This is a genomic window from Pseudomonas sp. SZ57, from assembly GCF_009495975.1.
Classification (GTDB): Bacteria; Pseudomonadota; Gammaproteobacteria; order Pseudomonadales; family Pseudomonadaceae; genus Aquipseudomonas; species Aquipseudomonas syringae.
The window spans coordinates 88,654-146,324 of the sequence record NZ_WIBD01000004.1; the positions used below are offsets into that span (position 1 = coordinate 88,654).

Sequence of the window (57,671 nt, forward strand, 5' to 3'; positions counted from 1 at the left end):
TGCAAACTCTTTCGCGAGCAAGTTGGCTCCCACGGCCTTCGGCCAGAATCAAGAGCAGACCTGTGTATCGTCAGGTGTCAACGGCCAGCGCGGGACTCGCGGATGTAGAAGCGGGCTTTCTCGGACTTCTCGGTGCAGCCTTCAAACGCCTCGAACTGCTGCTGGGTCTTGGCACCCGTCAACAGCGACAAGGCCTTGGAGTAACTGACCGTTCCGGCGAAACCTTCAGCCTTGGCCAGATCCAGCTCATGCCAGGCAGCGTCGAGCTGAGTGGCGCAGCTGTCGCGATATCCGGTCTTGCCAGCACAACCTGCAAGAACCAAAACAAGCAATGGCAGACAGATAAGGGCTTTCATTCGGGTGTTACCTCAAGAGTGAACAGGAAGTGTGCGGCTTTGACGGTGCGCGGCAGTAAAAGTGCCGCAGCACGGGGCTATGCTCGCTTTTTTCATCTAGTGATCAGCCAGCAGACGATACCCTATTCCAGGCTCAGTGAGGATGAACCGCGGAGCGGTTGGATCATCTGCCAGCTTCTGCCGCAAATGCCCCACCACGATACGCAGATAGTGACTGTCTTCGGTGTGCGTAGGCCCCCAGATATCCTTGAGCAATTGCTGCTGGGTAATGACCCGCCCGGGATGCCGCGCCAACTGTGCCAGCACCGCGTATTCCTTGCGGGTCAGCGCCACTTCCTGACCGTCGAGCAGCACACGCCGATAGGCGAGGTCGACGGTGAGCGGCCCGAACTCAAGCGCAGAATCGGGCTTTTCACTGCCCGACGCCTGCCTGAGCAGCGCCCTGATTCGAGCCAGAAACTCTTGAATGCCAAACGGTTTGGTCACGTAGTCGTTGGCGCCGGCGTCCAGCGCCTGAACTTTCTGTGCCTCGCTGGCGCGCACCGAAAGCACCAGCACCGGCACGGCCGACCACTCGCGAAACTCGCTCAGCACCTGCTGACCGTCCATGTCCGGCAACCCAAGGTCGAGCACCAGCAAATCCGGTTTGTTCAACGCCGCCTGAGTCAGCCCCTCCGCGCCTGTGGCGGCTTCCAGCACCTTGTAGCCCTGCGACACCAGACTGATGCGCAGGAACTTGCGAATCTGCGGCTCGTCGTCGATGACCAGAATGGTAGTCGCCTGGCTCAAGCGGACTCCTCCAGTTCCACATCCGGCTGCGCCTGCAGCGGCAGAAACAGAGTGATGCGTGTACCCAGCCCGTCGATGCCCTCGTCTACCGTGAGCCGCCCACCGTGCGCGCCGATCATACCCTGACAGATCGCCAGCCCCAGCCCCGTGCCCTGCCCGCCGCGATCGCCGCGGGCGGCGGTGTAGAACATGTCGAAAATCTTCGCTCGTTCGTCCTCGGGAATACCGGGGCCTTCGTCACTGACCGAGAAAAACAGTTCACTGTCGACCACACCGGCCGCTACTTGCAAGCGCCCATCGACGGGCGAAAAGCGCGCAGCGTTCTCAAGGACATTGACCAGCGCCTGCTCGATCAGCGCCGCGTGCACGTACAGCAGCGGCAGCTCGCCAGTCACCTGGGTGCTGACCTGCAATGGCGTCAGTACGGCACGCAGCCGATTGAGCGCGCTGCCGACGATATCGGCGGGCGACACCCAGTCGCGGGCCAGCTTCAGCGCACCGTGCCCCAGACGCGTCATGTCCAGCAGGTTCTGGATATAGCGGTCCAGGCGCTCGGCTTCATCGCGGGTGCCTTCCAGCAGCTCGCGGCGATCCTCCAGTGGAATGGCTTCACCCAGGGCCAGCAGGCTGTCGATGCTGCCGCGCATCGAGGTCAGCGGGGTACGCAGGTCGTGGGATACCGAAGCCAGCAAGGCGCTGCGCAATTGCTCGGTTTCGCCGTGTAGACGCGCGGCTTCAAGCTCCTGGGCCAATTGCGCACGCGCCAGCGCCTGCGCCAGTGGCTGGGTGAGCGCCGCCAGCAGACGTCGATGCTGCGCAGTGAACGACTGGCCTTCCCGCGCGCATACCCCAAGTAAAGCCAGCGGCCCTTCTTCTGCGGTGATCGGCCACCACCACCAGCGTCCGGACGGCAAGGTGCCAGTGCCACTGCCCGCGGGTTGATCGTGCTTCCAGGCCCAGTCGGCAGCGGCACGCTCGGCTTCCGAGAAGGTCAGCGGCCCGCCGGTTTCGACCACCCAGCCGCCCTCTCCGTCGCGGTCGACCAGACACAGGTGCAGTTCCTTCCAGCCGGAGAAATGCTGTTCTGCTGCGCTGAACACCGCTTTACCGTCAGTGGCGGCAGTCATCTTGCGCGACAGGTCGAGCAGCTCACTGGTCTGCTCCTGGGTATCGCGCAACGCCTGCAACTGCCTGCGCTGTCGTGCTGCGAGCTTGCCGGTCAGGGCCGACATCAGCAGGAAGAACAACAGCGTCAGCACGTCTTCTTCGCGCTGGATGTTCAGGGAAAAGCTCGGCGGAATGAACAGAAAGTCATACGCCAGGAACGATAACCCGGCACAGGCCAGCGCCGGGCCCATGCTGCTGCGCACGGCGACCAGCAATACCGCAGCAAGAAAGATCAGAGAAATGTTCGGCAGTGCCAGCACGCCTGCAACGCCCCAGGCCACCAGACTGGCGATCAACGTGGCGACGAAAGCCAGGCCGTAATCGAACCACACCACTTCGCGAGCCGGGCGCGCACGCGGCGGCTGATCGGGCAGTTCCTCGCTGTCGTCGAGTACCGAGATTTCCAGACCGTGCCCTTCTCGCAACAAGCGCGCCGCAACGCCGCCGCCGAAGACTTTACGCCGCCAGTGCCGACGCGACTGGCCGACCAGCACCACGCTGGCACGCCGTTCGATGGCATGCTGCACCAGCGTTCGGGCAACCTCCCCGGCGCGCAGCGAAACCGCTTCGCCGCCGAGCCGCTCGGCCAGTTGTTGAGCGCTTTGCAGACGCGCGCGGGACTGCTCGTCGAGGGTTTGGCCGTCGTCCACATGCACGGCGCTCCAAGGCAGATGACGACGCTGGGCAACCCGACTGGCGTGACGCACCAGACGCTCGGCATGGATATCACCGTCGATGCCCACCAGCATCCGCCCGCGAACCGCCGGGGCCGACTGGCCCAACTGCCGGTAGCCCTGCGCCAGATCGTTATCGACCTGCGCCGCCGCCGTCTGCATGGCCATTTCGCGCAGCGCGGTGAGGTTGGTCTGGGTGAAAAAGGCGTCGATGGCCGCGCGTGCCTGTTCCGGCACGTAGACCTTGCCGTCGCGCAGGCGCTCCAGCAGTTCACGGGGCGGCAGGTCGATCAGCACCAGATCAAAGGCTTCCTGCAACACCCAGTCCGGCAGCGTTTCACGCACCTGCACGCCGGTGATGCCGCGCACCTGGTCATTCAGGCTTTCCAGATGCTGGACGTTGACGGTGGTATACACATCAATGCCGGCGGCGAGCAGTTCCTGAATATCCTGCCAGCGCTTCGCGTGTCGACTGCCGGGCGCATTGGTGTGCGCCAGTTCGTCGACCAGTACCAGGCTCGGCGCAGCCTTGAGCAGCGCGTCGAGGTCCATTTCTTCGAGGGTCATGCCGCGATAATCAGTGCGCAGCAAGGGCTGTTGCGGCAGGCCGTTGAGCAGCGCCTCGGTTTCTGCGCGGCCGTGGGTTTCGACCACGCCCGCCAGCACCTTCACCCCTTGGCGCAGCTGCGCGTGAGCCGCCTGGAGCATGGCGTAGGTCTTGCCGACGCCTGGCGCAGCCCCGAGAAAAACCTTCAGCCGCCCGCGCCCCTCGCGGGGCAGCTGGGCCAGCAGTGCGTCAGCTCGACCGGAATCACTCACGTTGGTTACCACCCTCTTTCTGATCAGCTACAGCTTAGTGAATCTGCGGCGTACATGGCGCACTTTGTTACAGCTGTGCGTTGCGCGGTGCAGACGGTAACTGATTCAGGCTCATATTCAAGGCCAATACGTTGACCACCGGTGGGCCGATCAGCGGACGCTGGGTATTGGCGTCGATCAGCGCCTGCACTTTGTCCAGCGGCAATTGCCGGGCCGCGGCAACACGCCCGGCCTGCCAGGCCACCGCTTCAGGCGAGAGGTGCGGGTCAAGTCCGCTGCCGGAGGTGGTCAGCAAGGCCATTGGTATCGGTTCCTGTGAGGCGTTGGCCAGTTTCACGGCGTCCTCTTTCACGCGTGTCGCCAGCGCCGGGTTGCTCGGCGCGAAGTTACTCGCGCCGCTGGCCACGGTCGCGAATGAGCCAGCCGAGGGGCGCGACTGGAACCACTCATCGCCGGTGAACGACTGGGCGATCAGCGCCGAGCCACGCACCTTGCCCGATGCGTCATACACCAGGCTGCCATTGGCCTGCTGCGGAAACGCCACTTGCACAACCCCGGTGACCACCAGTGGATAGGCCACGCCGGTGATCAGGCTCATCAACACGATCAGGCTCAAGGCCGGACGCAATACATTGGACATCTGCACATCCTCAATCAGGTGAGGCTGCACGCCGACCGGCGTGCAGCACAGGCTTCAAACAAGGCCGAGTGCGACGAGCAGCATGTCGATCAGCTTGATGCCGATAAACGGCACAACGATGCCGCCCAGGCCGTAGATCAGCAGGTTGCGACGCAGCAGGTGAGCCGCGCTGGCCGCCTGCACACGCACGCCACGCAGGGCCAGCGGGATCAGTACGACGATGATCAGCGCGTTGAAGACGATGGCCGAGACAATCGCGCTCTGCGGGCTGGCCAGCTTCATGACGTTGAGCACGCCCAGTTGCGGGTAGATCGAGGCAAACAGCGCAGGCAGCACGGCGAAGTACTTGGCCACGTCGTTGGCAATCGAAAAGGTGGTCAGCGCACCGCGGGTAACCAGCAACTCCTTGCCGATCTGCACCACATCCAGCAACTTGGTCGGGTCGCTGTCGAGGTCGACCATGTTCGCCGCTTCGCGTGCGGCCTGGGTGCCGTCGTTCATCGCCATACCTACGTCGGCCTGGGCCAGTGCAGGTGCATCGTTGGCGCCGTCGCCACACATCGCCACCAGACGCCCTTCGCCCTGCTCCTGGCGAATTCGCTCCAGTTTCTTCTCCGGCGTGGCTTCAGCCAGCACGTCGTCGACACCGGCCTCGGCGGCAATCGCTGCGGCAGTCAGCGGGTTGTCGCCGGTGACCATCACGGTCCGGATACCCAGTTTGCGCAGCTCTTCGAAACGTTCGCGAATGCCTGGCTTGACCACGTCCTTGAGATGGATCGCGCCCAACAACCGACCGTTGGCGCAGACCAGCAGCGGTGTGCCGCCGGTCTTGGCGATCTTGTCGACTTCACGGGCCAGTGCAGGCGGCAGCTCGCTGCGCTGCATGTTGATGAAAGCCAGCAGCGAATCCACCGCGCCCTTGCGGTACACGTGGCCCTGGTAATCAACGCCGGACAGACGTGTGTCAGCGCTGAACGGCACGGCCGTCACCGAGCTCAGGGTCGGCTCGTTCATCGGGTGCAGGTTGCGCAGAAACTCGACGATGGATTTGCCTTCTGCCGTGTCGTCGGCCAGCGAAGCCAGCAAAGCACCCTCGCCCAGCTCCTTCGGGGTCACGCCCGGTGCAGCGTAGACAGCGGCGCAGCGACGGTTGCCGAAGGTGATGGTACCGGTCTTGTCCAGCAGCAGCACATGCACATCGCCCGCGGCCTCCACGGCGCGACCCGACTTGGCAATCACATTGAGGCGCACCAGGCGGTCCATACCGGCAATGCCGATGGCCGACAGCAGGCCGCCAATGGTGGTGGGGATCAGCGTGACCAGCAACGCCACCAGAAACACCAGCGGCAGGCTGCCACCGGCAAAGTGGGCGAACGGCTGCAAGGTGATGACCACCAGCAGGAAGATCAGGGTCAGGCCGATCAGCAGAATATCCAGCGCGACTTCGTTGGGGGTCTTCTGTCGTTTGGCGCCTTCGACCAGCGCGATCATGCGGTCCAGTGTCGACTCACCGGGGTTGGCGCTGATGCGTATCAGCAGCCAGTCGGAGACCAGCCGGGTGTTGCCGGTCACGGCCGAGCGATCGCCACCGGATTCGCGAATCACTGGCGCGGATTCGCCGGTAATCGCGGCCTCGTTGACCGCAGCGATGCCTTCGATGACTTCGCCATCACCGGGAATCATTTCGCCGATCTCGACGCGCACCACATCACCCTTGCGCAACTCGCTGGCATTGATGATTCGCAGGCTGCCGTTGTCGTCCCTGACACGTGCCTTGAGCCCTTCGCTGCCCGCCTTGAGACTGTCGGCGCGGGCCTTGCCACGGCCTTCGGCCAGCGCTTCGGCGAAGTTGGCGAACAGCACGGTAAACCACAGCCACAGGGCGATCTGCACGCAGACCGAAGTCGGCACCTGCGGGTTGGGGATCACGCAGAGCACGGTGGTCAGGATGGCGGTCAGTTCCACCACCAGCATGACCGGCGAACGCTTGAGCTGACGCGGGTCGAGCTTGACGAAGGCCTGCACCAGCGCCGGACGCCACAGGGCGGCGATGCCGGTTTTTGCCGATTCGGTGGCCTGCGATTCAGTAGATTTCGCAGCAGCATTTTTTGCAGGATTAATAGGTAAGTTCATGATCGGTTCCTCAGAAACCCAGGCTCAGGTGTTCGGCAATCGGCCCCAGTGCCAGGGTCGGCAGGAAGGTCAAACCACCCACCAGCAGAATCGTGACGGTCAGCAGGGTGACGAACAGCAGGCCATGGGTCGGGAAGCTGTTCTGGCCCTGCGGCGCGGCCTTCTTCATGGCCAGGCTACCGGCCAGGGCCAGCACCGGCAGGATGTAACCGAAGCGGCCGATGAAAATCGCCAGGCTGAGCATCAGGTTGTGGAACACCGTGTTGGCACTGAAACCGCCGAACGCCGAGCCGTTGTTGGCCGTGGCCGAGGTGTAGGCGTACAGCAACTGACTGAAGCCATGCGGGCCAGGGTTGCTGACGGCACCCGCCGGGCCGGGCAGGCTCGCGGCAATCGCGCCCAGCACCAGCACGCCGACCGGCATCACCAGCAGGGTGGCGACCAGCAGCCGGACTTCCTGCGCTTGCAGCTTCTTGCCCAGGTATTCCGGGGTGCGGCCGATCATCAGGCCCGCAAGGAACACGGCGATCAGCACGTTGAGCAGCATGCCGTTGAGGCCGACACCGACGCCGCCGAAGATCACTTCGCCGACCATCATGTTGACCAGCGCGACCATGCCGGTCAGCGGGTTGAGGCTGTCATGCATGCCGTTGACCGAGCCGTTGGAAGCCGCAGTGGTAGCGACTGACCACAGCACCGTGCCGGTGGTGCCGAAGCGGGTTTCCTTGCCTTCCAGCGGTGCGGTCTGCTCGACACCGGCGATGTTCAGTGCCGGGTTGGGCTGGTACTCGGCCCACAGCGAGACCGCGCCGCCGATCAACAGCAGCGCCAGCATGCAGCCGAGAATCGCGCGGCTCTGGCGCATGTCCTTGACGTAGTGGCCGAAGGTGAACACCAGCGCAGCCGGGATCAGCAGGATCGAGACCAGCTCGAACAGGTTGCTCCAGGCGGTGGGGTTCTCGAACGGATGCGCCGAGTTGACGCCGAAGAAACCGCCGCCATTGGTGCCCAGTTGCTTGATGGATATCTGACTGGCCGCAGGGCCCATCGGCAGGCTCTGGTCAGCGCCTTGCAGGGTCAGTGCGTCGATGTAGTGGCCAAAGTTCTGTGGCACGCCCTGCCAGACCAGAAACACCGCCAGCACGATACTGATCGGCAACAGGCCGTAGAGCGTGGCGCGGGTCATGTCGGCCCAGAAGTTACCCAGGCTCTGCGATGAACGACGACTGATGCCGCGACACAGCGCGACCAGCACTGCCAGGCCGGTCGCGGCGCTGACGAAGTTCTGCACGGTCAGGCCGACCATCTGGCTCAGGTAGCTGAGCGACGCTTCGCCGCTGTAGGCCTGCCAGTTGGTGTTGGCGACAAAACTCATGGTGGTGTTGAAGGCCAGCGACCACTCCATGCCCGGCAATTGCTGCGGGTTGAGCGGCAGCATGCCTTGCAGCATGAGGATGGCGAACAACACGGCGAAGCCCGCCAGGTTGAACGCCAGCAAGGCCCAGGCGTATTGCTTCCAGGACTGTTCGGTTTTCGGGTCGACGCCGGAAATCCGGTAGCAGGCGCGCTCGACCGGACCCATCACCGGGCTCAGCCAAGTGCGCTCGCCTTCCATGACCCGGTAATAGAAACGTCCCAGCCACGGCGCGGGGGCCAGCAGCAGGACCAGAAAGGCCAGGATCAACAGATAATCGTAACTGTGCATGATCACTCCTGACTCTGGTCGGCGCGCAACAGCGCCACCAGCAGATAGATGAACAGCCCGACTCCCATCAACAGAGAGATACCATCCATAACGCTCATTGAAATTTCCCCCATCAGGCAACACCGGTACGGCGAAGGCCGCGTGGGGTGATTGTCCGCAGGCAGGGTGTAAAGGCGCGAGATCGACAGGCTGGCCGGGGCGTAAAGAAGCTGTAAAAAAGCGCTACAGCCTTGACGGCGCAAGGCCTTCACGGTCCTGCGGCGCTGTCATTTATGTCAGGTTCGCGTTAGGGGTTGCAGGGGTATCGTGGTGCGGCGATCTTCAGGGAAAGGACTTCACCATGCTTCGCGACAATGGAAAACCACCCGGCACCACGCCGCCTTCCCAAGTCACACCCGCCATCGTCCAGTTGACTGTCAAGGAACGACAAGTCCTGGAATGGGTGGCGCTCGGCAAATCCGCCTGGGAGATATCCCGGATACAAGGCTGCTCGGAAGCGACCGTGCACTTTCATACCAGCAATATCCGCCGCAAGTTCGGGGTGACGTCATTGAAGGCGGCATTGGTGATGGCGATCAGGCAGGGGGTTATTTTGGTGGAGTGATATACAAACGTACTTCAAGCGTCTGGTTTAAACCGGGCAACGGCAGGTAGGTCGTTGACCGGTTATGCTAAAGCCCCAGGTTACTAATCAGGATTATAACCCAACCGATGTTTTGCATCTCCTTCGGGGAGTCTTATATCACTGGGCTTCGCCAGCCAATTACCCAGCGCTATCCTTTGTTGTTCAGCAGTGACAGCCTGAGTAGCATCAAATTCTTCCCCCTGACGCTTTAAATTCGCTCGCGCCTCTTTAGTGATAGCACGTTTACCTATTTTTCTGTTTGCATACAAAAAATCCGCCGTTGCTTCCTTATATAATTGTTCGTACTCGCCATATGAGTTCTTCGCTTGTCTGTAATCATTTTTAATCCTGCTCCGCACTGCTTTACCCGTAGTCCTTTGTACCTCCTTAGCCTCGTCAAGTATTCTCTTCTGTTGTTGAAGTTGACGCTTTGCTGCGTCCCTATCCAGCCCCTTTGCTATAGCTCTCTTTTCAAGCCTTTTCGCGGTATTGGGGGTTATTTTTCTCAGGCGAACAGCCCCCTCTTTGGTGTTTTGAAGCAAAGCCACCGGGACAGATTTTATTACCTTCGGATCCGTACTAAGACGCGCGAAAACACGCCTTATTATCGTCCCCACGATACTATGCCCCGTCGGATCCACGCTGTTCACCGGATCCCCCTCGACATACGCATACCCATTCACCCCGCCCTCGCCAAACGGACTCCAGCTATCAGGACTGTTGAAGCGCATCAACACCGGGCTGTAGGCACGATAGCCATTGCCCAGCATTTGCCAGCCGGTATCCGCCTCGGCCAGTTCACCGTTGAACCCCAGTCTGCCGTGCGGTGGATCTTCGCCGCTAGCGTGGCCGTATGCCGTATACCACCTCCGGTTGATCCCGTCGGCATCGACTTCACCGAGCACGCTGTCACTGTCGTTGGTGGCAAGCAGCACCGTCCGATCAATCTGCTGTTCGGCCAGCAGGTAGTCGTCGCCACGCATGAAGGTGCTCTGCACATGACTGCCGAGTTGATTGGCCAGCTCCCCGTCACGATAGAAGCGCAGATCCCTGTCCTCTCCGCGGGTCTCCCCTGTCAGTTGGTCCTGGGGGTCATACTGATAGTGAATGCCGGCTGAGGGCGTGCCTACTTCGATCAGGCGGCCGAGGGGATCGTATTTAAGCGTGCGCCCGGCTTCGTCGATGTCCAGATTGCCGTCCGGGTCATAGTGGAGTTTGATTTCAGGCGGGTAGTATTCGCCGTTACTGTTCGTTACCCGGCTCAACTGTACGGGGTCGTCTTTTTCGTAAAAATACCGGGCAGTGTTGGTACCGCCATCGAAGCGGGTCGTAACGACCGTCAGGTTATTCGCGCCATCGAAAGTGAAGTTCTGCGCGAGGAGGGTCCTGCCATAGGGGTCCACCGGCCGCTGAGTTCCCGTGCATTGGTATTGCATCAGGCGACCGGACGCATCGTAGCGGTAGGTTTCATCACGGAGTATTTCCGCGCCCTCGCTCAGGGTGCGCTGGACCATGTTATCCACATCGTCATAGACCTGAACCATCTGTTGCTCGACACCATCGAGGTCGAACACACGTCTGACTTCTCGCCCCAGGTCATCATATTCAAGGCTGATTGCGACAGTTCTTTCGCGGCTGATGTCGGTTTTGTCGGTGGTGGTGATTTTTGCGAGGCGACCAAAGACAGCGTCATAGTCGAACGTCGAATAGACCTCACCCAGCCAGGTTTGCTCTAGACGACCGACGTTGTCATAGCGATTGACCTGCTCCTGTCCCAGTACGTCGGTGTAAGACAGCAGCAGACCCTGTCGGCTGTAGCTGTAGAACATATCGTAGGGTTTGTTTTCAGAGGTGCGCGTCTCACTTTTCAGCGAGCCGGTACTGTAATACGCGCGATCCAGTATCTCGCCCTGCTCCGAGGAATGAATCAGACGAGCATTCTGCTTATCGTAACTGTAATCGGCAGTCACACCCGGCGCCAGCGTGTTCCCGGAGTCGGCGGTTCCAGGTTTGGGCACTGCCTCGGACTGCACCCTGCGCCACGGCTCGTCGCTTACCTGGGGTTTGTATTCGTAATCGATTTTCCGCCCGCTGGGCAGGGTTACCGTTCTGGGTTGCAGCAGACCGATGTCGTAAACGAGTTCACGTTTACGCCCCCCTGTGACAGACGTGACCAGGCGATCCAGCCCGTCGAACGCCTGCTCTCCCAGCACAATGCTTTTGCCGTTGTGCTCGATGCCGATACTGACCGGCAAGTCTTCGCTGCTGTGGCTTGCATAACTGCGACGCACGATGGCCCGGCTTGGCAATGTGGAATGGGTCACCCGATCGAAGACGTCGTAAACATAGATCGTGCGCCGCCCGCCGTTTGCCACCCCGATAACTTCTTCGACACGGCGGCCAAGGCCGTCGTAATGGTACTGGCTCAGGCTGACCGAGTTGCCCGCCTGATCCTGTCGCTCGCTGCGCGTCGGCTGTTCGAACAGGTTCATCCAGGTCTCGGTGAACTCGCTCTTGCCGACGCCATCGGCGCCCTCGATCCAGCTACGCTGAATCGGCCCCTGCGATTGCGACGTACCAATGGGGTCGGTCTCTTCGACCGTCTTGACGTTATCCGGCCCGGTAACGGAACGCTGTTCGCCCCAATCGTCGTATTCGAAGACGCTCTCCAGAGCCAGGTACTTCTCATCCAGCCAGTCGAACTCGGTCTCACGGGTCATCTGCCCCCATGCGTCGTAAACGGCAGCGTAGGTCTGTCGAGGTATTTTGATGCGCGCAGGATTATCTGCGTCATCCCGCTCTTCGTAGATAACTCGATTGAGGCCATCGAAGTGACTGGTGGTTTTTACATTCTTGACGTCGATGAGCGTCTGCATGGCCTGATCAGTGGCCTTGGCACACAGGTGATACTCATAACTTCTGGTCGCGTTATAGATCGCATCATCTGGCGCCACCGTTTCGCTCAAGACACGCCGCAGATTGTCGTAGACGTAACGGATTTCGACGTTGTTGTCGTCGCGATTGAGCAAGGGTTCACCGTTGAGCAGGGAGTCCTCCAGCGTAATCACCTTCGTCGCGTCGTCGAAGCCGGTCACGGTCTGTACAGTTCGCAGCACAGTCCCGGCGTAACGATTGCTCTCACGGGGGCGATCAGCAGCGTTCTCAGCGGCGTCCTCGGGGCGGGGCTCAGAGAAGCGTTTGGGCATGGTGTAGGCATAGCCTGTGCTGGTCACCTTCCCGCCCATGATCACTTCCTGCAGTTTGAGCCGACCGTGCAGGAGTGCGTTGTTCGGCTCATTGAAGTATTCATAGGTGGTGACGCGCTGCTCCTGCTCACCGTCAGGGGCCTGCATCAGTAACGTCTCGCCTTGCGGTGCAAGCCATTCCTGTAGCTGACCGCCATCCACCGCAGGCAACGCCAGGTAGCGATAGCGGGTGATCAGGACCGGGGCCTCGCCGTAGCCGGACGCCGTCGGAATGACCTGGCTGCTTTTCATCCAGCGCACGAAGCCTTCAGGGTCTGGCGGGCATCCGTCCTCGCCGGCCGCCGGATACCACTCACTGACTTCGACCACACCGTTGGCCTGAGTCTGAGTGAGCAGATTACCGTGCGGGTCATAGGTGCTGCTGACGATCTCACTGCGCGGCACACTGCCGTCTGACGAGAGCCGCCAGGTGGTCTGGACCTCTTTGGGCAACTGACAATAGGGAGGCTGAGTGAAAAAGGGCTCGCCCGGATCGATGTAGTAGCGAGTGTCCACCTGCATGACGCTAAGGTTCTTGCGCGTGGTTTCCCGGATGAGCAGGTGAAACTGGTTGAAGGTCCGCTCGATACTGCGCTCGGCATCAGGCTGGCCCGGGACCTGGACACGCAATGTCTCGGTCGACGAATACTCGTACGGCTCCGCCCCGAGGTATCGGTACAGATTGTCCAGACCGTTGTCTTCCCAGACGATATCCAGCCCCGCGCCCAGAAAGTTGCGCTGGCGCCCGGCGCTGTCCTGGTAGGTGTAATGGACGTCCATTTGCGCCTGACCGACTCCGGGCGTCGTGCGATGGCGCGTGACTCTGGGCAGCGGGTCACGCCCGGCCTTGGCGGGAAACTGATGGCCGCTGTCAGTGTAAAAGATCTCCTCCCGACCGCCGACGGGTGTTTCCACCGACGTCATGCATAAATGGTCACGGTTCAGACTGTATACAAAACGCCAGGAGGCCGCGTTGTCGGTCGGCAGTTCGATACGGCTTACATGGTGATCCGACCCGCCCAGCACCATCACGAATGTCGCATCCGGGCCTTCGCCAGTGGTCATACGCAGCGTCACCCGCGTGGCTTCGCGGCTGATGCCGAGCAGGATCTGCCCCGAGTCATCCGTGACTTCGCTCAGCATCTGATGCCCGCCGAACGAGGTGTAATCCAGCGTGACACTGTGACCTTCCGGAGCGAATACGCGTACCGGCAGTGCGATCCTGTTGGCCCCGCTGCCGCGCAGTTCGAGCAGCTCCACCAGACCGGACTTGTGCATCACCCGGTAGTGGGTTTCGTCCTCCTTGTACAAGTGAAAGCTGTCGATTTTCTTTTCCGGCATCAGCATCTGGCCGTTGCTGGTGCCATTGACCTTGAATGTCTCGCCGCTGCTCAGCGACACGATCTGGTTACTCGGATCGTACTGCGACAACTGCAGGTTCCAGCCCATCCCGAAGCCGCTGTCCAGGCGGTTGAGAGGGTTATAGTTGAGTGCCAGTGGCATGCCCGGGCCACGCAATCCGTTGGTCTTGACGTCGGGCAAAGTGATCGCCACCGTGTATTGCCCGGTACGGGGGTCAACGCCGCTCTGTACATAACTCAGAAAGTTGAACGCGTTGGAGTGTACGGAAGTCGATGCTGTCATGATTCATGAACCTCGAACTTTATAGAGTGGTATAACCGTCACCCTATGCGGGTGACGATTAACACGTTGGCCTGACAGGTCCGGTTGTGCTGAGGGCTAATCCGATACATCGACACGCACGCAGGACAACTTGCCTTTTATGTTTTCACCCCCGCTATACGCCTTGGTCAAAACAACGCCGCGAGTGATAATGCTGTCGACCGGTTTGCCTCTGAGCTGGTCGATGGAGATCCAGACTGTTGTAACGGGATCGATATAGGTTTCGAGTCCAAATACCCAGCCTCCCGGATCATCGCAATCTCTGGACTCCAGGCGTATCTTCATGGCCGAACGCACGTTATCCAGCTTGATAAAACTCATCTGATCGTTTGTGCATTCATGATCACCCTTGTTGAGACGAACCACGTCGTCCTTGGCGACAAACCTGCAGTTCTTGCCGCCGCCATCGGAAGTTTCTGCGAGCATGATCATTCGAACCGGCTCTGCCGGGGGCTTGGGTACGGGCCTTTGGGACGGGACTAACGTACAGCCTGCCAACCCCGCAAGAGCCAGGTACGCAAGGGTTTTATTCAACGCATTCATGGTGATGACTCCCTGTCAACTTGTTGCGTCAATGCCTCATTGGGGCCGGGTTTCCGAATACAAGGTATGCATGAGGCGGTTGCGCCTGCCGGAGCCGCTGGGCAGAAAACTGATTCGCCGTTTATGGGCATTGCCCTGCTTATCGATCAACAGGACTACCAGTGCACTCGGGGCTGCCAGTGTCCCCATCAACTTGTCGCGGGCGGGATCTCCTTCCGGGATATAGGTAAGGCCCCGGAGGCGATGCAGGCTGATAATCAGTTTGCCGGTCTCGAATACGGACATATCGACGTTAATGTCCAACGTGTGAACGTCGCCCATCACATCCTGGAGCGCTTCGTCAAAGTGCACCTTGCTCACATCGCCTTTGACCGCCGGGTCGTCGAAGATAAACCCCGTCCAACTGAACATTACTTCTGCTGCCTGCCTGCTTTCCCAGAGAATGATCGAGGTATTGATCACGTCACTGTCGGGTCTGTAGGGCAGAAACTTCAGCGTCTCGAACTTTACCTCTTGCTGGGTATCTGGGTTAGTGACATTCAGCTTCCAGTAATCGGTGGTATTGAAGTGCAAATCGAAAGGATCATCTGGAGAGCCTTCTGGAGGCGGATCAACCGAAGGATCTGTGCCATTGTTATCCAGACGTTTCGGAACGAAGGTGTAATTGCGGGTATCGAACGTGGGCACGCGTCGCGGGTTGATTTCGACCTTGCTGTTCACGTCTTCGTACCTCACTGAGGTCCACCACTTGCCGTTGTCATCCTGAAAGGTCGCGTAGAAAACACTGATCAAACCCGGTTCCGCCCGACTGTGCAGGTAGAAGTCCTGCGGGAATGGCCGTATGGCATCCAGGCCCGGCTCCGCAGCGAAAACGCCGGCGCCGGACAACTCGAAGCGGTTATGTTGATTACGCACGCGCCACGCCTGGTCATCACCTTCGGGCATGCCCTCGAGAAGCGGGAGCACTGACTCGAGGTTCTGCGCGGTGTTATCGTCTACCAGGCGCATCGAGGCCCTCTCTGCGGGGCTCAGTTCGGACTCGACACCGTCGACCGGCATCACCTGAGTCTTGACCTGCAGCCTGAGCTGCTGATAACCGTTGGGGTACAGAGTCCCGGTCCGGTGGTCACCCGGCGTCGTGCCGGGGACCGTGATGGTAAACATCGACATTTCTTCCCAACGCACTTCGTCGATCACTTCGGACAACTCGATGACGCTGTAGCCGCACGCCAGAACCACCCCGTTGTTCACCACTTCACAGCTCACCACGCTACTGGCGACGAGCGCCTGGTCGGGCGGCATGAAAAGCCCCTGCCGATCGACAGTGCCTGCCCCGCCCACCACCTTCCAGCGTCGCTCAAGCCCGGGCAGCAGTGCGTGGTCATCCTGCAACTGCACCGCGACCTTTGGCCGTGCTCTGGGCACAAAAGCCGGCTCGATGCGCAGCATTTGCTGCCCGTTGGCGACAAGCACGGTAGCGATGCCAAGGTCATTGCCCTGCGCTTCTATCTGTTGCACGGCCAGCGCTCTTTTTCCGGACCTGGCATCCGGACTGAAGAGCGCGCCCTTGCCGGCCTCACTCAACCTGCCAAGCTCCGCGCCCAGCAGCGCCCAACTCACCGGGCTGCCGTCGAGCGTCGAAGCCGCCAGCGAGACCGTTTGCAGCGCAGCACCCCCTGGTACTACCGTTACACGTGGCGCCAACTCCATGCTCCGCGATACCACACTGACCAGCGCCGAGACCTTGACGACAGCGCCTGACTCTTGATATGCGGCGGTGATCACCACGCACAGCGCGTCATGGCCGATCGCCTCAAGACTCGCCGCCGTGTAAACGCCGCCGGCAGAGATGCTGCCGCTTCCGGCAGCCACGTGGCTTTTAATGCTTAACGCAGTCCAACTGGTGGCCGGTATTTCTTCGCCTTGCGCGTTACGCAGGACAAAGCGCTGGGTCTGCCCGGCCGTTATGGTCGAGAACAGTGGTGTAAGGCTGGCCTGTGTTGCACGAAGGCTGCCAAACATCAGCAGGTCATGCCGGCGGTATTGCTCAAGCGGTTCAAATACGCATCCACCGGTGAACTTCAGGCTGTCCAGCACCTGCAAGCGTTCACGCTCGATCATCGTCAGGGTCTTTTGCGAGAGCATCAACACCGTGCCGTATGCTGGCTGATTGTCTGCCCCGCGATCATCAGGGATCGGATAAACGAAATCGTCTGTTGGCGGAAACAAGCCTTCGCCTTCGCCATCCTGTGCGTGCATGAACAGCATAAGCGCGCCATCCCCCGCACTTTCCATGTGCGCATCGCTTGAACGCGGCGCGGCGCGGGCAAGAAGGCGCAAGCTGCCTGGCGTCTGAACGTGGTAGCGATTGAGCTGTGCCTGCAGCACTGAGAAAACCCGGCGATGAAGCGCAATCTGCTTGAACTCCTGAGCGAAGAAATCCGCCAGTTGCTGATTGATCGCCTCATCGACGCCCCCCAGATTACAGGCAACGCCGGCTCCGCCAGCCAGATCGAGCAGCACATGCCCCTCCTCGCCCACGAAGAGGTCGACCGTCATCGCCAGCCTGAAGCCCATGGGTTCGCTGATGATGAAGCTGCCGGACACGGTAGTGGCGCTGCCCTGCGGCTGATGCAAGCCGCTGTAGCGGCCAGACACGATGTTCATCGTGACCAGCACACTGCTGTAGCCCGGCGAGTCAGTCAGAAACGACAGGACCGGCACACCCAGCCCGACCTGCTTGAGACGAACAGTGTCGCCTTGTCGCTCATCCATCACGATGTCGCCGGTGAACAACGGCAAGAAGGCCAGTTCCTGATAGCGCTCAATGTATTGCTGTTCTATATGCCGGTTGAGATCGCTGCGACTGACCGCCGCGACGGCTCCCCAGCCCTGGGTCAAGGAACCTGCACCCGCTTGCTGCACAATACCGCTCAGTGAACGAGGCATTGCATGACCCACCGAGCCCCAGGCAGGCTGTCCGGTCAGTGCCTGCAATACGTCGGAAGAGCCACTCAAGGGCAGCGGAAGAATCAGGTGCCCGGCCAGCATGCCAATGGCTTCGTCGAAGAGTTCTGCGAACACGACAACGAAGCGTTCGGGTGCCTGGGGATCGCTGAAGTAAATACCCGAGGCGTCTATGGAGCCTGGGCCGCTCAGACTCCATGTGACCGGGAGGTCGCGCCCATTGATGGTGACTTTCAGCTCGGCAAGCTCATTACTGACGCCGACAAGCGTGATGGACAGCATCGGTGCGTGGCGCAGAACCAGAACCTGAATTGACTGGGTGTGCTGATCGTCGCTGACCGTTATTGTGTCAAGGACATAGGTGTTCCCTGCCCCACCTGGACCGGCGACATAAAACTGCTCATGCGGCGCATCGACGCCATCCTCGAGCGTCCCGCTTTGTCCGGGCACCGGATCGACCAGGGTCCATTTCAGGGGAGTTGCGCGCGAGCTGCGTGCTGAAAGCGCTACCCGCTCACCGTAATTACACACCTGAATCAACGGGCTGACGCTGACGCTGCTGGTGAGCACCGTCAACAATGCCGTAGTGCCATGCCCCGACCCCGGGTCCATGGCCTTGATCAGTACGCGTTGAAGACCCTGCCTCACGGGCAGCCCTGCAGGCGCCGTATACACGCCTTGCGCATCAATTTTCCCCAGACCGTCAACACTGCCCCCCGATGGGTTGGCCAGAGACCAGACGATGCCCTTGCGCGCAGGCTGGGTGGTAAATTGCAGCGTTTCTCCCGTGCCGATCAGTGCCTGTTGCTCGACGATAATGAACGTGGACGCACCGGGATCGATACGACCGAACACTGCCAGGTCATAAGGCAGACGCTTGAGTACAGGTTGCAGCACTTGCTCGTCGGGCAATAACCAGCCGCCCAGAAAACGCTCGGCGCCGGTTGCATCCAGGGTTTTGCTCAACCCTTGCAGCAACGCGTGTTTGACGGTGTAGGCGACAAAACCGTTGACCTGCTCCAGCTCCCCGGCACTCAGGTTGTCCAGGGTTCCCGGAACGGCGCTGACTTCATGATCGAACAGATAAGGCGCATAAAGTTGCCCTTCCATTGCCTGATCATCTGACTCACTTTCAATCAGATGAAACTCATGCTTGAGGCTGATGTTGAACGTAGCGTTGTGCGATTGCCATTGATCGCTGTCCAGCGCCCTGTAGCGAAAGCCCAGCGTGCAGGGGAATTCCCAGGTCTGCGTGGTCTGGGCGTACTCGAAATCAATGGTCAGGGGATGCTGGGCATTGAAGGCCTGGACACTGAAGGGGTCGGATTCGAAGACGAATTCCGCGCTCCGATAGCCTCCAGCCGGAACTGCAAACGTGCCGGCCTGAGCAATCATCCGCTGCAACGGTTTATCGTCCGAAACGATGAAGCTGAAGTCAGGCGTCTGCAGCATTTGCATCACCGCATGGCCAAAGGCTGCACGGTGCAAGGCGTGGGAGGAAAACACGGCGGTCGCCGAATACGAAAGCTGAGCATCGTTGGGAATCAGGTAACGGAAGTCGGACTCGTCACTCGGAATCCCGCCCGTGACGCCGTACTGCATGGTCGTGAACAGCAGCAAGGCGCCTTTTTTATGGACCGATGCAGCATCGGGGCTTTCAAGCTGTGAGCGCACATCAATTCTGCGTACGTTGAGCAACTCGTTGCTCTGCTCGTTGAAAATGCCCAGCCTGAACAGCTGCTCCTGATTTCCCGGGTTGCTCAACCAGGCCTGAAAAAACTCGCCGATCGTGCTTCGTTCTATAATCGCGCCGGGAAAATCCAGCGAAAGGTTTTGAGCCAGACCAAGATTCACTACCAGATCCGGGCCTTGACTAGTCAGCTGCAGATCGAAATCCAGGCCCGGCGCGTTCAGCGGATCGTAGGCAGTGATCCTGTAAACATTGTGCTGCCCATTCGTGTTTTCTACCACGGTATGCACACCGGCGATAACCGGAATGCGCCAGGCCAGCAGGGAATGCTCCAGGCCACTGTGCCTGAACGACAAGGCTGGTGCCCCGAGCACACAGCCCGAGAAAAAGTGAGAGTCGTCCGTATTGGGAATCGTGATACTTCCGTCCGGTACCGGACGCGACAGCCCCTGAGCCGCCCCCTGCTGATAAACGTGATCGAGCAGCTCGTTGACCTTGTCGCCATCCAGAGCAATGATCGCGTCCCAGCCTCTGAGACGCGTGGTATTTTTCATCCATGCCAGCAGACTTTCCGCTGAATAACCAGCCATGACATCACCTCCTGTGATGTAGATATACATAAGACCGATGGGCGTTCGGTTATGACGCCTGTACTTTTTTGCCCTTCATCAATTCCACGTCCCCGGCAAACCGGTCCAGCGGTAGCGGCAATACGATGTGTCCTTCTATGACTCCAAACGTTGTACTGGGCGCCTCGGCAAAAATAAGCACGAACCGGTCAGTCGACAGCACATCCGGGGTGTACAGGCCGTTACTGATACTCCCGCCCCCGACGCCCACTCTCCATTTCACGCCCGGCGGCGTCATGGCATTGGCAATCGCTTCCAGTTGAACCTGATCGGCACGAATCGCAACGTTCACGCGCTTCCAGGTTTTCACGACTCTTACGACTTTCATGCCTTTCACAACGCGTACGACTTTCAACGTTTTTATCACTTCCAGCACTTCCGAAACCTTCACGGTTTTTACGACTTTCACGACTATCCTTGGGGGTTGATGCTTTACCAGTACCCACGACGAAACACTCGCCTGCCCGCTGGTCACGACTATCTGATCCAGTACATAGGTTTTGCCGGTCACCTTTGATGCAGGGACGTAACGGTGATCACCATCCGCCAGTTCGCTGGGCTCCAGAACACCGCTTTCGCCAGCCACCGGATCCTTGATCGACCAGTGCAGTTCTTCCGTGCCGAGTGAACCTGCCTGCAGCTCCACCTTCGCCCCGGCGTCACACACCTCGATCAACGGATTGAGGGTGATCGGGTTGGTCACGATCGTGACCAGGGCTGAACTTCGATAGTCCGAGTCCATATCGGTGGCCGTGACCCGAACACGTGTGAAAGGAAGCTCGGTCACAGAGGTTTCTGGCGCGTAATACCTGCCGGTGCCGTTGATGGCGCCGAAGTTCTGTGCATCACCTTGCAGAAGTTCGACACTCCACGTCACATTCGCGCCCGGCGGTTGAATGGCGAACGTAGTGGAACTGTCGGCGACCATCAGATGCTCCGCCGGGCTGACGACAAAGTCTGCCCCGGAACTGTTGATGCGGCCGAAGGCAGCTATGTCTCTGGGCGCACGAAGTACGTCAGGCACAATGGCTTCGTTGAAGTTGAGATCGATGCTGTCCCGGATGAACGAACTGACCGGCACAGTGGCTTCAAGATCGCTCGTGAGGCTGTCCCTGATGCTGGACTCGAACCGCTGCGCATTCAGTCTCGCAAAGTTGTCCTGCACCACGACGATCAGTAAGCCTACTCCAAAGCTGGTTCCCGGATTGGTCGTAGAAATCACTTCACTGGCAGTCGTGCTTACCGCCAGGTTGGGCCTGAGGACAAGGTCGTTGGCATACTCCGCAAAGGTGTAAGTACACGTCACATCGACAGTGACCACCTTGCTCGCCGTGAGTGCAGGAGCGTCATAGCCTGGCACGGTCAGAAGGATGAATTCCTGTGCCTCTGCGGTCCAGGTCAGTACTGCGCGTCCGTCGTCATGGATCTCTACTGACAAGGGTTTCTTGCCCGCTGCATCAAGTTGAGTTCCGGCACTCCAGAGCTCGGCGATCACCGTCACGCCACCGACCTTGACTGGATGGGTTGTAAAGCTTGATTCAGAAGTGATGTAGGTTCCTGAGGTGGCGGTTGCCTTGATCAGTCGGCCGGAACCGTCATGGAAGCTCTGGAAAGTAAAGCGGTCGAAAATCGAAGAAGCTGCCGCCATGACTTCGCCAATGAACACTGCCGCCTTGAACGTCCGCTGCGCACTGAACAACACCGTGGCGGAGTAATCTTTCCCGGCATCATCCGGTATCAGGTATTGGTACTCTACCGGGATGTCGCCGCCCTCCTGACTGCCTTCCAGGCGAATGAACACCAGCACGGCACCGTCGCCGTAGTTGGCGGCCTGCGGGTCGAGAGGAGCAGCAGGATTGGTCTGGGTGCGCAGTTTGAACGACTGGGGGTGCATCAGATTATTGCTGCCACGCTTGATCACGCCCAGCGTCCAGATGCGTTCCTCGTCCGGCAACGCATCGAACAGGGCTTTGAAAAAAGCCCCGCCAAGTGCCAGCTCAGCGCTGTTAACCGCGAAGGTCAGAATGAAATTGTCACTGTCCTTGAGATCGAGCCGCACCCGGCCATCGCTCTGGACAATGCCCGGGACCTTCTCCAGGGCGAGATCCAGTGTCAGTTTCGGACCTTGCAGCGCATCGATATGAATCACTCTGTAGGCTTCCCAATTGTCGACGTTATTTCTCATCGTCAACTGCGTTCCGCCCAGAATCGAACAGGTCAATGTTGCATGAGACTGTCCCAGGTTATCGTTCGAGAACGCCAGCCTGGGCGCATCCAGAATGAAGTTGTGAATCCTTTCCTTGACCTGGTCGGTCAGTGCCACCTCTCCGCTGACGGGCTTCAAGTAGGCGTTCGATGAGAAACGCGCGATGTACTCCTGAAGCAACAGGTTATTCACCTTGCCCCGAGCCATTGCAGCGATGGAATCCCAGCCCCACATCACATTGTTGCCAGGGTCTTTCATCCACTCGGTCAGGCTGTTCAGCGAGTTATTGGCCATACGATCACGTCCATGTAAGTGTGGGGTCATGCCGGTGCCTGTCGCGTCCTGCGCCAGCCCGCCGCCCTGTAAAAAAAGATCCTCCAGCACCGTGAAACCGATGGCCGGAAACTGCGTGTAATGCGCCCCTTCATCAAAGCTGACTTCAACTGTCACCGTGTTGGTCTGACTGTCTCTTTGCAGACTTTCCAGGAAATCCCTCGGGATAATCACCGACACCTTCTTGGCATCGTATTCCGCCTCACTGAGCGGTTCGGCGGCGCCGGTACGTAGTCCGACCGTCTGCTCCAAGCCCGATTTCAACAAGCCAGTGGCCTTGATTCGTACCCGTTGTCCGGGCGCCATGTAGACCCAGGACGCCAGGTCAAGACCAGCACCTTCGGGTGGTACCTCGGCCAGTGAAAGCCGGCCGTCGGTGGCGCGTGGGCGTATGATCTGGATGTACGGCCAACCGAAGTCCTCGGCTCTGACTTCCAGATCGAATACTTTCGAGGTGCCCGATTGCGTTGCTGAAACGACCTTGTAATACACGGCCAGACGCTTGCCCATGTTGGCCGGGACCGCTGTGGGCGGGATGAGGAACAGGCGCGGATCGTCTGGCGAAGGATCAGCGATAAAGCTGCCCGTGCTTCCGTAACCGTCCCAGTACATCTGTACCGTGGAGTCTTCGCCGATGACCGCTTCTTTCGGTATGCGAATCGTCACCCCGGTCTCCATCTGCGAGGCAAAGATATAGCCCTTCACACCCCCTTCAACGGGATTCTCAATGATCGCGTCTTCGATAACGGGCACCGGTAGATCGAGTGGCCGACGCAGAATGACCTTGCGCGGCAACGAGCTGGCTGCACGGCCGGGTCGCGCGTACTGGTACACCAGCTCGATTTCCTTGCCGTTATTGGCGGAAAGCCAGGCCTGAGCCAGCGAGAACTGCAATACGCCGCTGTCGAGATTGGTTATGTCAGCCCTGAGGGTCTGCACCAGTCGATTGCCGCTGGAGACGTAAACCACGACATCGTCATCGACCTGAATGCCGAAAGGGTCGATCAGCAGGGTGATGCCGTCAGGAAAAGCCTCCGGGTCCAGTGAGCCGCCGTTGAAATCCTTGATGGTCAAGGCGGGCAATAACGCCGCTGAGGGTGCGACGATGGCCAGCGACTGAGCGACCGAAGCCGTCGTCGATGTGGAGTCGGCATACTCGATGCAGTAGCTCATCAGAACGAAGCCATTTTCAATGGATACAAATTCGTTGGGCCCTATCGGCCACTGCAAGGGCTGGCCCACCTCTTTCAGGGTCAATACCTGGGAAGAGGACAGAGAGTGCGAGTAATCGTTTTCAGCGTAATAAAGATCCAGCGTGAGGGTCACCCTGTCGCCCTCGCGCATGGCCAGATACGGCGGCGTCACGATCAACAAGTCCTCGCCTTGCCACAGCAGCTCAGGGTCAAGCTTCAGATCGTGAGACTCTTTGCATTGCGGCACCCCCAGCCCGGCGGCCGTTGACGGTGGTTTACCGACATAGAAGAACAGGCGCAGGGATTCATGGGGGCGATCAACGACGACGTACGAGTAAAACACCCACCCCTTATCAAGCCTCACCAGCAACGGATTATTGATCAACAGGGGCATGCCTTCAGGCTGCAATCCCACGACCTCGATCACATCGCCGACATAGTCCTCCACTGCGCCCAGAGCGCCGCAACCTCGCCAGTTGGGCATGAACCGATCGCCGTTCTTGATGCCTGGGTAGTCGATCCAGGTGGTCAGGTCGACACTGCCCAACTGATCCAGATCGAGGTAGTTCCCGGGCTGCTGCAGGCCGGGCACCTTGGGGGCGGGAAGATCCAGCGCCATGAGTGAGACTCCTTTCTCGTTTCCGCCTGAAATGGGTAGATCGCAAGGTTGCCCCTGAGAATGCGGATAGGATTTTTTTACGCCGATGCACCTCGGTTGCCCACTAGCACTACTGCTAGGTTGTTGCCCGGGCACGGACTGTTAGGGTTAGGCAAGACCTCCAGCCACACGGAAGCCTCCGGGAATTCAGGCTTGGGGTCGTCAATGACCAGAGCGCAAGGACTGCACAATCGTCAGGCACCGCTGCGCTTGTCACGCATCAATCAGCGAGGTCCGCTCCATGGCTGCTTCTACTTCCGTGCACTCCAACGCGCTCAATTTCATGAGTTGTCTGAAAAGCGGCGTTGACCCACGCACCGGGCTGTACAACATATCGATCAGCTTGCCCGATCTGCAAAGCAATGACCTGCGCGGGCCAGAGTTTCGACTCGACATGTCCTACAGCCAGCTGAATACGCTGGACAGCGGCTATGGCCTGGGCTGGAACCTGCAAGTGTCGCAGTACGATCCTGCCACTCAGATCCTGTCCCTCAGCACGGGCGAGACCTTCCGGGTCGACGGCACCAGCAGCGGCGGTCGACTGACGATGACGGAGAAGAAACTCGACACCTTCCACTTCTACAAGCTGGACGATGAGCGTTACCGGGTGGTGCACAAGTCAGGTCTGGAGGAAATCCTCAAGCTGCACAGCAGCGGCAATAAAAAAATGGCCTGGGCGGTGGAAATCACTGCGCCGTCGGGGCACAGCATTGCGCTCAAGCACACGGTGTTCAACAGCAGCACCTACAGGCTTGATTCGATCACTGATGACCTGGGTCAGACGCTGCTGAAAATTGCCCGCAGCACCACCTCCGTCGAGCTGGATCTGCATCCGTACGCGGGCGCTGGCGGCACTCCGCTGGCGCGCTTCCTGATGACCCTCGTCGGTACCGCCAAACACGTATCGCGCATCACCCTGCCCACCGAGAACAACGCGTCGTGGCGCTTCGAATATGGCCTGGAGAATGGCAATCAGTTATGTGTCAAGCATGTAGAGACACCGACAGGAAGCAGCGAAGACATTTACTACCAGGACGAGGGCCATGCGTTTCCATCCAGCGCCGGTCGCCTGCCCGTACCCAGAGTGACACGACACATCATCGATCCCGGTCTGCGTCTGGCAAAGTTCGATGTGCGCTATACCTACAAGGACCGCCAGCAACGCTCACGAAATTTTCTCGGTGCAGGATTGCCCATCTTCTGGGAGGACAACGGCCTGGACAACCTCTTTAAACATGTGCAGGAGTACAACTATGTCTGCACCGAAAGCCTGTGGGTCGACAGCAAGGCCGTGCGCAGCATAGAGCGGACCTTCAACCGCTTCCACTTGCAGACCATTGAAGTCACCACCCAGAACAACAACCAGCAAACGGTCACGACCGACTACAACATCCTGGAGGGCGTGCATTACTCAAAGCAGCCGGCCGATTGTCAGCTACCCAGCAAAGTCACCACCCGCTGGCAACGACTCGACGAGCCTGAGCGGACCCGCACAGAGACCGTTACCGATACCTATGACATTTACGGCAATCTGCTGGTGCATACGCGAGCCAACGGAATCGAAGAAGTCAGCAGTTGGTACCCGGCCAGCGGTGGCGACGGTTGCCCGGCCGATGCGGAAGGGTTTGTCTCCCGGGTGAAAGAAAAAGTGGTCAGACCCGCCCTGTCGTCGCAGCCCAAGGCCCCTACCCTGTCCACGCGTTATCGCTACCGCACATTGCCCGCACTGAGCAGCAGCGGCTTACCCGACTGGATCGTGCCGGAAACGGAAACGCTGCTGCAGCTTGAAAGCGATGGCACCACTGTGGAATTGCAAAAGACCCTGCTGGAGTACATCAACCAGCCGGATACGCCTTTCCAGCATGGTCGAACCGGGAAAAATATCGAATCCATGAATGGAAACGACACCGTTACCGTCTACGAGTACAGCAACAGCAACAGCGAGGGCAAGAGCAGGCAACTGGAGGTCCCGGTACAACTCATAGAAATCACCACGATCGGCTTCGACGGCACCCGCATAAGCAAGCTGCAACAGCAGTCGTTGTTGACCGGCCAGGTGCTGCTGACCCTGCAAGAAGGCGTGGAGATCCTCTATGTCTATGACGCGCTCAACCGGCTGACCAAAGAAACGATCGCACCGAATTCGGGTTCCACCGGCTATGAAGCCAGTCGCGAGTACCTGTACACCCTGTGTTCCGCTCCGCAGCAGCAGGCAGAACAAGTGGTGATCGATGCCCGCGGGGTCAAGACCCGCTCCGTCATGGACGGCCTGGGCCGGGCAATACTCGAGGAACGGGACCACATCGACAGCAGTAATCCTGCAGTGATGCACATGATCCATTCCGCGCACTACAACGCCTGGAACAACGTGCAATACGAAACGGATTACGACTGGTTCGACAACCAGCAACTGTTCACCACGCGCAGCACCTACGCCTACGACGACTGGAACGTCCAGTCTGTCGTTACCACTGATCACGGCGTGCAGACGCACCAGTACTACGACCCCATCGGCAATGAAGAACATAACGGTCCTATCCAGAGCGCCTGGGTACAAAGCGGTGAAGCCGAACCTCTGATCAGTGGTCGCAGCGAGACCTCGCTGAACATGTTCGGCAAGCCCGTCAAGATCAAGAGCCAGAACGCAGCTGGGAAAGACCTGAGCTCACAAAGCTTTCTCTACGACGGACTGGGACGCTGCACGGAGCAGACCGATGAGTCCAACCACAAAACGCAGTTCAGCTATGACGCCTGGTCGCGCATGGTCAGCACCCGCTTGCCGGATAGCAGCGTGGCGCGTCGCAATTATGCATCGCACAGCAACGCCGAGCTGCCGATCGGCCTGGAAATGACTCATCCGGACGGCACTACCAAAACTCCGGCGGGTAAACAGGCGTTCGACGGGCTGGGGCGTATGACACTGGCCCAGGCCGGGCAACGTATCGAGCATTACCAGTATGAGGACGGTCACACGCAGGTCAAAACCCGCAAAACGGCCAAGGGTGACGGCATCAGCTACACCTACAAACTGGCACTCACCGACCAGATCGTCTCCAGTACTGCACCGGATGAGACCGCCGAGTTTGACTATAACAACGTCAGTGCCCGCCTGACCTCTGCCACCAATCAGCAAGGTAAGCGCGCTTACGCTTATGACGCGCACAACCAGTTGACCGAAGAGACCTGGAAGGGTGATCTACAAGAGCGGACCTGGAAAACCCTGCATCGGACATCCCTGCAGGGCCGTGCGATGTACCGCACCGACGTCGAACAAAAAGAAGTCAAAAACCCGGTCAAAAGCGTCGTCAAAGGCCGGCTCAAAGGCGGCGTAAAACACCGCGTCAAAGGTGTGGAAACGAGTTACCGGTACGACAAGTTCGGCCAGCTTGAAAGCATCGTCCAGGACAACGTGAAGGTGACTGTCGCGTATGACACATTGGGTCAGACCCGCGAGATCACGACCCACGACCTGGCCGCCGGGACCCGCCTGGTAAACCGCATGGAGTATGACGACCAGGGACAGGAAATTCTCAGGACGCAGATTGCAGGCGATCACCCGGTACGTACGCTGGAACAGCAATGGCGACCCGACGGGCTCCTGCAAAGCCGTCACTTGCAGAAGGCGGGCAACAGCCTGCTGCTGGAAGAGTTCAGCTATGACGCACGAAGCCGTCTGATCCTCGTCAGCTATTCAGGCAGCAAATTGCCAGTGCACGCATCCGGCAGGGCGATACTCAGGCAGTCGTTCAGCTTCGACGAACTGGACAACATGACCCTGAACTTTACCGAGTTTGCCAACGACACCATGGAGACAGCCACTTTTCGCTATGGCAAAGAGGGTGACCCCGAATCCGGGGACCGATGCCAGTTACTCGGCATCACCTACAGGCCTCCTCGGAGCACACCCGACCCGACGTTCAGGTATGACGCCAACGGCAATCAAACCAATGACGAGCATGGCAACCAGTTGGACTACGACAGCCAGAGCCGCCTGTTACAGGTGAATAAACCGGCGGGTGGGGCGATCAACACTTACACGTACGACGGCCATGATCATCTGCTCACCACCCGCAATGGCAATGACAGCGAAATACTGCGTTTTTATCAGGATCAGCAGTTGAGCAGCACCGTGCAGGACAGCCGACGCACTCAGTTTCTGCACATCGGCGAGCAACCCGTCGGCCAGCAGACCGTCGGAGAACCTGCAGACACCCTGCTGTTGCTGACGGATGCGAACCAGAGCGTTCTCGCTGAGTTTCAGCAGAACACCTTGCGAACAGCTGTATACAGCGCCTACGGAGAACGCCACAGCGATGACTCGCTGCTCAGCGTCACAGCGTTCAACGGCGAGGTATGCGAAAAAGACACGGGCTGGTACCTGCTGGGCAATGGCTACAGAGCCTACAACCCCGGAATGATGCGTTTTCACAGCCCCGATTCCTTGAGCCCCTTTGGCGCAGGCGGGCTCAACCCCTATACCTATTGCCTGGGTAATCCCATTGCCTGGCGCGACCCCACCGGGCATGACGCCAGCTCCCAGAGCGGCAGGCTGCGACGGCCCGATGAGGATGCGATACCGGCAGAGAAGCCAGGGGACCTGGGGATGGGGACCTGGCTCACGCTCGCGGCTGGCGTGGTGATCACACTACTCGGTTTCTACGCGACAGTTACCACCTTCGGAATAGCCACACCCATCACGGGCCCTATCACATTTCTGGGTATATCGATGACCGCATACTCGGCTGCCACCATTACAGCAGCAGTGTTGGCGACAGGGACCGTAATCAGTGCTGCATCAACGGTTGCCAGTACTTATGGTCTGGCGACGGGAGACACCAAAGCCATTCAGGCAGGGCAATACCTCACCTATATCGGGGCCGCTGTAGAGATTGGTGGGGGGATATTGAGAAGTGCGCTTAAAAGCGCGGTCCAAGCTGCGCTCAACGCTGGAGACGATGCAGCTAAAGCGGCAGCGACGGGCGGACTATTCAGTTTTTTTACCGGTTGGACGCGAAAGTCTAAGGGTGCGTCTGGTCCAGCGCCTTTGGGCGTAGATGACTTTGTAGGGAATAGTTTTCCAAGAGTGACGGTCAGGCCAATACCGAACCCGCGGCCGAGCACAGGCCCTAACGCCCGGGTCAGCCCGACATCGGCACGGGCTACTGCTGCTGCTGCTAATGCTGCTGATGCTGCTTCTGCTGCACAAGCACCATCTAGAGCCAGGCGAGATTGGCGAGCTACCGGTTTATTAGAACCTATTCGCAAACTCGGCAAAGACGCATTCAAGTTTACACCCTACAGAATTCGCGAGAGATAAAGCTCGATTCCCAGCCGCCGACAAAAAGTTTGTTACTGTCGGCGGTATTTCAGTCAACGTTTTTTACTTCTCCAGCCGTTACATTCGCCCTTTCTATTTCCCTGCCCGAACAAATAACGCAAAGACCAGCGAAAAACCCGGAATAGCATTAAAAGCCAAGATTTAAAATGTACGACACTAGTTTAGGAAATATCCTACACCTCCCGCCATTAAACAAAGCCTTCCAGAGACTTTGCAACTAACGCCCCTGCTGTAAACTCCCGCCCCGTCATGACACGCAACACAAACTGTCTCCCAAGACACCATAAATAGTTACATTTTTACTCCTGTAACGTTAATACTTATAAGGTTTTTATCGTGAACAAAACGCTATCCGTACTGGGCCTTGCTCTGGCGACTACACTGACCGCCACTGTCGTATCCGCAAACCCCGCCCCCGGCACCATCCGTTTCGAAGGCAAGATCACCGCCACCACCTGCCCTATCGAAGTGGTCAATCCGGGCGATGGCTCTATCGGCAACGTGGTGAACATGGGCTCTATCGAAGCCAGCCGTTTCACCGGCATCGGTGACGAAGTGTCTGGCAAGAGCTTTGCCCTGCGCGTCAATGACGACGGCAGTTGCGGCCTTACGGCTAGCCCCGCCGTGAATACTGCCAAAGTCACCTTCATCGGCGCCCCTGACAGCAGCGGCGACTACTTCGGCGTCACCCCTACTGTCGACGGGGCAAAGGGCGTTGCGATCGTGATCAAGGACCAGACCGGGGCCTCCATCAAACCAGGCGACGCCTCGGCGGCTTACCCACTGGCCGCGGGGGGTGTCACCGACATGGTGTTCAACGCCTACTACCGTTCGACACTGGCTACCGTTCAACCCGGTGCCGCTTCGGCGGATGTACAGTTTGTTGTCGCGATTAACTGATACATCGACTCATTCGCTCACCGTGTAAAAACCAACCGTTCTTTCACGTGAAGCATCTTCAATACGTTCAGGTTCGCTTCGGGCCTGAACGTACAAGGTAACTTTCCATGATTTTCCAACAGGCGTTTAAACCACCTGCGATTGCGGCGTGCATGCTGTTATTCATGTGCGCAGCTTATATACCCGCCAGCCAGGCAGCCTTGACTGTCAACGCAACTCGCATCGTGTTCGACGGCGACAAGCGCAGTACGTCGGTGGTCATATCCAATCCCAGTGATCGCCCGTTCGCGGTGCAGACCTGGGTAAATACGGAGGCAGACGACACGGTCACCGTCGTTCCATTCGCACCTTCGCCGCCACTTTTCCGCCTCAATCCGGGCAAGGAACAACAGGTACAGATCAATGGCCTGCCCCACGACCTGCCCTCCGATCGTGAATCATTGTTCTACTTCAACGTGCAGGAAATACCTCAGGCCAGCCAGTCGCAAGGCAATGTACTGAATATTGCCCTGCGCACCCGTATCAAACTGTTTTATCGCCCGGCTCTGCTGACTGACAACCCTATTGCCCGCCTCAAGGACCTGCAATGGTCGGTCAGGCAGATGGCGGGCAAGGCAGAGCTGACCGCGATGAATCCGACGCCCTTTCACGTGTCGTTCATTCGCCTCGAAGTCTCCGGCGGTGGCAGGACTGAAAAGCTCAGGGAGGTCGCCATGCTTGGCCCGTTCAGCTCTCGCCAATACGAGCTCAATGAAACGAAAGCCGGTCCGGGCCTGCAGGTGGTGTTTTCCGCGATCAACGATTACGGCGGCTACAGCACGCCGCTGACAGCCACGGCCACGCTGACTGACTGAACCAGCGCTGGCCCGCTTCATCCCCAGGACATTGAACATGACCCTATTACCCGATTCCGGGCTCATACCAGTGCGCCTGCGCTTTATGCAGATGCTGATTGTGTGCGGCAGCGTTGCCGTGCCGCTGGAACTCACCAGAGCGGCAACCCCCGCCAATTTCCAGTCCGGTTTCCTGCGTCAGGGCCAGGACTATGACAGTGAGGCCGCAGCCAGCGTGCTGAACCAGCTGACAGTCGCCGACAGCCTCGGACCAGGCGACCATTGGGTAGAAATCCACGTCAATATGCGCTATTTCGGCCAACGGCAGATCCGTTTCGATGCCGACCCGCAAGGCAACGGCCTGCTGCCCTGCCTGTCGCGAGAATTGCTGGAGCAGATCGGCGTACGCCTCGACAGCCTGGCCGACCCGGCTTTGTTGCAGGTTGCCTGTGTCGCTCTGGGGCAATTGATTCCGGACTCCAAAGTCGTACTGGACGGCGGCAGACTGCAACTGTCGATCTCGATACCGCAGATCGCCATGCGCCGCGATGCCACCGGCCGGGTGGATCCGGCGCTTTGGGATTACGGCATCAACGCCGCCTTCATCAATTACCAGACCTCGGCGCAACAGACGGCCCACAAGGAGACAGGCACCAGCAGCAGCGCAGACCTGTACCTCAATACCGGTATCAACCTCGGGGCATGGCGATTGCGCAGCAATCAAAGCGTGCGTCAGGATGCACAGGGACATCGCGAGTGGACCAGAGCCTATGCTTATGCACAGCGCGACCTGCCCGGCACGCACGCTAACCTGACCCTCGGTGAAACCTACACCGGCGGCGATGTCTTCCGCAGCGTGCCGATCAAGGGCGGGTTGATCAAAACCGATCAGGAGATGCTTCCCGATTCCCTGCAGGGTTACGCACCGGTGATTCGTGGCGTTGCGCAAAGCAGGGCCAAACTGGAAGTGCTGCAGAACGGCTACCCGATCTACTCCACGTATGTCAGTGCCGGCCCCTATGAAATAGATGACCTGAACACGGCGGGCAGCGGCGAACTGGAGATCGTGCTGACCGAGGCCGATGGCCAGGTACGGCGTTTTACCCAACTCTACTCGACCATCAGCAACCTGCTGCGCGAAGGCGTCTGGAAATACAGCGCAGCCCTGGGCCGCTTCAACGGTGCCTCTGCCACAGAACATCCCTGGCTGTGGCAGGGAACGCTGGCCGTTGGAACAGGCTGGAACTCGACCCTTTATGGCGGACTGATGACCGGCGACTTCTACCATGCCGCTGCGCTGGGCGTTTCACGGGACATGGGCACGCTGGGAGCGATGGCGTTCGACGTGACCCGGTCACGCGCCAGCATCGATCAAGCCGGCCAGTCCAGCGTGCAGGGCATGAGTTACGCCATCAAGTACGGCAAGGCGTTCACGACCCATACCAATCTGCGCTTCGCCGGTTATCGCTACTCCACCGAAGGCTATCGGGACTTCGACGAAGCCGTCAGTCAGCGCAGCAACGACGATACGTTCACAGGCAGCCGCAGAAGCCGCCTGGAGGCTTCGGTTCATCAGAGAATCGGCGCACGCAGCAGCGTGGGCCTGACGCTGTCGCAACAGGATTACTGGGGCAGCGATATCGAGCAGCGTCAATTTCAATTCAACTTCAACACCCATCATGCCGGGATCACCTATAACTTCTACGCCTCCCAGTCACTGAGCACAGCCAGTAGCCGTGGCAACGACCGGCAGTTCGGCCTGAGCATCTCGATGCCCCTCGGCACCGGCCATTCGAGCAACGCCACACTCGACCTGCAGAGCAGCGCCAATCGCCACAGCCAGCGAGGCAGCCTGAGCGGCAGCCTCTACGAAAACCGTGTCAATTATCACGCCAGCCTGAGCAACGATGACGGCGAGCAGCAAAGTGCCAGCCTTGCGGCGGGCTATCAGGCCCCCTTCGCCAGCCTCGGCGCCGGTGTGAGCCAAGGCAACGATTATCGAAGTGCGTCGGTCAACGTCAGTGGCGCCTTGTTGCTGCATGCGGACGGCATCGAGTTCGGCCCGAGCCTGGGCGACACCATCGCGCTGGTCGAAGTGCCGGATACACCAGGTGTTGGCATACAGAACGCGACCGGTGTCAGGACCAATAGCCGCGGCTACGCCTTGATGCCCTATCTGCGCCCCTACCGTTATAACCCGATCGCCTTGCAAACCGACCGACTGGGTCCCGAGGTGGAAATCGATAACGCCAGTACTCAAGTGGTGCCTGCCAGGGGTGCGGTGATCAAGACCACCTTCGCTGCGCGCACGGTGACACGCCTGGTCATCAATGCGACCACTCAAAGTGGCAAGCCGCTGCCATTCGGCGCCCAGGTCAGCGACGCGCAGGGCAACATCCTCGGCATCGCAGGCCAGGGCGGGCAGCTGTTGCTGTCCACCGGCATGCAGGCGCAAACCCTCGATGTCCACTGGGGAGAGAAAAGCGACCCGCAGTGCCGCCTGCACATCGACCCCGCCGGCATGCCTCTGACCAAGGGCTACCGAATGCAAGACATGACGTGCGCCCAGTGACATCAGGTCTGAGCCATCCGCGACATTGTTATTTCAGGAATCACCCCATGAACACTGCATTGAATGCCCTGCTCCCGAGTCTGATCCTGTTGGGGGCCAGCTATAGCGCTGCGGCTTATTCCGACGTACCGGACGACACCCCCAGCAACGATTGCTACTGGGTTTCCCCTCCGGGACTAAAGGATTACCGGCGTGACATCGGCACCCTCTACGTCCCGAGAGACGCCAGAGTGGGCACCGTCATCGGCAGCATCGATGTGTTTGAAGGCACACCAGACCACGCGGGCCTGGAGGCGGCCTGCAGAAATGACGGCACGGCCCTTCTCGAATTCAACGCAACGGCAACGGCTCCGATCTTTCCTGGCAACGTGGACCCTATAAATGGCGAAGACCTCAGCGGCAAGATCCTGCAAACCAATATTCCTGGCGTCGGGGTGCGGATCAGACTGGGGCACCCGTATGACAGCAACTGCCCCAATTGCTTCATGCCGGCAGGCGGCAGCGCCACCGTTCCGTTCATTGGCCTCAACGACCACCGGGATATGCTCACGAGCATTCGCTTACTGCATATGAACAACTACCTCACGCTGGTCAAGACCGGGCCGATTCCTTCCGGACCGAATGTGCTCAATGGCAGTGAGCTGTTCTCCGGAAGCGTGACGACGCTTGGCAGGATCATGAGGTTCGGGCTAACCGGCACGGTACTTCAGGCACAGTGCAGCGTCGGTGCAGACCCGGTCAGTGCCGACCCGGTGCAGTTGGGTGAGTGGGACAGCGCTGACTTCACCGGTCCCGGCTTCACCACACCGGCGGTGCCCTTCAGCATTGCGTTGAATAACTGCGAGACCGATACGGGCTCAGGCTTCGTGGCAACGGCGCATATCCAGCTCGATGGTGTCGAAGGCTCGGTCCCCGAGGGCCCTGCCAACAGCGGGGTTTTCAGCCTGACCAGCGATTCGGATGCCAAGGGCATGGGGATTCAGGTCCTCAAAGGTGATGGCGTCACGCCCATGGAATTGCAGACCGAAGTGCCACTGATCGCGATCACACCCGGCAACGTGGTGCTGAACTTTTACGCCCGCTTCTATCAGACGCAGGCCAGCAGCGCGATCCGGCCGGGCAAGGCCAAAGGGGCACTCAGCTTCACGATGACCTACAAGTAGCAATGCGCCGTGGACCGCCGACCCGGCGGTCCATGACCTTCTCAGGCGTACAACGTCGGTCTCAGTGAAGGAAAAGGCTGCCAGGAGAGCGTCTGGTCGAAACTCACCCGCACCCGGACATCCAGCTGAGTGCCGATCAGAAATCTGTTCAAATCCGTTTTGCTGATCTGACCGGCGTCGATTTTATCGCCCACCAGCGGCACCGGGTACTCGTCCAGCACGCTAACGATCAACAACTCATTATCAGCACTGCTGACGCCATGCACCTCGACGCTGACAAACTGATCAGTGCCCATGAATGACCAACTGTCCAGGGTGAACCGTGCGTAACCTCCCTCGGCAATGTCATTCAGTCTCAGACGCCCCCCGGACACCTTGTCACACTGCACGACCGGAAAGCCTGTCATTCCCAGGATACTCAGCGTATGCCGGTCCGAAAGATGCGGTGAGTCGGCGTTTTTTTCGAACACCTCGTAGTACACCGGGATCGACTTGCCGAAATGCTGGGCAATTTGCGTGGGGGGAACGCGGAACAGTCTCGAGTCTGCGATTTCCGTAAGAAAGGAGCCCACACTGCCTGGCTCGGCCCATTGGACGCGGACCGTCTCACCGGGAAGAATCACCGCATTCTCAGGGATTAATACCACTGCGCCCTGAAAGGCATCTACCGGATCAAGCAAGCTGGCGCTTGCCGAGCCTGCGGCCTTCTGAACCCGCGGAGGAGGCAACACACGTGGAACTGGCTGAGCGGAGACCAGCAGCGAAACAGCCAGCGCTCGAGGCCCGGCATTGCCCGAACGATCCTTCAGCCTGTAGGACGCATAACGAATGCCATCGCCGCTCTCGAGAATCAGTTGCCTGTCGAAGGCAATATGGATCGCACTACCGATATCGGACGTTTCAAGCGTCAGGGTTCCGGTGTGCTCCGACCCCGTCAGCGTGCTGCTCCAGTACCAGGTAATGAGGTCCCCTGCGCTCGGCGAAAAATACGCAGGTACCTCGGCCAGCAGGGTATCGCCATGAGTGTCCAGCCAGGCCGCCGTGAGACCGTCACTGACGATTTCGGCCGGAAAAATCAGCGCCCCTTCGTCGGCGAATACCGGTGCCGTTTTATCAATGACAAAGGCCAGTGTTTCGGACTCGGTCTGCACCTGATTGGCGGTCTCGACGCTATAGCGGAGTCGATGCAGGCCTTCTATAAGGTATTGCTGCTCGATCATGCTGAACAGATCGGCAGGCTGTACAGGTTCGGTCCAGACCTTCTCCTCCAGCAGCATGTCATTCCAGTACACGCGCAGATACTCGGGATCGACCGGGGTGGGTCCGGAGTTTTGCCACATGGGAAAATCGACCCGCAACGGCACGAGCCAGGCGCTGCTGGGCAGCAAGTTGGGTTCACCACCGGGTACGTCAGGAAGAAGTTCGGCGATCATGGGCGGCGCAAGCAGCGCACTCTTGCGCCTTGAAGCTGGCCAGAACAGGTTTCTGATCTGTTCGATCCACTTTGAAATCACAGGCATGAGCCGGGCCTCCAGCACAATGAAGCGGTGGCCGACCCGTTTGCCGACCGCCATGCCCATCAGTTAACACCCTGTTTTTTTCTGCCGATACTGGCACAAGTGATAGGACCGTTGGCGCATCAGCGATCAGCGATCAGGCGTGAGCCACCGCGCCTCGCTGTCACTACCAGCTGTAACGCAAGCCCGCACTGGCGCCCCACGGCTGCTCGATGGCGTCGCCGTTGCTGTAATCGAAATCAGCGTGCAACTGCAGGTTGTCAGACAGCGACACCGACACACCCGCCCCCAACTCGCCACGGGAACCGGAGAGGTCGTTGTTGAACACGTTGTCATTGACCTTGACCTCGTTCCTGTTGACGAACTCGTGAGCCACGGCCACCCGCACGTAAGGTTGCAGCGTACGTCCCTTGCCCAGGTCGAAACTGCGCCCCGCTGTCGTACCGACCTTGCCGAGCAGCGACCGGCTGCGGTCACCTTCGGCACGCATACCGTTATCCAGTGCGTAGTCCTTGCCCTGAACGACCAGACCCGTCAGCTGGGTATAGGGTTCGAGAAAATAGCCGTTGTCCAGTTTGATGTGCCGACCCAGCTCCAGCGACGCGCCCACTCCCAGATTGTCGTAGTTGCCGCGTGTGCGGGAACCATCGCTGAGATTGACTCTGGCCTTGTTCTTGAACTGATTGAGCTTGATCACGCCATCGACGTAATAGCCGCTCTCGCTGTCCAGCCAGGTGCTGTAAGCGCCCAGCGAGTAGCTGTCGACCTTGCCACTGGCACCGTGATCCAGACTGAGGTCGGACGTACTCTGCCCGATCATCACACCTGCCAGCCATTGCCCAGACCCCACAGGCAGCTTGCCATCTGCGCCGAGCGCGACACCGCTCTGAACCTGCTGATATCCAAAGCCTGAGGCGTCGGCGACATTGAATTTGTTGCCGTAGGTCCGTATCCAGCCACCGGAACGGGCCTGGTCCATACGCAACTCGCCCATGCGCGAACGTAGCGTCGTCAATTCCCCGTACCAGACAGTCGGCGCCGTGTTGAACAACGCCATGACAGTCTGTGCGCCAGGGCTGATGGTGCGGGTGGTGGCATCCAGATACCAGTCGTTGTCGCCCTGCTTGATCAGGTCATAGGACCAGGCACCCAGATCCACTGCGCCGCCTGCGAGCGAAAAGCTCGCATCGCCGGCTGCCGCATGCACGACGTGCAGGCTGGTATCGCTGAGCGGATCGACACCCGTGCTGCCGATAAGCACGGTATGACTGCCGGTCGCGCTGCCCGTGATGTCAAGAAAGTCAGTGGCCTGGCCACCGAAATCCACGTCCATCATGAACGTGCCGCTCCCTGACAGGCTTGCGAGTGACAAGGTGTAAAACGAGGCCGCGTCGCCAAACCTGACCGAACCGCCGTTCATGGACAGTTCATTCACCTGACCATTCTCGACCATCACCCACTGGCCCTGGCTACTGAGCGACAGGCTGGATACGTTCTCCAGGCGCCCGGTCAGAGTCGCGTTATTTTGCAGTGTCAGGCTGGCGGTACTGCCCTCACCCGCCGATACATCGCCCAGCAGATGGCTGTTGTCCACGGTCATGTGCGCCGTTGAACCGTTGATCAACTCCAGTATCCTGCCATTGCCGCCGGTCAACGTAGAACCATTGTTGACCTGGATATCGGCAGTCGCGGGCGCGCCGGTGGGCGTTCCGACGATCAGCGCCGACCCGGTGATACCTTCGACCCGGGTTCCCTCCAGAACCAGCAGATTGCTTGAGGGTACGCCCGGGTCAGCGCGCAAGCGCACGCCATATTGCTGCCCGGTGATGGTACTGGCGGACGCCTTCACCGTGGAGTCAAACATCTCCATGCCTCTGCCATTGGTGCCGGTGGCCGTCACCGAAGTCCCTTCCAGGGTCAGGTTGCTGAGCGAACCGGCATTTATCCCGCGATTCGTGGCCGTGATCGTGCTGCCGATGACGGTGGCCGTGGAGCCGACCAGTCGCGCACTTTCATTGCCCATCCCAAGGCCATCCGCGGCACCTGTCAGGACGCTACCGACGATCAACGCATCTGCCCCGGTCAGCGATACGGCTGAAGAGTTGGTGCCCGCACTGACCTGACTGCCAGTGAGCGTCAGCTTCGCCCCGGTGACCGTGGTTATTTGCAGGGTCGTCGCGCCGTTGGCGGTCAGATTCCCGGTGCTGACAATCCGATAGCTGTCCAGCGGGGCTGTCGCATCAATGGTCTGCGGCGTATCGACAAGGATTTGCGCAAGCGCATGACTGCCGGTCAGCAAGGGAGAGAGGAAAATAACGGTCTTCAATGTCCATGAAAGCGGACGCAGCACGAATGGAGCATTCATGAGTATGCATTACCTTGAGGTAAACCAGGTCGAACCCCGTGACGACTGCCCGAAAGCGGCCTCGGGAGGGAGGCCGCAAGACTAGCGGGATCCAACTGAATGCTCTGTAGGACGTTTCCTAGGTAACCGTAGGGAGGTTCCGACAGTAGAGGGTCGTCGAGGGAAATACCGATAAGCGTAGGTGACATGACCCGGTACGCGTCGGCCTTCCTAAACCGTTTGGGAGCAACCTGAGCCGGCTTATACCCGACAGGGTGCCTGCGACTGGCCGCAGACCCCCTCTATCGGCAACCCTTGTTACTTTTCTTTCGGCTCTTCTGGACGAAGAGGACAAGGCCCGGCTGCGTCGTACATCCCTACTCGGGCGGTGGTTTCCAGCGAGTTAATGGTTTTCCTGGTGATTTCCGGCGGGTTAACGGTTTTCCTGGTGGTTTCCGGCGGGTTGATGGTTTCGCTGGTGGTTTCCGGCGTTTTAGTAGTGGCGCTATCCATGCTGAAGGAGTACTTGATCCTTGCGCTCCCGTTTTGGCTGCGGCCGCCACGATCGTAGATGGGCAGGATGTGTGTATCGTAGGGGGTGACCAGCCAGGTGAAACCGGTGACAGGATGGCTGGCTCCCAGCAGGATATCCTCGTCTTTTTCGGTGCCGGGAATAGGCTCGTCGCCGGTATTTCCCTCGGAGCCATACCAGTGCAACGTCACGGTTTTACCGTCCGACAGATATTTCGAAAGATCCGGAACGCGGACCCGTATACCCGGTTCACCCGGGTCCGCAGGGCCACTTGGGCTGGCGTAGAGTGAATTGCAATTCAGCCAGCCATTTGGACTGGTGCCCTCGAAGACCGGGGCTTCCGGCATGATGACAATGGCGTCTACGTTGACCAGAGTGTTCGGCGAGTGTTGCGTGTTTTCTGAATCGGGCCCATGAATGCGGTAATGGACCGGCAAGTCAACGCGATTGCCTTCATAATCGATGTAACTCCAGGGTATTTCAACATCACGCTCAGCGCCTGCCAGGTCGCCAGCAGCCACGGTGTATTGAGCCTCTGCTACATGGCTTGTGCCCCAGTAGAAATCTATAATTTCACCCGCTTGAAGTTTGTCATACAGCTTGAAACTGACCTTGGCAGGCTGGTTATAGTCCTCTTCTTTCAGGACGTTCAACTGATTGGACGTCTGGCCATAGACCTCGACCGGCAGTAATGCGTCGTTGACCGGATCCGGCCACCCAGGATCGGTTATAGGGTCAGGGCCGATAGTGGCGAAATTGACATTGACGCTGATGCTTTTCACTTCGGACGGAACGACGCCACGCAGGATTCGATAACTCACATCGGTGGGCTGGTCGCCGCCGCTCGCTTGATTGTATTGCCCCTGCAGAACCAGATCAGGGACTCTGATCGAAGTCGGAAAATCTGGAGAGCTGCCGACTTCCTCAGGTCGAAGCACCTCAGTGCCCCAAGTGACTTCGATGCGGTCAGCCGGTTTCCAGTTATCGAACGAATCGATCAACACTTCGACCCCGAGTCTCGCATCAGGCAGGTTGATCAACTTTTCTGGAGGCTCTGCCAATGGCACGACGGGGTCTTTCAGGTTGTCGGGCAATAGCCCGAGCGCCACGTCGATGCGTTTTGGGCTGGAAAGCGAAGTGCGATTGGTGGCTTTGTCGACCAGAATGTAAACGGCGTAGTAGGGCTCGTCCCTGGACGCTTCAATGGCCGAAACGGGGAAGGTCACCGTATTATTCGTCGGGTTGGCCACGTCAACGAAACCCACCGGAGCCGGCAGGTCTTCAGCACTTTCTGGCAATGGCGTGCCAACCCAATAGAAGGCTACCTTGTCGCCGGGCTTCCAGTCGTCATAGTCTGGCAGCGTACCGACCAGACCGTCGGGATGTGCGTCCAGAAACGCCTGGGTCAACTGATCTGTTGCCAGACTCATCTGCTCAGGCTCAAGCTGCTCGCCCGGCGGCGTGGTGTCGACGATCAGGTTGATCGACGGGCTGGGGGTCTCTTGTTCATTCGGTTGTACAATCCGGTAGCGCAGACTGTAAGTGCCGTCTGCAGGCTTGTCCAGGCCGGTCATTAAGCTGCTCAGCGGAATCTCGATCTTCTTGGGAAAGGTGTCAGGGTCCACCGGTGCGGTAACCGTATCGCGAAACACCTGTTTAAACGCGTCGTTATCCGCCGCTGCACCGATGGCCCAATCGATGAAAAAAGTATCGGAGTCGCCCGGGTCAGTGACCAGTCCTGCCCACTGAGGCAGGGTGACCTCAAGGAATTCGCCGAGCAGGACATCCTTGTTCAGCGTTCCATCGTTCTTGTCCACAATGCCCGCCACCTCTGCCGGGGCAAGCGATGCGTCGGTCCGTGAACCGCGTTGAGTGCGCGCCAGCCGGTAGGCGATACGCGCTTTTTTTTTGTCATCCAACGTTGCTGTTGTTTTTGAATCGGCCATCATCAGCACTCCCTTGCTATCCGATTGCCGCCCCTGTCTATGTAGAAAACAGGCGGGCGGATTGATAATGCGCCCAGGGTCTGTTGCCCTTTCATCCCGAGCCACGATGAAGCGGCAACAGCCCCTGGCCTTCTCGACAAGTGTTTGTCTGCCAGAACCGGCCATCCAGGCCGGTAGCCCGTTCGATTAAACGGCAGTTGCGCGACACTGGATACTGTCATAACTATCAGGGTGAGCTTCGCAGGGCACGCTCGACAGGCGCTCGTATCAATCTCGATACATTTATGACATGCGCACGACATTCGATCACGCCACCCTACCGCCGAGCCTCCCGGCGAAGTAGCATGAGGGGCAGCGTTGATCTTCAACAGCAGCCAGTCCATGGCGGCACAAGCAGGCGACAGACGCATTATGCAAGCACTTCCCGACACCTCCCTGGATGCCACATCGACCGATCAGCGCTGGAGCGTTCGCGCGCTGATCGTCGATGACGATGTGGCCATTCGCGAACTGCTCTGCGATTACCTGACGCGCTTCAATATCAACGCCCGTGGCGTCACCGACGGCACGCAAATGCGTCAGGCGCTGACCGAGGAAACCTTCGACGTGGTGGTGCTTGACCTGATGCTGCCCGGTGAAGACGGGCTGTCACTGTGCCGCTGGCTGCGCAGCACGTCGGACATCCCGATTCTGATGCTGACCGCACGCTGCGAACCGACTGACCGGATCATCGGCCTGGAACTGGGTGCCGACGATTACATGGCCAAGCCGTTCGAGCCGCGCGAACTGGTCGCGCGCATCCAGACCATTCTGCGCCGGGTCCGCGACGAGCGCAGCGATCAGCGCACCACCATTCGCTTTGACGCCTGGCGCCTGAACAGCGTCCTGCGTCAGTTGACCGCCGCCGATGGCCTGGTGGTGCCGCTGTCCAACGCCGAGTTTCGTCTGTTACGTGTGTTTCTCGAACGGCCGCACCGGGTGCTGAGCCGCGAGCAGTTGCTCGATGCTGCGCGCGGGCGTTCGATCGAGGCGTTCGACCGCAGTATCGACTTGCTGGTCTCGCGTCTGCGCCAGAAGCTCGGAGATGATCCGAAAAATCCACAACTGATCAAGACCGTGCGCGGTGAAGGCTATCTGTTCGATGCCAGGGAGCTGGGTTGATCCGCAGATTCGACACGCTGTTTGCGCGACTGTTTGGTGGCGCCCTGTTGGCTATTCTGCTGGCGCACCTGCTGGCCTTCATCTGGTTCACCCAGTACGGCATGCGCCCGCCGCCGCCACCTAACGCGTTCAACGCCGAGCATGGGCAATTCGATCAGCGGCCCATGCACAGACCGCCGATCCTGGGGGGGCCGGCGATAGTGCTGCTCTTCCAGTTCATCACCATGATCATCGCTGCATGGTATGGCGCCAAGGCCCTCAGCCGTCCGATACAGCGACTCAGTGAAGCAGCCGAGCGCCTGAGTGAAGACCTCGACAGCCCGCCCTTGGAAATCAGCGGCCCGCAGGAAGCCCGACAGGCCGCACAGACATTCAACCTGATGCAAAGCAAAGTGCGCGAACAGATGCAGCAGCGCGGGCGCATGCTGGCTGCGGTATCCCACGACCTGCGCACACCCCTTTCGCGGCTCAAGCTGCGCGTCGAACAGATCGAAGAGCCCAGGCTGCATGGCCAGATGACTCAGGACCTCAATGACATGATCAGCATGCTCGACGCCACGCTCGCCTACCTCAATGAGCACCGACGCAGCGAAGGCCTGCAGCAGTTCGATCTGCAGGCACTGATCGAGTCGCAGGCCGAGAATGCTCAGGACAATGGCGACGACGTACAGTACGAAGGCCAGTGCAAACCGCTCAAGACGCAGCCGATGGCACTGCGCTCGTGCCTGCAGAATCTGGTCGACAACGCTCTGCGTTATGCCGGCAGCGTACACATCGTGATCGAGGACAGCAGCGAGCGTGTGCGCATCTCTGTGGTCGATCACGGGCCCGGCATTGCACCTGAATTTCACGAAGCCGTGTTCGAGCCGTTCTATCGCCTGGAAGGTTCTCGCAACCGTAACTCCGGCGGTATCGGCATGGGCATGAGCATTGCGCGGGAAGCGGCGCGACGCATCGGCGGCGAACTGTCGCTCACGCAAACGCCTGGCGGCGGCCTGACGGCGATACTTGACCTGCCACGTCTCTGACGCACTCTGTAACACACCGCGTACAAAGCCTATATCCCCTCGACAACTGACACCCCGAGGCTGCAAAAGCCGGTACACCGTTACCGGGCACATTCATCTCAGGGGAGTGAGACCAATGATCAGTGGGATAAACAGCAGTTTCTCCAGCTACACCAGTTCGAGCAGTGCAACCTCCAGCACCAGCAACAAGAAGTTTCAGGAAGAGCTGTTGGCCAAACTGGATAGCGATGGCGACGGCAGCATCGGCAAGAACGAGCTGACCTCGGCCCTGTCGTCGAACAGCAAGGATGGCATCACTGTGAGCCTGAGCAAGGCATTCAGCGATCTGGACAGCAACGACGATGACAGCCTGGATACCGACGAGCTGGCCGCGATGACACCACCTCCACCTCCGCCGCCCATGCAGTCGGTCGATGAGCAGGCAGAAGACCTGCTCGGCTCGCTGGACAGCGATGGCGACGGCGCGATCAGCAGCGACGAGCTGACAACCGGTCTGAGCAATGCGGGCAGCACGGCGAACAGCAATCAGGTGTTCGATGCACTGGATACTGACGAAGACGGCACAGTCAGCCTTGAAGAGCTGGTCGCCGGCATGCAACCGCAACAGCCTCCTGCCGGTATGTCGCCTGCGCAGGTGAGCACCTCCGGCAGCACTGACAGCGCCAGCCTGTTCAGTAAACTGGACAGCGACAGCGACGACAGTATCAGCGCTTCCGAGTTGTCTGCCGCATTGAAGCAGAGTGACACCAGCATCGATCAGGGCAATACCAATCAGATCGCCACTCAGGCCTTGAACAAGATGATCGCCGCACTCAGCGAAAAATATGACACCCAGAGCAGCAAGCCAGTCGGCAAGTACCTGGACACCGCGGCGTAACGCGAGGCTCCGCCGCCCGTCATGGCGCGGCGGAAACTTTCGCCGTCAACGGCTGCGGGCACGCTCGCTGCCGACCCAGTCGGTCAACAGGCTGTAAGCGACTGCCAGCAGCGTCGGGCCGATGAACAGGCCGATGAAACCGAACGCCAGCAATCCGCCGAACACGCCCAACAAGACAATCACCAGGGGCAGATTGCCGCCCCTGCTGATCAGGTATGGCTTGAGCACGTTGTCCACGCCACTGATGACGAACATCCCCCAGATGCCCAGAAATATCGCCATGCCGTACTCGCCCTGCCAGACCAGCCAGGCAGTGGCAGGCAGCCAGACCAAGGGCGGGCCCATCGGGATCAGACTGAACAGAAAAGTCAGAATACCCAGCACCAACGCGCCGGGAATGCCCGCGATCAGGAAGCCGATCAGCGCCAGTACCGCCTGGGCCGCTGCCGTACCGATGACCCCGTTGACCACGCGTTGCACCGTGCCGGCGACCAGATCCAGATAATACTGGGCCCGCTCCCCGATCAGGCGCTCCAGCAGGCTGAGCACGAAGGCGGCCAGGCGCGGACCGTCCCTGTAGAAGAAGAAGGCGAAGACGATGCTCAGGGTCAGTTCCAGAATTCCGCTGCCGATCTGCGCACTGCGTGCCAGAATCCAGTTACCCACCTGCCCCAGATGCGGTTTCAGCGTCGCCATGAAAGCCGCGCCTTGCTGATCGATGGTGGTCCACAGCGCTACCAGTCGTTCGCCCACCAGCGGAATACCCGCCAGCCATTGCGGTGGATCGGGCAAGCCGTCGACCTGAATGTCCTTGATCAGGCCCGTGGCGTCACGCACATGGTCGGCAAGATTGAAGCCCAGCCACACCAGCGGCGCCGCGACCAGCAGCATCCAGCACAGGCACATCACCAGCGCAGCCAGCGACTCACGGCCCTTGAACCAGCGGGTCAGCAAACGCATCAGCGGCCAGCTGGCGAAGGCCAGCACCGCGCCCCAGACCAGCGCCGACCAGAACGGTGCCATCACCCAGAGACAGGCACCAAACAGCGCCAGCAGCAGAATCTGCACCAACAGACGGTCATTGTTGAACATGCGCTATCCACTAAAAAGGATCGGAGGGAGCGAGCATAATGGCGAACCTGCCTGTCCGCCATCGCTGTTCTAGCGGATAACCTCGATCTTGAGCCCCTTGCCTTCAGTGACGCCCGCCTCGAGCCGGGCCGCGCGAACGCCTTTGGCGATCAGGGCGTCAAGCCAGGCGCCGGCATTGGGTCCGGACACCGTGGCGCGCAGGCTGCTGTCCAGGTTCAGGGCGCGAGAAACAAGGGTGACCCAGGCATCCTGTGGGTCGCCGCTCAGGCGGGGCAATTCCAGCTTACCGGTGCTGCGCAGTTGGCGCAGCAAGGTGGCCGAGGTAGGCAGCAGTTCGCCCAGTGGCGCGGAAGATTCAAACTGCTCGACGTGCAGGTAGGCGCGGCGGTTGCCACGGGTGATGCTGTAAAGCGCTACCAGGGTGTCACTGCGCGGTTCTGCCAGACGCAGCAGCAGGTAAGCCTGGCGGTCATCCGCGCCATACAGCTTGGCGTTGCCGAACACTTCGTTGGCCCACAGGCTGCTTTCTCCGCAGTCGCGCGCCTGGCACCAGAACAGCAGCTCGGCGCCCTGCTGCTGCAAGGCCTCGCGAGCCGCGGTGAAAGCGTCGTCGGAAGTCCGCTCGACAGGTAATTGATAGGTGACCGACGTCAGATTGCCACGCGCACTGACCTGGCCGTCGAAACGCAACTGGCCGCTGATCTTGCGGATCGAGCCCATGGGTAAACCCGCTCGAGCTCGGCAGCCGGACGATAATCGACGATTTCCGTGTCGGCCAGACGCGGCAGAATCTGCAGATCACTGCTGCCTGTTACATCGGCGGCACAGAGCACAGCGCTGAACATCGACAGGCACAAGGTGACAACGGGAACACTTGATAAACGCATGAGTGCTCTCATTGGCAGGCAAGCGGGGAACGAAAATATAAAAGATCGCCAGCGAGGCGGTCACCAGAGGCTGCGGATTGATCCATCACGGTTGACTCCTGTTTCAACCCGTCCAGCGTCGGCAGTTGCAGGGCTCAAGTCAAGAAGCAGCGAAGAAGCGATTGATACAGTGTGCAACAGCGCTCGCACCCTGCTCGTCGTCCAGGTGCAGATGATGACCGCCTTCAAGCTGCACAACGTCGAAAGGCAGCCCGGACAGCACGAGCTGGTTTTTCGCCAGCATGCCGCCTGTGGCGACCAGCAGTTGCGTCGGGCAACGGATAGCGTTTACGAAAGACATCGCCTGCTGATGGGTAAGACGAATCGCAGACGGCAATGTCAGGCGGCTGTCGCTGCGCCAGGTATAGCCACCGGGTACCGGCATCAGGCCGCGCTGGGCGAGTAATTCGGCAGCCTCGCGACTGACCGGGACCACGCCTTTCATACGCGCCTGAACAGCACGTTGCTGATCCTCGTAAACCGGCTTTTTCTTGCCCGACAGCCTGACCTGCGCCTGCAGCGCGGAGCCCATCCGCTCGGCGGCGGATTCAGGGTCGCCGGTCAAGGGAATCAAACCATCGATCAGTGCCAGCCGCGTGACACGCTCCGGCAACGACCCGGCCAGCAATACCGAAATGATCGCGCCCAGCGAATGGCCCATCAGGGCGAAGCGCTGCCAGCCCAGTTGCTCGGCGACCTGCAGCACGTCGAACACGTAGTCGGCCAGCGCATAGGACGCCCCGGCAGGCCGATGCTCTGAATGACCATGCCCGGCCAGATCAAGCGCTACGATGCGCAGGCCCTCCAGCCGCGGTGCCAGGCGGGCAAAGCTGTTGGCGTTGTCGAGCCAGCCATGCACGGCAATCACCGGCTTGCCGTCCTCGGGACCGTAAAGATGGGCCGCCAGTTCGATATGCCCCAGATCGAAACGGACCTCCTCCACGGTAAACGTCACGCCGTCGCCCTTGAGGCGCTACGCGCGTCCCAGCGAGCCAGCAGCGTCTTGAGCAGCAATGCGGTTTCATCCGGTCGTTCAAGGGGAAACATGTGCCCTCCGGGCATGGACAGGTATTCGCCTTCGCGCATGCGTCGGGCCAGATAGCCATGATGAGGCATGATCACCCGGCTGTGTTTGCCGCGTACCATGGCCAGCGGCACCTTGAGTTGCCGGGACGGCACGGGGCTGGTGTGCGGGATGCTGCGGTAGATGCTGATCTCGGTCGCCGGGTCAAAGCGCAGACGCCACTGCCCGCCGTCCTCGCGCAGCCCATGTTGCAGGTAAGCGTTCAGGCAGTCGGGATCGAAGCGGCTGAACAGGGTCTTGCCCGCGAAGTAGACGCGTGCCGACTGCAGATCATCAAACGCCTCACGACGGCCCAGGGTACGACCCGCTGGCGTGATGCGGTCGATAAAGCCCAGACGCTTGGCAGCGCGTATGAACAACTGGTCAGCCAGACCCAGCACCGGTGAGTCGAGCATCACCACGCCCCGGTAGAGTTCCGGGCAGCGCAATGCGGCATGCAGATGCAACACGCCACCGAGCGAGTGCCCTACCCCCCACACCGGGCCCGGCTGCTCACGCAGATGGTGAAGCAACTCATCGACCAGATTCAGCCAGTTGTCATCCACCGGAAAACGCGGATCATGGGCGTGTTGCTCAAGATGGGCCACCGAAAATTCCGGTGCCAACGCGCAAAACAGCTTGCTGTACGTCGCCGAAGGGAAGCCATTGGCGTGAGCAAAGAACACGGGTTGCGACATGCCAATACTTCCATGGGCGGGCGAGTCACGATTGTGCCAAGTTGCTCCGCGAATCGGCAATGACTGGAACCGCCATCGCAGGTGTCACTCCGGCCATCAGGGTTACCCGATACGGCGGTCGGGGCGGCGTGAAGGCTTATAAAGCCTGGGTGAAACGGTCCAGACAAGCCTTTATATAGGCGACCTGAAAACCAAAAGACTGTTTGGCAAGGGCCTTGGCCTCAGCAGAGGGCTTGGCTTTTCTGAAATCCAGGATGGCTAACTGCATGGCTTGTACCGCGACATCCGACAACGGCTGGAATAGCGCGAGGGCGCCATTGTCGGGAAACTGGACCTTCAACTTGTCGAACAGCATGTCGGCATCATCACGCAAGGCCATGAACTCGGCCGAGGTCATCAGGTTATCCGCATAGACCGCCTTCAAGCGCTTTTCCAGATTCAATTCACCGTGTTGCGGCGGAGCCTTCGCTGCAGGCGGAGTTGCAGCAGATATCGGTTGACCGGTGAGCACCCCGACAAAGGACGGTGGACTGCCCGGCAGAGCAGGCGTTTCAGACGCAACCGTGTGTTCAGGCGCAGGGCTCTCTCCGGGTGAGGCTGGCTTTTCTTCAGTCATCATCAATCCTCCTGAGAATGAATGTTCCCTCCAGGGAACATTCAGACACTAAGAGAAAAGATACCCTCTCACAACGGCCAAACCGGACCTGAGAACGCGTCCTTAATAGCTGAAAACACTCAATTGACTGGAGGCTCTTTGCCATGCGGTACGACGGCCACCGTCAAGCGCGAAATGCAGCTTGGCTTGCCTTCGTCGTTGCTGATGCGGATGTCCCATACATGGGTGGTCCGGCCTATATGTACGGGCCTGACCACACCGGTGACACGTCCGCTACGCACACCACGCAAATGGTTGGCGTTGACCTCCAGCCCGACGCAGAAATACTTGCTCGGGTCGACGATCAGGTAACTGGCCATCGACCCCAGTGACTCGGCCAATACCACGGATGCACCGCCATGCAGCAGCCCGAAAGGCTGATGGGTACGTTGATCGACCACCATGCTGGCTGTCAGAGAGTCATCGGTGAATGCTTCGAAACGAATATCCAGCACTTCGCCGATGGTGTTTTTTTGAGCCGCCATAAGGGCTTCGATATCGGGAGCCTGACGCCATATGCTCATGCTGAATCCTTTTTCGGGGAGAGCCGCATTCGCTGCGGTCATTCATTGCGCGCACAGGCCGTTCAGACGTGCCTGACGCTGTTGAGGCGCATGCCGCCTGCCACTACGAACTCGCCTTCCAGCTCGGCAAGACTGGCCGTGCTCATCGGCTCGGCCTGTTGCGGACTGCCGTGCGCCAGTACCCCGATCAGTTCGCCCACCAAAGGCTGATGGCTGACCAGCAGCACTTCATCGATACCCAGCTTGTCCAGTTGCGCCAGCACCTCACGCGGGCTGCTGTCGGGTGTAAGCCAGGGCGCGGTGACGATCGAGTCATCGAATGCCAACGACTGACGCACCAGCTCGGCAGTCTGTTGTGCACGCACATAGGGGCTGGCGATGATCCGTTGCACGGGCTTGTCCGTCAGTTGCAGCGCACTTTTCAGCACTTCCTCACGCCCGTGTGCAGTCAACTCGCGCTCGGCATCGCTGCGCGCCCGCGACTGCGCTTCGCCATGACGCAATACCCAGACCTTCATGGCTTTGGCTCCTCATCGCGCACCGGCTGAGCCGCTGGCGGGACATGATGGGGCGCCTCGCCTTCGGGCGCGCGCGGCGCTGGCCAGTCGCCGAAAGGCCAGGGTTTGTGGTCGCTGTGAAACGTCCCGAAACGACCGATCTGCGCCAGGTACTGGCTGATGCTGTCGCCGAAGTTCATCAGGCCACCATTCGGCGCACCGTAAATCAGGCGGTAGACCAATTGCACCAGCACCACGCCCGCCAGAATGATCTGGGCGACGTGCCATACGCCCAGAAACAGCAGCATCCAAAGAATGCGCAGCAGGATCGATTCGTTGTGCTGGATTTTCGACTCGTTCAAGACCTTCTCCTGATCAGACTGAATTCAATTAAAGCCGGTAATCGAAATGAAATCGACGTCCGTCTTGGGCTCGGCCCGCATCAGCGCCTCGATGACCTGGCTGAGCGTACGGCCTTCAAAAAGAATCGCATGCAGCCCGGCGACCAATGGCATATACACCTGCACTTCCTGCGCTTTGACCTTGAGCACCTTGAGAGTGTTCACGCCCTCGGCCACTTCGCCCAGGCGCGTGACCGCTTCTTCCAGCGTCAGCCCCTGGCCCAGGGCAAAACCGACCTGATAGTTGCGGCTTTTCGGCGAGGAACAGGTGACGATGAGATCGCCCACCCCGGCCAGGCCGAGAAAGGTCATCGGGTTGGCGCCCTGGCTGACCGCAAAACGGGTCATTTCCGCCAGCGCCCGGGTGATCAGCATGCTCTTGGTGTTTTCGCCCATGTCCAGCGCCACCGCCATGCCGGCAATAATTGCGTAGACGTTCTTCAGTGCCCCGCCCAGCTCGACGCCAAACCGGTCATTGCTGGCATAGACACGAAAGGTGCGCCCGTGCAACGCAGCCTGAACCTCCTGACACAGCACTTCGTCTTCGCTGGCAACCACCGTCGCGGTCAACGCATGCTCGGCGATTTCCCGCGCCAGGTTGGGCCCGGACAATACGCCGATACGCGCCTGCGGGACGATCTCTTCGAGGATCTGACTCATCAGTTTGAAGCTCTGCGCTTCGATACCCTTGGTCAGGCTCACCAGCATCTTGCCATTGAGGCGCTGGACGTGAGGCGACAGCACCGAGCGCAAGGCACTCGACGGCAAGGCGACGAAGATCAGTTCGCTGGCGTCGAGCACCGCCGTCAGGTCGGTGACCGGCTCGACTTCAGGGCGAATCTTGATGCCTTTGAGGTAACGGGGGTTTTCACGATTGACGCGAATGGCCTCAGCCTGCTCCGGATCGCGCATCCACTGACGAACCTGATGGCCGTTCTCGGCCAGCAGATTGGCAATGGCCGTACCGAAGCTGCCACCGCCAAGCACCGCGACGGGTTGCTGTGTGGTCATAAAACTATCCATCCAGAGCCATTCAAGTGGCGATGTCGTCATTATACGGAGCAACACGTTATCAGCCAGCGACAAAGCTGATCTGTTACGCACTCTTGGCGGCATCCATCAACAAGTTCGCTGGAAACACGCGCTATCTCGGTTAACATGCGCGCACAGCATGAATCACCACGATGGCCGGCGTTGCCTTGTGCAGCCGGACCAATTCGCGACCACCGGGCGAACAGGCATGGACGCATCAATCGAACTACCTCCGCCGTGCCTTGCGCGCGAGGCGCACAGCCGATGAAGTTTCGGCACTGGGACATCAATACCCGCACGCAGATCATCAGCCTTGGCCCTGCCCTGTTGCTGACGGCTTTGCTGATCAGTTTTTTTACCTTCGTGCGTATCCAGGACCTGCGTCAGGAGCTCAATCACACCGGGCAGCTGATCGCCAATCAGTTGGCGACCGCTGTCGAGCCGGGCGTGACCACGGGTGATATCGAGGGGCTCAAGGCGTTGATGCGCGCCACCCTGTCCATGCCCAGCGTTCGCTATGTGGAAATTCAGGACAGCTCCAACACCGCCGTGATCTACATAGACCAGCCGCGCGATAACGAGCAGCAGACCCGGCAGATGGAAGTGTTCCTGGCCCCCGTTCAGCCGCAGCGCACCACCATTCACGGCAACCCCGGCACGCCTGCCCCAGGAAAAAGCCAACCCGCGCAGGGCGCTTCACAGAGTTATCTGGGGCGGGTGCTGGTGGGCATGTCCAGCGAAGCATTCAGCCGACGTCAGCAGGAGATACTGCTCAAGGCTGGCGTCCTGGCGATGGTCGCCTTGCTGTTCGCCTTTCTGCTGGCGCGCGGCCTGGCCTTGAGTCTGTCCAGACCCATCAGCGATATGGGCGAAGCGCTCAAGGCGATTCAACAGGGCGATTACCACACGCCCATGCCGGTCAGCGACGACGCCGAGCTGGGCGCGCTGGCGCGGCACATCAACAACCTGGCTGAGAACCTGCACCGCGCCAGCCTCGAGCAGCAGCGCTCGGTAGCCCAGCTGATCCAGACCCGGGAAGAAGCCGAACAGGCCAACCGCGCCAAATCGGACTTCCTGGCCATGATGAGTCACGAGCTGCGTACGCCCATGAACGGCGTACTGGGCATGCTGCAGTTGCTGGAAACCACGCACATGACCCACGAGCAGAGCGAATACGCGACGCTGGCGACCGAATCCACCGAGCATCTGCTGCGGGTCATCAACGATATCCTCGACTTTTCCCGCATCGAGCGCGATGCCCTGCAGATGGAAGGCATACCGTTCAACCTGGCTGAACTGGTCAGCGCCTCGACCCACGCCTTCAACCACAGCGCCACGCAACGCCAGCTGCTGCTGGAACTGCACATTCAGCCAGGCCTGGAGACCTTGAACGTCATCGGCGACCCGACCCGCATCCGCCAGATTCTGGTGAACCTGATCGGCAACGCGCTTAAATTCACCGAGCAAGGCAAGGTCTGCGTCGACGCCAGGTGGGCAATGCTCGACGATGAGCTGCTGCACTTTACCTGTGCGGTACAGGACAGCGGCATCGGTATCGACGCCGAGCGACTGGAATCGATGTTCGATGCGTTCAAGCAGGCCGACAGCTCTATTTCCAGACGTTATGGCGGCACGGGGCTGGGGCTGCCGATTGCGCGGACCCTGGCCGAACGCATGGGCGGTACCTTGCACGCCGAGAGCGAGGAAGGGTCAGGCTCGTTGTTCACCCTGCAGATCCCCCTGCCCGTCTCGCGCGACGCTTCGGTGGCCATTGCCAAGCCGCTGTCGATACTCGACGCGCATGGCCGGGAGCGCAGCATCCTGCTGGTCGAGGACAATCCGGTGAACCGCACGGTGGTGCAGGCCATGTTGCGTAATCTGGGGTGCGAGGTCGACATCGCTGTCGACGGTGCCGAAGCGGTGGCGAAGGCAAGCGCAGGCAATCACGCGCTGATTCTCATGGATTGCCGACTGCCGGTCATGGATGGCTATGAGGCCACCCGTCGAATCAGGCAACTTTCCGGGCTGGAACGAATCCCAATCATTGCCCTGACGGCCAACGCGTTACAGGGTGATCGGGACGCCTGTTTGCAGGCAGGGATGGATGATTACCTGCCCAAACCGTTCAAACATGCTGATTTACAGCAGGTTTTGCAGCGCTGGCTGTCCTTTGAAGCACCTGCGACTGGCGATAAATGTTAAATTGCGGCAGTCTTGGCATCCAGATCGGCCAGCAAAATCGGCTGAATGACAAAATTCAGTGTACAGGTGTACCTTGATTTCACCTGCGCTGTGACTTTCATTACAACGCAACAGTCTATGAGTAGGCTGCCGGACAGGGTCCTGGCGAAATTAGCGCCAGGACTGGCGTTCGGGCCAGTGGCGCCACAACCTGCCGCACAAGATTATTGAGGAGCTCGCATGACCAAACAACACGCCTTTACCCGGGAAGACCTGCTGCGCTGCAGTCGTGGCGAGCTGTTCGGCCCAGGTAATGCGCAACTGCCCGCCCCCAACATGCTGATGGTTGATCGCATCACGCACATCAGTGATGAGGGCGGCAAGTTCGGCAAAGGTGAGTTGGTCGCCGAACTGGATATCAATCCGGACCTGTGGTTCTTTGCCTGCCACTTCGAAGGTGATCCGGTCATGCCTGGATGCCTGGGCCTCGACGCCATGTGGCAGCTGGTTGGCTTCTATCTTGGCTGGCAGGGCAATCCCGGCCGTGGCCGTGCCCTGGGTTCAGGCGAAGTGAAGTTTTTCGGTCAGGTTCTGCCTACCGCCAAAAAAGTCACTTACAACATCCATATCAAGCGCGTCCTGAAGGGCAAGCTGAACCTGGCCATCGCCGACGGTTCAGTGAGTGTCGACGGTCGCGAAATCTATACCGCCGAAGGCCTCCGGGTCGGCGTGTTCACTTCCACTGAAAATTTCTAAGGGTACTCGCATGCGCCGCGTCGTTATCACTGGTCTGGGTATTGTTTCCTGCTTGGGCAATGACAAAGAGACCGTCACCGCTAACCTGCGTGCTAACCGCCCTGGCATCCGCTTCAACCCGGAATATGCCGAAATGGGTCTGCGCAGCCAGGTTTCCGGCTCCATCGACCTGAATCTGGAAGAATTGATCGATCGCAAGATCTTCCGCTTCGTCGGCCATGCGGCAGCCTATGCCTACCTGGCGATGAAAGACGCCATCACCGATTCGGGCCTGACCGACGAGCAGGTTTCCAACGTGCGTACCGGCCTGATCGCCGGCAGCGGCGGCGCCTCGACCCTGAACCAGATGGAAGCGCTGGATACCCTGCGTGAGAAAGGCGTCAAGCGCGTCGGCCCTTACCGCGTCACGCGAACAATGGGCAGCACCGTTTCGGCCTGCCTGGCCACGCCGTTCAAGATCAAGGGTGTGAACTACTCCATCTCGTCCGCCTGCGCCACCAGCGCACACTGCATCGGCAACGCTGTCGAGCAGATCCAGCTGGGCAAGCAGGACATCGTCTTTGCCGGTGGCGGCGAAGAAGAGCACTGGAGCCAGTCGTTCCTGTTCGACGCGATGGGCGCACTGTCCACCCAGTACAACGAAACCCCGGAAAAAGCCTCGCGTGCCTACGACGCCAAGCGTGACGGCTTCGTCATTGCCGGTGGTGGCGGCATGGTGGTGGTCGAAGAACTCGAACACGCCTTGGCGCGTGGCGCGAAGATCTACGCAGAAATCGTCGGTTACGGCGCGACCTCCGATGGCTACGACATGGTCGCACCCAGCGGTGAAGGTGCCATTCGTTGCATGAAGATGGCCTTGGGCGACATCGACTCCGGCGCCATTGACTACATCAACACCCACGGCACCTCGACCCCGGTCGGCGACGCCAAGGAAATGGAAGGTGTGCGCGAAGTATTCGGCGCCAACGCTCCGGCGATCAGCTCCACCAAGAGCCTGTCGGGCCACTCGCTAGGCGCCGCAGGTGTCCACGAAGCGATCTACTGCCTGCTGATGATGGAGAACAACTTCATCGCAGGTTCGGCCAACATCGAAGAGCTGGACCCGGTGGTTGCCGACATGCCGATCCTGCTCAAGACCCGCGAAGACGCCAAGCTCGATCTGGTCATGAGCAACAGCTTCGGTTTCGGTGGCACCAACGCCACGCTGGTATTGAAGCGCTGGGCAGGCAAGTAATACTGCTTTTGCCACAAACAAAGAAGGCGCCTTTCGAGGCGCCTTTTTTGTGGGTCGGAAAAACGTGGCTAGTGCTCTTCGGTATATCTGCGTGGACGATGGATCTTCAGAACACCGATCGTTCCTCACGCTCCAGCGTGGGAATGCAGTTCACGACGCTCTGCGTCGCAAGAGGACGCAGAGCGTCCAGACCGGCATGCCCACGGAACGGTAGTGTCATCCGGCATGCCTTAGGGGAAGATCGTTGTTCCTTCAGCCGAACACTTCTTTCAGCAAATCATGCATCGACTTGAACGCGCGTTTCGACACTTTGGCGTCGTACATCATCATGCCTGGCACGTTGGCGTGCGGATCGGTGAAGGAATGGAATGCGCCGCCATAGCTGTACAGCTGCCAGTCCACGCCAGCGGCGTTCATCTCGTCTTCGAAAGCTGGTAGTTGCTCTTTCGGCACCAATGGGTCAGAAGCGCCGTGCAGGACCAGCACCGAGCCTTTGATGTTTTTGGCGTCAGCCGGGTTGGGTGTGTCCAGCGTACCGTGGAAGGAGATCGCGGCTTTCAGTTCGGCACCGGTACGCGCAAGCTCCAGAGAGCAGCAGCCGCCGAAGCAGAAGCCGAAGGTTGCGATTTTGCTTGAGTCCAGAGACGCACCGCCCTGGCCCAACAACTGGTCGAGTCCTGCCTGCATACGCTTGCGCAGCAGGCCGCGATCGTTCTTGAGCGGCGTCATGGCAGCGCCCGCCTCGTCATTGTTACCGGGGCGAATCTGCTGACCATACAGGTCAGCCAGCAACACTACATAGCCCTGGGCTGCGACCGCTTTGGCAATGTCTTCGGCACCCTTGCTGACACCCATCCAGTTGGGCGCCATCAGCAGACCTGGCTGTGCAGCAGTAGCATTGGTGTCGTACACCAGACGGCTTTCATAAGGCTGACCATCAATCTGATAGATCACAGAACGAATTTCGATATTGCTGCTCATTACTGACTCCTGATCGTTGGAGAGATGAAGGACGTGTCGCGGGAAATGAAACAAAAAACCCGCCGAGGCGGGTTTCTTGTCAACCGGCTATCAAACCGACAGTTCTACCAGCAACTTGTTCAGACGGCGCACGTAAGCGGCCGGATCCTTGAGGCTGTCACCAGCGGCCAGTGCGGCCTGATCGAACAGGATGTGCGACAGATCGCCGAAGCGGTCTTCGCTCTGTTCGGCATCGAGCTTGCCGATCAATGGGTGGGCAGGGTTGAATTCGAAGATAGGCTTGGAGTCCGGCACCTTCTGACCGCTGGCTTCCAGAATCTGACGCATCTGCAGCCCCATATCCTGCTCGCCAATGGCCAGAATCGCAGGCGAATCGGTCAGACGATGGGAAACCCGCACTTCGCTCACCGAATCGCCCAGGGCGGCTTTCAGGCGTTCGATCAGGCCTTCCTTGTCCTTGGCGATCTCTTCCTGAGCCTTCTTGTCCTCTTCGGAGTCAAGATTGCCCAGATCCAGGTCACCACGCGCCACATCCACAAAGCCCTTGCCATCGAAGTCGCTCAGGTAGCTCATCAGCCACTCGTCGATACGATCGGTGAGCAACAGCACTTCGATGCCCTTCTTGCGGAAGACTTCAAGGTGCGGGCTGTTCTTGACCTGTGCGTAGGATTCGCCAGTGAGGTAGTAGATCTTGTCCTGACCTTCCTTGGCACGCGCCAGGTACTCGGCCAGAGAAACGCTCTGTTCGCCGCTGTCGTCGGACGTCGATGCGAAACGCAGCAGACCGGCGATTTTTTCCTTGTTGGCGAAGTCTTCTGCCGGACCTTCCTTGAGGACCTGACCGAAGTTTTTCCAGAAGCCTTTGTACTTCTCGGGCTCGTTTTTCGCCAGCTTCTCCAGCATGTCCAGCACGCGCTTGGTCAGCGCCGACTTCATCGAATCGATGATCGGGTCTTTCTGCAGAATTTCGCGGGAAACGTTCAGCGACAGGTCATTGGAGTCGACCACGCCCTTGACGAAGCGCATGTACAGCGGCAGGAACGACTCGGCCTGATCCATCACGAACACGCGCTGCACGTAGAGCTTGAGACCACGCGGTGCTTCACGCTGATACAGATCGAACGGCGCACGCGCAGGCACATACAACAGCGAGGTGTATTCCAGCTTGCCTTCGACCTTGTTATGGCTCCAGCTCAGCGGGTTCTCGTAGTCGTGTGCGACGTGCTTGTAGAACTCCTGATACTCCTCGTCCTTCACCTCGGTGCGCGGACGGGTCCAGAGTGCGCTGGCACGGTTGACGGTTTCCCACTCCAGCGCCGGTGCCTCCTCACCTTCGGCTGCCGGAGCCTGCTCTTTGGGCAGCTC

General features: G+C 59.5%; 36 protein-coding genes and 1 pseudogene (1 of these 37 running past the window's edge). 12 read left to right on the plus strand and 25 right to left on the minus strand.

Annotated elements, in window-relative coordinates; genetic code table 11:
- Window positions 1-77: 77 nt before the first annotated feature.
- The 7 genes from GE543_RS07660 to kdpF form a co-directional block, all read right to left on the minus strand.
- Window positions 78-356 (minus strand): lipoprotein, encoded by a 279-nt coding sequence (locus tag GE543_RS07660; protein WP_003316607.1) that lies wholly within the window; start codon window positions 354-356, stop codon window positions 78-80.
- 96 nt (window positions 357-452) lie between these two features.
- Window positions 453-1,145 (minus strand): response regulator, encoded by a 693-nt coding sequence (locus GE543_RS07665; protein ID WP_003394668.1) that lies wholly within the window; start codon window positions 1,143-1,145, stop codon window positions 453-455.
- Window positions 1,142-3,805, minus strand: coding sequence for a DUF4118 domain-containing protein (locus GE543_RS07670; protein WP_371927114.1), 2,664 nt, complete (start codon window positions 3,803-3,805; stop codon window positions 1,142-1,144). The genes GE543_RS07665 and GE543_RS07670 overlap by 4 nt, the downstream gene beginning before the upstream one ends.
- 67 nt (window positions 3,806-3,872) lie before the next feature.
- Window positions 3,873-4,445 (minus strand): potassium-transporting ATPase subunit KdpC, encoded by a 573-nt coding sequence (kdpC, locus tag GE543_RS07675; RefSeq protein WP_153221129.1) that lies wholly within the window; start codon window positions 4,443-4,445, stop codon window positions 3,873-3,875.
- A gap of 54 nt (window positions 4,446-4,499) precedes the next feature.
- Window positions 4,500-6,578 (minus strand): potassium-transporting ATPase subunit KdpB, encoded by a 2,079-nt coding sequence (gene kdpB, locus GE543_RS07680; protein ID WP_153221130.1) that lies wholly within the window; start codon window positions 6,576-6,578, stop codon window positions 4,500-4,502.
- A 10-nt stretch (window positions 6,579-6,588) separates the two neighbouring features.
- Entirely contained in the window at window positions 6,589-8,283 is a 1,695-nt protein-coding gene (gene kdpA / locus GE543_RS07685; protein WP_153221131.1) for a potassium-transporting ATPase subunit KdpA, read from the minus strand.
- A gap of 2 nt (window positions 8,284-8,285) precedes the next feature.
- Complete coding sequence (gene kdpF, locus GE543_RS07690; protein ID WP_003406089.1) at window positions 8,286-8,381, minus strand: K(+)-transporting ATPase subunit F; 96 nt, start codon at window positions 8,379-8,381, stop codon at window positions 8,286-8,288.
- 242 nt (window positions 8,382-8,623) lie between these two features.
- Here kdpF and GE543_RS07695 point away from each other — a divergent pair, with 242 nt between their 5' ends.
- The gene (locus GE543_RS07695) at window positions 8,624-8,887 is read left to right on the plus strand and encodes a helix-turn-helix domain-containing protein (RefSeq protein ID WP_011267398.1); all 264 of its coding nucleotides are present in this window, start codon (window positions 8,624-8,626) and stop codon (window positions 8,885-8,887) included.
- 83 nt (window positions 8,888-8,970) lie between these two features.
- Here the strand turns inward: GE543_RS07695 and GE543_RS07700 are convergent, their stop codons facing one another.
- The 4 genes from GE543_RS07700 to GE543_RS07715 all read right to left on the minus strand — a co-directional run bounded on the left by GE543_RS07700 (window position 8,971) and on the right by GE543_RS07715 (window position 24,016).
- Entirely contained in the window at window positions 8,971-13,797 is a 4,827-nt protein-coding gene (locus GE543_RS07700) for an RHS repeat domain-containing protein (protein ID WP_153221132.1), read from the minus strand.
- 96 nt (window positions 13,798-13,893) lie between these two features.
- Window positions 13,894-14,379, minus strand: a complete 486-nt coding sequence (locus GE543_RS07705; RefSeq protein ID WP_153221133.1) for a hypothetical protein — start codon at window positions 14,377-14,379, stop codon at window positions 13,894-13,896.
- 36 nt (window positions 14,380-14,415) lie between these two features.
- Window positions 14,416-19,626 carry an imidazole glycerol phosphate synthase gene (locus GE543_RS07710; RefSeq protein WP_153221134.1) on the minus strand — a complete coding sequence of 1,737 codons (5,211 nt, stop codon included), beginning with the start codon at window positions 19,624-19,626 and terminating at the stop codon, window positions 14,416-14,418.
- Between the two features lie 49 nt (window positions 19,627-19,675).
- Window positions 19,676-24,016, minus strand: coding sequence for a hypothetical protein (locus GE543_RS07715; RefSeq protein ID WP_153221135.1), 4,341 nt, complete (start codon window positions 24,014-24,016; stop codon window positions 19,676-19,678).
- A 280-nt stretch (window positions 24,017-24,296) separates the two neighbouring features.
- On the opposite strand from GE543_RS07715, the gene GE543_RS07720 reads away from it, so the two are divergent.
- The 5 genes from GE543_RS07720 (at window position 24,297) to GE543_RS07740 (ending at window position 34,861) form a co-directional block, all read left to right on the plus strand.
- Window positions 24,297-29,372, plus strand: coding sequence for an RHS repeat-associated core domain-containing protein (locus GE543_RS07720; RefSeq protein WP_153221136.1), 5,076 nt, complete (start codon window positions 24,297-24,299; stop codon window positions 29,370-29,372).
- 357 nt (window positions 29,373-29,729) lie between these two features.
- Window positions 29,730-30,293, plus strand: a complete 564-nt coding sequence (locus tag GE543_RS07725; RefSeq protein WP_371927116.1) for a fimbrial protein — start codon at window positions 29,730-29,732, stop codon at window positions 30,291-30,293.
- 107 nt (window positions 30,294-30,400) lie between these two features.
- Window positions 30,401-31,147 (plus strand): molecular chaperone, encoded by a 747-nt coding sequence (locus GE543_RS07730; protein ID WP_153221137.1) that lies wholly within the window; start codon window positions 30,401-30,403, stop codon window positions 31,145-31,147.
- A gap of 37 nt (window positions 31,148-31,184) precedes the next feature.
- Window positions 31,185-33,698 carry a fimbria/pilus outer membrane usher protein gene (locus GE543_RS07735; RefSeq protein WP_153221138.1) on the plus strand — a complete coding sequence of 838 codons (2,514 nt, stop codon included), beginning with the start codon at window positions 31,185-31,187 and terminating at the stop codon, window positions 33,696-33,698.
- Window positions 33,699-33,745: 47 nt separating this feature from the next.
- A complete protein-coding gene (locus GE543_RS07740; RefSeq protein WP_153221139.1) occupies window positions 33,746-34,861 on the plus strand; it encodes a fimbrial protein in 1,116 nt (371 codons plus the stop codon).
- 41 nt (window positions 34,862-34,902) lie between these two features.
- Here GE543_RS07740 and GE543_RS07745 read toward each other — a convergent pair whose 3' ends face one another.
- The 3 genes from GE543_RS07745 to GE543_RS07755 all read right to left on the minus strand — a co-directional run bounded on the left by GE543_RS07745 (window position 34,903) and on the right by GE543_RS07755 (window position 41,203).
- On the minus strand, window positions 34,903-36,441 hold the full coding sequence (locus GE543_RS07745) for a hypothetical protein (RefSeq protein WP_046236884.1): 1,539 nt from the start codon (window positions 36,439-36,441) through the stop codon (window positions 34,903-34,905).
- Window positions 36,442-36,544: 103 nt separating this feature from the next.
- Entirely contained in the window at window positions 36,545-38,743 is a 2,199-nt protein-coding gene (locus GE543_RS07750) for an autotransporter outer membrane beta-barrel domain-containing protein (protein ID WP_153221140.1), read from the minus strand.
- 297 nt (window positions 38,744-39,040) lie between these two features.
- Window positions 39,041-41,203, minus strand: coding sequence for a hypothetical protein (locus GE543_RS07755; RefSeq protein WP_046270256.1), 2,163 nt, complete (start codon window positions 41,201-41,203; stop codon window positions 39,041-39,043).
- Between the two features lie 408 nt (window positions 41,204-41,611).
- Between GE543_RS07755 and GE543_RS07760 the strand changes: the two genes are divergently transcribed.
- From GE543_RS07760 to xopAW, 3 genes are all read left to right on the plus strand, one after another.
- Window positions 41,612-42,361 (plus strand): response regulator, encoded by a 750-nt coding sequence (locus GE543_RS07760; protein ID WP_024665634.1) that lies wholly within the window; start codon window positions 41,612-41,614, stop codon window positions 42,359-42,361.
- The gene (locus GE543_RS07765) at window positions 42,358-43,389 is read left to right on the plus strand and encodes a HAMP domain-containing sensor histidine kinase (RefSeq protein WP_046236881.1); all 1,032 of its coding nucleotides are present in this window, start codon (window positions 42,358-42,360) and stop codon (window positions 43,387-43,389) included. The genes GE543_RS07760 and GE543_RS07765 overlap by 4 nt, the downstream gene beginning before the upstream one ends.
- Before the next feature lie 115 nt (window positions 43,390-43,504).
- A complete protein-coding gene (gene xopAW / locus GE543_RS07770) occupies window positions 43,505-44,266 on the plus strand; it encodes an EF-hand domain-containing protein (protein WP_046270255.1) in 762 nt (253 codons plus the stop codon).
- Window positions 44,267-44,311: 45 nt separating this feature from the next.
- Here xopAW and GE543_RS07775 read toward each other — a convergent pair whose 3' ends face one another.
- From GE543_RS07775 to GE543_RS07815, 9 genes and pseudogenes are all read right to left on the minus strand, one after another.
- Window positions 44,312-45,358: an AI-2E family transporter gene (locus tag GE543_RS07775; protein WP_003419937.1), complete on the minus strand. Its 1,047-nt coding sequence runs from the start codon at window positions 45,356-45,358 to the stop codon at window positions 44,312-44,314.
- A 69-nt stretch (window positions 45,359-45,427) separates the two neighbouring features.
- A pseudogene (locus GE543_RS07780) lies at window positions 45,428-46,257 on the minus strand (DUF4892 domain-containing protein).
- Between the two features lie 127 nt (window positions 46,258-46,384).
- The gene (locus GE543_RS07785; protein ID WP_371927117.1) at window positions 46,385-47,239 is read right to left on the minus strand and encodes an alpha/beta fold hydrolase; all 855 of its coding nucleotides are present in this window, start codon (window positions 47,237-47,239) and stop codon (window positions 46,385-46,387) included.
- Window positions 47,236-48,045: an alpha/beta fold hydrolase gene (locus tag GE543_RS07790; protein WP_153221141.1), complete on the minus strand. Its 810-nt coding sequence runs from the start codon at window positions 48,043-48,045 to the stop codon at window positions 47,236-47,238. The genes GE543_RS07785 and GE543_RS07790 overlap by 4 nt, the downstream gene beginning before the upstream one ends.
- 136 nt (window positions 48,046-48,181) lie before the next feature.
- Entirely contained in the window at window positions 48,182-48,664 is a 483-nt protein-coding gene (locus tag GE543_RS07795) for a hypothetical protein (RefSeq protein ID WP_153221142.1), read from the minus strand.
- A gap of 116 nt (window positions 48,665-48,780) precedes the next feature.
- Complete coding sequence (locus GE543_RS07800; RefSeq protein WP_004410366.1) at window positions 48,781-49,224, minus strand: hotdog fold thioesterase; 444 nt, start codon at window positions 49,222-49,224, stop codon at window positions 48,781-48,783.
- A 62-nt stretch (window positions 49,225-49,286) separates the two neighbouring features.
- Entirely contained in the window at window positions 49,287-49,742 is a 456-nt protein-coding gene (gene sixA / locus GE543_RS07805) for a phosphohistidine phosphatase SixA (protein ID WP_004410363.1), read from the minus strand.
- Window positions 49,739-50,029 (minus strand): DUF4389 domain-containing protein, encoded by a 291-nt coding sequence (locus GE543_RS07810; RefSeq protein WP_229636555.1) that lies wholly within the window; start codon window positions 50,027-50,029, stop codon window positions 49,739-49,741. Before GE543_RS07810 ends, sixA begins: the two co-directional genes overlap by 4 nt.
- A 78-nt stretch (window positions 50,030-50,107) precedes the next feature.
- Window positions 50,108-51,133, minus strand: coding sequence for an NAD(P)H-dependent glycerol-3-phosphate dehydrogenase (locus GE543_RS07815; protein WP_153221143.1), 1,026 nt, complete (start codon window positions 51,131-51,133; stop codon window positions 50,108-50,110).
- A gap of 285 nt (window positions 51,134-51,418) precedes the next feature.
- Here GE543_RS07815 and GE543_RS07820 point away from each other — a divergent pair, with 285 nt between their 5' ends.
- The 3 genes from GE543_RS07820 (at window position 51,419) to fabB (ending at window position 55,325) form a co-directional block, all read left to right on the plus strand.
- Window positions 51,419-53,356, plus strand: a complete 1,938-nt coding sequence (locus GE543_RS07820) for an ATP-binding protein (protein WP_046270252.1) — start codon at window positions 51,419-51,421, stop codon at window positions 53,354-53,356.
- Between the two features lie 219 nt (window positions 53,357-53,575).
- Entirely contained in the window at window positions 53,576-54,091 is a 516-nt protein-coding gene (fabA, locus tag GE543_RS07825; protein WP_003316569.1) for a 3-hydroxyacyl-[acyl-carrier-protein] dehydratase FabA, read from the plus strand.
- A 10-nt stretch (window positions 54,092-54,101) separates the two neighbouring features.
- The gene (gene fabB / locus GE543_RS07830; RefSeq protein ID WP_004410348.1) at window positions 54,102-55,325 is read left to right on the plus strand and encodes a beta-ketoacyl-ACP synthase I; all 1,224 of its coding nucleotides are present in this window, start codon (window positions 54,102-54,104) and stop codon (window positions 55,323-55,325) included.
- Between the two features lie 252 nt (window positions 55,326-55,577).
- Here fabB and GE543_RS07840 read toward each other — a convergent pair whose 3' ends face one another.
- Window positions 55,578-56,306, minus strand: coding sequence for a dienelactone hydrolase family protein (locus tag GE543_RS07840; protein ID WP_153221145.1), 729 nt, complete (start codon window positions 56,304-56,306; stop codon window positions 55,578-55,580).
- A 90-nt stretch (window positions 56,307-56,396) separates the two neighbouring features.
- Window positions 56,397-57,671 carry the 3' portion of a molecular chaperone HtpG gene (gene htpG / locus GE543_RS07845; protein ID WP_153221146.1) on the minus strand. 633 nt of this gene lie beyond the right edge of the window, so only the last 1,275 of its 1,908 coding nucleotides appear in the window; its start codon lies beyond the right edge, outside the window; it ends in the stop codon at window positions 56,397-56,399.

Coding starts and splice junctions, on each gene's coding strand:
- GE543_RS07660 (WP_003316607.1), bottom strand. CDS start 356: ATGAAAGCCCTTATCTGTCTGCCATTGCTTGTTTTGGTTCTTGCAGGT.
- kdpC (WP_153221129.1), bottom strand. CDS start 4,445: ATGTCCAATGTATTGCGTCCGGCCTTGAGCCTGATCGTGTTGATGAGC.
- kdpB (WP_153221130.1), bottom strand. CDS start 6,578: ATGAACTTACCTATTAATCCTGCAAAAAATGCTGCTGCGAAATCTACT.
- kdpA (WP_153221131.1), bottom strand. CDS start 8,283: ATGCACAGTTACGATTATCTGTTGATCCTGGCCTTTCTGGTCCTGCTG.
- kdpF (WP_003406089.1), bottom strand. CDS start 8,381: ATGAGCGTTATGGATGGTATCTCTCTGTTGATGGGAGTCGGGCTGTTC.
- GE543_RS07695 (WP_011267398.1), top strand. CDS start 8,624: ATGCTTCGCGACAATGGAAAACCACCCGGCACCACGCCGCCTTCCCAA.
- GE543_RS07700 (WP_153221132.1), bottom strand. CDS start 13,797: ATGACAGCATCGACTTCCGTACACTCCAACGCGTTCAACTTTCTGAGT.
- GE543_RS07705 (WP_153221133.1), bottom strand. CDS start 14,379: ATGAATGCGTTGAATAAAACCCTTGCGTACCTGGCTCTTGCGGGGTTG.
- GE543_RS07710 (WP_153221134.1), bottom strand. CDS start 19,626: ATGGCTGGTTATTCAGCGGAAAGTCTGCTGGCATGGATGAAAAATACC.
- GE543_RS07715 (WP_153221135.1), bottom strand. CDS start 24,016: ATGGCGCTGGATCTTCCCGCCCCCAAGGTGCCCGGCCTGCAGCAGCCC.
- GE543_RS07720 (WP_153221136.1), top strand. CDS start 24,297: ATGGCTGCTTCTACTTCCGTGCACTCCAACGCGCTCAATTTCATGAGT.
- GE543_RS07730 (WP_153221137.1), top strand. CDS start 30,401: ATGATTTTCCAACAGGCGTTTAAACCACCTGCGATTGCGGCGTGCATG.
- GE543_RS07735 (WP_153221138.1), top strand. CDS start 31,185: ATGACCCTATTACCCGATTCCGGGCTCATACCAGTGCGCCTGCGCTTT.
- GE543_RS07740 (WP_153221139.1), top strand. CDS start 33,746: ATGAACACTGCATTGAATGCCCTGCTCCCGAGTCTGATCCTGTTGGGG.
- GE543_RS07745 (WP_046236884.1), bottom strand. CDS start 36,441: ATGGGCATGGCGGTCGGCAAACGGGTCGGCCACCGCTTCATTGTGCTG.
- GE543_RS07750 (WP_153221140.1), bottom strand. CDS start 38,743: ATGAATGCTCCATTCGTGCTGCGTCCGCTTTCATGGACATTGAAGACC.
- GE543_RS07755 (WP_046270256.1), bottom strand. CDS start 41,203: ATGATGGCCGATTCAAAAACAACAGCAACGTTGGATGACAAAAAAAAA.
- GE543_RS07760 (WP_024665634.1), top strand. CDS start 41,612: ATGCAAGCACTTCCCGACACCTCCCTGGATGCCACATCGACCGATCAG.
- xopAW (WP_046270255.1), top strand. CDS start 43,505: ATGATCAGTGGGATAAACAGCAGTTTCTCCAGCTACACCAGTTCGAGC.
- GE543_RS07775 (WP_003419937.1), bottom strand. CDS start 45,358: ATGTTCAACAATGACCGTCTGTTGGTGCAGATTCTGCTGCTGGCGCTG.
- GE543_RS07790 (WP_153221141.1), bottom strand. CDS start 48,045: ATGTCGCAACCCGTGTTCTTTGCTCACGCCAATGGCTTCCCTTCGGCG.
- GE543_RS07795 (WP_153221142.1), bottom strand. CDS start 48,664: ATGATGACTGAAGAAAAGCCAGCCTCACCCGGAGAGAGCCCTGCGCCT.
- GE543_RS07800 (WP_004410366.1), bottom strand. CDS start 49,224: ATGAGCATATGGCGTCAGGCTCCCGATATCGAAGCCCTTATGGCGGCT.
- sixA (WP_004410363.1), bottom strand. CDS start 49,742: ATGAAGGTCTGGGTATTGCGTCATGGCGAAGCGCAGTCGCGGGCGCGC.
- GE543_RS07810 (WP_229636555.1), bottom strand. CDS start 50,029: ATGCTGCTGTTTCTGGGCGTATGGCACGTCGCCCAGATCATTCTGGCG.
- GE543_RS07815 (WP_153221143.1), bottom strand. CDS start 51,133: ATGACCACACAGCAACCCGTCGCGGTGCTTGGCGGTGGCAGCTTCGGT.
- GE543_RS07820 (WP_046270252.1), top strand. CDS start 51,419: ATGAAGTTTCGGCACTGGGACATCAATACCCGCACGCAGATCATCAGC.
- fabA (WP_003316569.1), top strand. CDS start 53,576: ATGACCAAACAACACGCCTTTACCCGGGAAGACCTGCTGCGCTGCAGT.
- fabB (WP_004410348.1), top strand. CDS start 54,102: ATGCGCCGCGTCGTTATCACTGGTCTGGGTATTGTTTCCTGCTTGGGC.
- GE543_RS07840 (WP_153221145.1), bottom strand. CDS start 56,306: ATGAGCAGCAATATCGAAATTCGTTCTGTGATCTATCAGATTGATGGT.